Raw genomic sequence first — 46851 nt, forward strand, 5'->3', positions numbered from 1 at the left:
TCTTAAATGATGTTAAACTACCCCCATGTCGGGTCGGAAATCCACTGCTCAGCGGGTCGGGGTTCAGTCGGCGGCGATCTACGCGCGTATCTCGGCGGATGTGGAGGGCACCGGATTAGGGGTGGCGCGTCAGTTGGAGGATTGCCGCAAGCTGGCCGCCGATCGGGGCTGGCCGGTCGGGGACGAGTATGTCGACAACGATGTGTCGGCCTTCTCCGGTAAACCGCGCCGGGAGTATGCACGGATGCTGGCCGACCTGAAGTCGGGCGCTCGGGATGCGGTGATCGTCTACAACTTGGACCGGTTGCATCGCCGCCCGGTTGAGTTGGAAGAGTTCGTCGCGTTGTGTGAATCGGTGGGAGTGCGCGATGTCGCCACGGTGACCGCCGACATCGATCTGGGCAATGATGACGGATTGTTCATGGCCCGGATTTTCGCCGCGTTCGCCGCCAAAGAGTCCGGCCGCAAATCCGCACGCATCCGGCGCAAGATGTTGCAGAACGCCGAACAAGGGTTGCCGCACGGTTCGGTGCGCCCGTTCGGCTACGAGCCCGACAAGGTCACAGTGCGTTGCGATGAGGCCGCGGTGGTGCGTGAGATGGTGGACCGGTATCTGGCGGGGGCCTCGATTCGGTCATTGACGATGTGGCTCAACGATTCCGGGATTGCGCCGGCGGCATCGAAGTCGTGGCGGACCTCGGCGGTGCGCCAAATCCTGTCCTCAGGCCGTATCGCGGGACTGCGTGAGCATCATGGCCAGGTGATTGGTGCGGCGGCGTGGCCCGCGATCATCACCCCGGCACAGCGCGATCAGGTGTTGGCCCGCATGACGGCTCGCGCGCTGACGAAGACTCGTGCGCCGCGCACCTATCTGCTGTCGGGGTTGTTGCGCTGCGGGCGGTGCGGCAACCGGTTGTATTCCCAAGCCCGCCATGTCAATCCCGAGAATCGGGTGCGTCGCTATGTGTGTTTGAGCGGGCCGGATCAGAGCGGCTGCGGGCGGCTGACGGTGGTGGCCCAACCCGTCGAGGAGCTGTTGACCGACGCGGTGCTAATCCGGCTCGACTCGCCAGCACTGGCCGATGCGCTGGCGGGCAAGTCCAGCGTCGATGCCGATGTGGCGGCGTTGTCGGCCCAGCTCGACGCCGACACCACCCGCTTGGACGAGCTGGCCGCGCTCTATGCGAACGGCACCGTGACCGCGCGCGAGTGGATCACCGCCCGCGACCCCATCACCGCCCGCCTGGCCGAAACGCGCCGAGCGATCGCGACAGCCACCGACACCACCGACGTCCAAGAGTTGGCCGGCACCGGGCATCTGCTCCGCGAGCAGTGGGACGGCTTGGACATCGACCGCCAACAAGCCGTCATCAAATCCGTGCTCGATCACGCCGTCATCGCTCCGGGGACCCCTGGGTCGCGCAGCCTGGACATCGGCCGGGTGGCACCGGTGTGGCGGGTCTGAACCGAGGACCGCGCCTGGCGGTCCGTCCCGAGCAGGGTGGCGATGCGTGCGATGACGGTCGGATCGGACACGGTGACTGGCACGTTCTGGCGTTCACATGAGGCGGTCAGCCACGCGATGAACTCGGGCCGCTCATGGGGCGGGACCGCGCCAGCGCCGGGGTTGGCGGCGGTGCCGTCCGCGGGTGTCGTGGCCATCACCCGGCTCCTGGTGGCGCTGGCGGGATGCGGTTGGCGACAGTCCGGGATTCGGTGATACCGGTGATGCGGGCGCCGATGTGGCGCAAGGCCGCTGAGATGATCAGGACGCGGTCCCCGGCGCTGGCGTGTCCGGCGCGGTCGAACTCCCACAGCATCTCATCGGTGTCGATCGGTTGGTGTCGCCCGCCTGTGCTCGCCGTCACGTCGTCAGCGGAATGGGCGGATTGTGTATCGTCGTGTCGCCCTGAATGTTTGGTGATCTGGTGGCGGGTCCAGGTGGCGCGGGCAGTGCGCAGGGCACCCATGGTGGTCGAGTAGTGCCGCGATTTGGTAGTGATGTGGCCGCGGTAGCCCAGGGTGTGCAGCCAGCGCCCGATCCCCGCCAACGACGGGCCTGCTGGCGCGGTGTGTTCGGCGAGTTGGGCGATGGTAGCCAGGATGGCGCGCACGTGTTCAGTAACGTCCAGGTCACCGATCGCTTCGGCGGTGAGGCGTCGGGCGGTGATGCCGAAGTCGTGCAGGGATTTGGTGACGTATTTCGCCAGGTATGCCGCGACGCGACGCGGCGACAACCGCGATACCGTCGTTCCAGCGGTGTCGTCGCCTTCGGAATCGCTTGCGGCTGTAGTGGTTTCTGGTGTCAATGGTTGGGTGTCGATCTGCGTGCCGAACCGCACCGCCCGCACTACCTGCTGGTCGGAGCCGCCGTCGCCGGTAGCAACGTCGATGCGGACGTGACGGGCGGCGCGCTGAACCAGGGCGGCCAGCTCGGCGGCGGTGATCGGCGACGACCAGCCGGTGTGCTGGTCGGCTGTCGGACGGTTCTCCCCACCACCCCACGGGGCGGCGGGGCCGTGACAATGCGGCTCACGCGATCCTGGGGTGTCGTCGTTGGCCGGTGGTGGGTCGAGACGGATCAGCGCATGGATATGGGGGATCGCCCGGGCTTGTAGTTCCACGACTTTGACGAAGCTGACCCGCACCGAACCCGCCTTCACCCCAATCGCTTTGAGGTGTGTTGAGACGGCTCGCCGTAGTGCGATGGTGAACCGCCGCCACAACTCGGGCAGATGCCAGGTGAACAAGACATGCCCCAGGTAGTCGTAGCACTGTCGGCATAGCGGCTGGCCCACGACGGGGTCATCGACATGATGGGTTGTGGTGCAGCGCTGGGGCTTTCCGTGCCGGCAGCAGGCCACCAAGCTGGTAGGTGTGGCGTGGCACGCTGTACCGGTGGCGTTGTGCACGGCCCCGTAACTGGGCGCGGTCAAGGTGGCGAACACTTGCGGACGGGCCGCGACCTCAACGGGTATGTCATGGTGGCCGCCGGCGGCTCCGGCGTGCACGAGTTGCCAGGTGTCGCGGGCGTAGAGGTCTGAACACGATGGGCACACCGCGGCGCGGCGGTTGTTGCAGCGTGTCCACACGGTGTGCCGACGCCCGGCGGTATCAGCACCGGCCAGCTGGATCGGGTGGGCGCAAAACCCGACCGATTCGGCGCGATGCCACCACGACCCGAAACCCGGCAAGGAGGCGCGGCGCAGCATCTGGGCGATCACCGGCCCGGCATCCACGGTGGGCGGCAGCCCCGGCAACACGATCACCGGGCCGTCCGCCGCGACGGTGCTCACCGCTGCACCTGGCCGTCTCGGTAGTCCGGGCGGTCTGTTCCGTTTCCCGTCGTGTCCGGTGTGCGGGGGCGGGGCGCGGGAAAGGTGCGGGCCAGGACGGTGATGTCGCGGTCGGTGACGTGAAACGCCCGCACCCGCATCGGGTCGGCGGTGCCGTCGATCATCACATACCCGACACCGGGGGTGGCATCAGCGATCAGGTCGCATTCGGCGCCGGCATCCCGTGCTCCTTGGCCCAAGACCATCGTAGTTTGGGTGGTTTCGGTCATGCGCAGCCCGATCCGCACGGTGAACAGCTGCCGCACCGGCAGGGTGTCTTTGGCGGGGTCTTGCACCGCGGCCACCACCGAGATCCCCACCGCGCGGCCTTGGGAGAGCAGCAGCCCGAGCAGTTGTTCGGTCTCGGCGCGCAGTTTGCGGTCGGTGACGTAGGCGGTCAGCGCGGCGATCTCGTCGATGACGACCACGATCAGCGGTTCGGCCGGGGTGGGGGTGTGCAGGCGGGTGTGTCCCCGCAGCCGGTTGGCCCGCGCCTGCATCAATGCCACCAGTTGGCGCAGTAGTCCGATGGTGGATTGGCCGGAGTGGTGGCAGAACACCGAGAACATGGGTGCGCCGGCGCCCAGTTCCATCCCGCCTTTGGGGTCGATCACGCATAGCCGCACCCGCCCGGTCGTGACGTGTGGTGCCAGACCAGCGATCAGCGACCACAGCACCGAGCCTTTGCCCGCCCCGGTGGCACCGGCGACCAGGATGTGCTGCCCCACAACGGGTAGCTGCCACCAGCTCCGGGATTCGGTGATCCCGACCCGCACCGCAGCCAGATCGACCGGGGTTGCTCGCGTCGGCATGGGCAGGCTGATCGGTTGGGCCAGCACGTCACCGCGACTGATGATGATCCGCAGCTCGCCGGGGGTAGTGGTGCGGATCGTGAGCCGATTAGCGCACCACGCCGCTGCCAGCGCGTCGCCGCGTTTGTGCCAGTCGTTGATCGATTGGCCGGCCACCACCCGCGCGATCAGCACGTCGGTGTGGCTGCCGATCTGCACCGACCGCAGCGCTGGGACCAGGGTGCGGTCACCCAGCCGGGCGGTCAAACCGTGCAAGCTGCACACCGACGCCCAATTGCGGTGATACCGCCACCACGACAACCAGCGCTGGCGCACGGGGGCGGTCACCCACGCGGTGAACGACGACGGTTCCACGACTGCCCAGCCGATATAGGCAGCGACCGCCAGGGCGGTGGTCAGCAGGCCCGCGCGCGGGCCGTGGGCGATGGCGATCCAGATTGCGAGGATCACCGGGACACTGAGTGTGGGGAACAGGATTGCCCACCACAGCAGCTGTCCGGCGGCTTTGAGCAGCGCCCAGATCAGCTCGCCGATCCAATCATCATCGGTCGACTGATTATTGTTGTGGTTCTTACGATTTGGGGTGTTCGACATGACGGCCTGCTTTCACTTGCGGCGGATAGACGGTCAGGGGTGCTGGCCCGGCAGCCACACACGCTGTTGTGGTGACTGCCGGGCCAGCCCTCAGTTACCGGGCCTGCTGGCTCGTCTTGACGGTCGTGCCGGGGTCGGCGGCGGTGATGGTTTCAGCGCGGTACGCGATGCCGGAGCGGCCGTCTTGCGACCACGGCAACGCCACCAGGCCCGCCACCGCCACCGGCTGCCCGACCGTGACCTTCGGCTCACCGACCACGGTGACCGCCAGCACCTCGCCGCCGGTGGCGTCCAGGGCGATCAACTGCACCTGCCACAACACCTGCCCGGTCGCCTTGTCGGTGCGTGGTGCACCGGTGTCGAAATTGGTGCGCTGCTCGGGAATCCGGGTGCAGAGGAACGTCACGCCGGCCGTGTCGATTCGTAATTTCATGATGGGTATGTCCTCTTTTCGGTGAGCGGCCCAACGGTGTTGTTGGACGCATCACCCAGTGCAGCCCGACACTCGCCGCGGCCGGCAACGGCGGACTAAAACACACAGCGCGGGTGTGCAAAACTGTGCGCTCACCAAACCCGCGGCAGGCCGCCACCGCCCTATCAGTGCCTGCTCTTGTCGGCACTACCGTCGGAGAGGAAGCCGGGTAGGGTGTGCGCCAAGCCGCGCATGTGAGGCGACACCGGTGCGCCAGGCCGGCGTCGCACCTTGGGGGGACAGATGTTCGCACTGCTGGTCAGGTTCAGCGTTCGCGCTGGCCACGAGGACGCCTTCGACACACTCGTCACCGAAACACTGACCGCGATCACCACCGACGAACCCGACACGGTCGTCTATGCCAGCCACACCCAGGACGGCGAGCCCGGCGTGCGGGTGTTCTACGAGTGCTACCGCAACCACGACGCGTTCCAGGCGCACGAGGCCGCGCCGCACACCCGCCGGTTTTTGACCGAGCGGACCCAGCACCTGGCCGGCCCGCCCGAGGTGTGGACACTGACCCCGGTTGCCGGTGCCATCAGCGGCAGGCCGCTTCGAGGCGACGGTGCCTCGCGCTGACCCCACGCCCGGCGAGCTGGTCGCCCGTTACCGAAAAGAGCGGAACTGGTCACGCGAGCGCCTGGCCGGCCAGATGCACAAGTCGGTCAGCTGGGTCGCCCAGATCGAACGCAACGAACTGCCGCTGGTCGACATCACCGTGCTGGGTCAGCTTGCCGCGCTGCTGGGCGCCCCGCTACAGGAGTTCATCGACGCCGCGCTGGGACCCGACACCGAAACCGTCCGCAATCGGCCCTATGTGGAGCAGCTGCGTCGTGCGATCGCTGGCCACCCCGCCCCGGACAACATCATCACGCCGGTAGCCGACGGCCCGCCCTGCGATGTGCAGTCACTGCGGCAGCGCACCCTGAATATCTGGCAGCGCATCCATGCCAGCGCTTACCGTGAAATGGGGCCAGCAATCGCCGCCCTTATCGGCGAGCTGGAAAACGTCAGCCGCACCGCTGCGAAAACCCAACGGCCTGAGCTGCTTCCGCTGCTGGCCCAGACTTACCAAGCCGCCGCGGCGATGCTGGTCAAAGTCGGTGACCGCGGTGCCGGATGGGTGGCCGCCGACCGCGCCATCGCCGCTGCTGAACAAGCCAACGACCCCGCCCTGATCCTGGCCGGGCAACTGCGTATGGCCCGCACTCTGCTCGACTCCAGCGAACAAGCCCTGGCCCGCCACGTCTTGACCCAAGCAACACGGCACCACGGCACGATCATCGCCGGCGGCGACCCCGCACTGATCTCACTGGTGGGCTCCAGCGCCCTGCTGCTGGCGATTCTGCACGCCCGTGACGCCAACACCGACGCCGCCGAGCAGTGCCTGACGGTGGCACGTCGGCTGGCGGGTGTCCTGGGCGGCGACCGCAACCACCACGACACCGAATTCGGCCCCACCAACGTGGCCATGCACGCCGTGGGCGTCGCCGTCGAACTCGGCAACGGACAACAAGCCCTTGACCACGCCGCCGCCGTCCGCAACCCCGAGCACCTGTCTCTTGAACGGCAAGCCCGCTACCTGATCGACATCGCTCGCGCTCACCTGCTGACCCGCTCCGGGCATAACGCACTGCGAGCCCTGATCAAAGCCGAGCAGATTGCCCCGGAAGAACTTGCCGAATCCCCCCGCGTCGCCGAACTCATCGACGACATCGAAGCCCTCAACCGACGCCCACGCCTGCCCGGCCTGCGTGAACTCCGGCAACGCCTCTACGGGTGACCGCCACCCGATCCGGCCAGGTCCCGACCACACCAGCCACGTGCCCGCCGGCACCGTGCGTCGCCACCGCAGTTTCAGCCGCCCCAGCACGCTGCTCGGGCGAGTTGATCGTGACTACCGTTGGCGGGCGCCTACCTCCGGGCTTCGCTACGCTCCCTCCGCTGCCGTCCGCTGGCGCTCCCGTCCGCGCCGGTCGCTGCACTACGCCCTGCGTCCGCCGCCCGCCAACCAGTCGGCAGCCAGCCGTGCACTAATGCCGCGCTACCAGCGGCAACAACCCCGTCGACCGTGCACCCGCCGGAGGAAGCCCTGGCCGTTGGGCCGCCCCGGAGCAGGTCGCGAACCACATCGAACGCCATCTCTGGCCCAGCACGTGAGAACTTTCTTTACTGCTATTAAAGATTTACCGGCGTTTCCACGGCTTCGCGCAGTGGGCCGTCGGTAGGGTCCGCGTCCGGACCGGTGTGGTCTGACTCGTTTCTTTACCGGCCACGTGTGTTTGGTGTGCCTTCAATTGTCAGATCCGTCGGCTGCATCGGTTCGGCGCGGAACCGGCGGACGGAGTGACCTGATAGGAGCGCGACCAAGCATCCCGTAGCAGTATCGTCCCCGCCCGACGGCTCTGCCCTTCACCTAATCCCGTAATCCTGGTCATAGGAAGGGCCGCAATGGAATCCACCATCGTCGCATCCACACAACCACAGGTGATTGTCGGTGTTGACACGCACAAGCAGTTCCATGTCGCCCATGCTGTCGATCAGCTCGGTCGGCCGTTGGGCACCCATCGCCTGGCGGCCACGCCCGCCGGTTACCGCGGCTTCGTGTCCTGGGCCCACGAGTTGGGCCAGCTTGTTGCGGTCGGTATTGAAGGCCCTGGTCATTTCGGTGCGGGTCTGGCCCGCCACCTTCGCGCGGAGGGCATCGCGGTCAGCGAAGTCGGGCGTCCCAAACGGCAGCGCCGTGCCCGCTTTGGCAAATCGGACGACGCTGACGCGGCCGGAGCCGCCGCGATGGTATTGGCCGGCGACGCCCTTGGCGAGCCTAAAAGCGCCGATGGTGCCGCGGAAATGGTGCGGGTGCTGCGAGTCGCTCGCACCAGCGTGGTGCGCGCCCGGGCCAAGGCCTACAACGCCCTCCAAGACCTCGTAGTGACGGCTCCAGCTGCACTTCGTGAACAGCTGGCCGGCCTGTACAAAGACCGCCTTATTTTCGCGTGTGAACAGTTACCCGAACCCGAAAAGCTAATCACCCCAAACGATGCCGTGACCGTGGCGATCAAGTCGCTGGCCGCGCGTTGCCGCGAGCTCGACACCGAAGCCGCCCGTCTGGAACGCCACGTCGACACCATCACCGCCACCGCCGCACCCGAGCTGCGCGCTATCTACGGCGTCGGGCCCGACACCGCTGCCACGTTACTGACCGCCCTCGGCGACAACCCCAGCCGGATCAGTACCGACGCCGCTTTCGCCAAACTCTGCGGAGTCAGCCCACTGGAAGCATCCAGCGGCAAAACCATCCGCCACCGACTCAACCGGGGAGGCAACCGTGACGCCAACCGTGCGCTGCACGTCATCCGGGTGGTGCGCATGCGTCGTCATCAGCCCACCCGCGACTACTTCGCTCGCCGCCTGGCCGAAGGCAAAACCAAGAACGAGATCATGCGCTGCGTCAAGCGCTACATCGCCCGCGAGATCTACCACGCCCTCCGCGAACCCAGCAGAAGAACCAACGAACTCATTGCCTGAAGATAGGAGCATCTGCTATCAAGTCGTCGTCGTTACGCTCCACACGTTCAACTACCGCGTCGAAGTCACCGGCAAGGCTGCCGGTGTCCGGGCATCGTCGTCAACGAGGTCCGGCCGCCAGTACACAAGCGCATCGGCGATCAAGGCGGCCTTCGACGCCCAGCGGCGGTATATCGCAGCTTTACCCACACCCGCTCGCGCGGCGACGTCGTTCATGTTTGTGTGGTTGTAGCCTTTCTCGGTCTCGGTGAGTGCGGCCAGCGCGGCGTTGAGTATCGCGGGATCGCGGGATCGATCGAGCCGGCCTTGGGTGCGTTGGCGCTGTTTTGATTGCGTGTCTGACACGCATTCCGCTTGAGCGACCGACTTTGTCACCAGCTTGCCAGGCCCGGTCACGACGCTCACGCCTTCGTTGCCGGAATGGGCGCGGTGTCGTCCTCCGCCCGCTGTGGTTCGGGTTCGCTACGGCTGCGCCCGGTAATTTCAAAGGTGTTGAGCGGCCACCAGAACCAGCGGCCCAGCGCCGCAGCGATCGATGGCGTCATGAACGAACGCACGATCAACGTGTCGACAACCAGGCCGATACCGATGGTCATGCCGAGCTGACCGACCACGCGCAGGTCGCTGACAATCATCGCCATCATGGTGAACGCGAACACCAAGCCGGCCGCGGTGACGACGCGACCGGTGGCCCCGATGCCCCGGATGATGCCCGTGTTGAGGCCGGCGTGGATCTCTTCTCTGAAGCGTGAGACCACCAGGAGGTTGTAGTCCGAACCGACTGCCAGCAGGATCACTATCGACAACGGGATCACGATCCACTGCACGCCCAGGCCCAGGATGTCCTGCCAGAGCAGCACCGACAAACCACACGCGGTACCCAAGGATGCGGCCACGGTTCCGACGATCACGAGGGCAGCCACCACGCTGCGGGTGATCAACAACATGATCGCGAAAATGAGGATCATCGCTGCGATCATCGTCATCGTCAGGTCGGTGACGACGCCGTCCTGCATATCGGCATACAGCGATGCGGTGCCGGCGAGTGAGACCTTCGCATTGCTCAGCGGGGTGCCCTTGAGGGCGTCCGCGACGACACCTTTGAGGCCCCGGACATGGTCGATACCCTCCACCGAGGCCGGGTCGCCCTGGTGGGTGATGATCATCCGGACCGCCTTGCCATCGGGCGACATGAACATCTTCATGCCACGTTTGAAGTCGGGATTGTCGAATACGTCCGGTGGCAGGTAGAACAAGTCGTCATTCTTGGCCTGATCGAAGTACAGGCCGATCTCCGTCGCGCCTTTGGCCAGTTCCTGTTGCTGGGCCTGGGTGCCGGCCTGGGTGCTATGGGTCGCGATCATGAAGTCGCGCATCTTTGTCATCGAGGTGATGGTGTTCTGCAGCACTGGCAACATCTGCGGCAGCAAATGATCCAACCGATCCAAATCGGTGGTGAGGCCTTGTATTTGGTCGGCGAGGGCGTCGATTCCGTCCAGGGTGTCGAAGACTGACCGCAGTGAAAAGCAGATCGGGATGTCGTAGCAGTGCTTTTCCCAGTAGAAGTAGCTGCGAATGGGTCTGAAGAAATCCTCGAAATCGGCGAGGCTTTGCCGCAATTCGTTGGTGGTGTCCGCCATCTCGTGGGTCCTGCCAACCATGCTGTGCGTGGTTTCGGTCATCTCCTTGGTGATGGCGTACATGCGTTGCATGTTGGCGATGGTCTTACTCATCTCGTCGGCCTGTTCGAGCATCTGCGCCGAGTTGTCGTTGTTGAACTTCGCGGCCTGCAGAGTGCCGGCGTTTTGCGCACCGAGCAGGAAGGGGATCGAGCTGTGCTCGATCGGTGCGCCCAGCGGGCGGGTGATGGTCTGCACCCGATCGATGCCCCGCATGCGAAAGACGTTTTTGGCGACCTTTTCGATCACGAGCATGTCGGCGGGGGTACGCAGGTCGTGATCGGCCTCGAGCATCAACAGCTCGGGGTTCATGCGGGCCTGGGAGAAATGCCGGTCCGCGACGCCCATGGCCTGGTTGGCGGGCATATCGGCGGGGGTGAACTTCTGGTCGTTGTACTGCGGCACGTAGGTCATCAGGGCTACGAAACCCACGATGGCGATCACGCAGGTCACCAGGACGATCGGGATGGGCCAGCGCACCACGGAGGTGCCGACCTTGCGCCAACCCGGCGAGGAGACCACGTTGTGCTTGGGGTCGAGCCGACCGAACTTCGAGGCGACCGTCAGGATCGCCGGCGCCAGCGTCAGGGCTGCGGCGATGATCACCCCAACCGCGATCGCGCAGGGCAGACCCATGGTCTGGAAGTAGGGCAGCGTGGTCATGGTGAGGCACAAGCAGGCACCGACGATGGTCAGCCCGGAACCCAGGATGACGTGCGAGACACCGCTGTAGGCGACATAGAACGCCTCTTCGGAATCGAGGCCTTTCGATCTCTCCTCGTGATATCGCCCGAGTAGGAAGATCACATAGTCCGTCCCGGCGGCCAAGGCCAGCATGGTCACCATGCTCACCGCGTACGGGGTTAAGCCGATGATGTTCAGGTTGCCCGCTGTGGCCGTAATACCCTGTGCGGCAAATAGTTCCAGGCCGATGATGACCATGGACACCAGCATCGTCACGACGGAGCGGTAGACGATGAGCAGCATCAGAATGATGACGGCGACCGAGACCACCTCCATGGTCGCCATGCTTTGGTGCCCTGCCACGCTGGTGTCGGCGTTGAGCACGGTATTGCCGGCGACATGGGCCTTGATACCTGGCGGCGCTGGTACCGACGCAACGATGTCACGCACCGCTGCCACCGACTCGTGGCTCGGTGTCGTGCCCTGGGGGCCATTGAGGAAGATCTGCACGTAGGCGGATTTGCCGTCCACGCTCTGAGAGCCCGCGGCGGTCAGCGGATCGCTCCAGAAGTCCTGGACGTTCTGCACATGCTTGTGATCGGCTTCCAGTTTGGCGACGATCTTGTCGTAGAACTTGTGCGCGGCATCGCCGAGCTTGTCCTTGCCCTCCAGCACGACCATCGCTGTGGAGTCGGAATCGTACTGCTGAAACACCTTGCCGATGTGCAGCATCGCCCGATACGACTCGGAATTGGTGGGGCTGATTGGCACTGAACGCGTCGCCGCGACGGCATCGAGCGACGGGGTCAAGATGCCCAGGCCCACCGCGACGAGCACCCAGAACACGATGATCGGTAACGAGAAGATCCGGACCATCCGACCAACGAACGGACGATGGGGCTTCGTGTGCATGTTGCTCATACGGATTTCACCAAGCAGTAGATGAACGGTTTGATGGTGTCAGTGCTCGCCCTGCTGTCACGCACCTGACCGTCGACGGTCACCTGACACCGAAGATCGTGGGTGCCCCGATCTCCCTGGGCCATGATGTTGGCCGACATCGACGGCAGCGTCGTCACGATCGTGAAAGACCAGGGCAGCGGGGCGTTTTCGATGAGATGGGGTTGTCCGTTCTCGTCGAGATAATTGAGGTTCGCGGTCCCACCCGTCCCGGTGATTTCGTACCTGATGTGCTTCGGATTGAAGTTTTCGGTAATTCCGGATCCCTCCGCCAGATTCGGGCCGTGATGCCCGGTGGACTCGCGGATGCGGGTGATCGCGTACGCGCCTAGTGCCACGACCACCACAAGCAGCAGCGGGATCCAGAACCGTCTCAACACTCGAAACACCGCGTGCGTTCCCCCAGCTTTCGTTGCGTTCAGTCAGACGCCGGACAGCCCGGGTTGACGCGAGAAGATGGCTGCCAACCGATGCGAAACTCAGTTTCCGAGTCACCGACGGTCGCGGCGATACACGGTCGCGCCAACCAGGCCAACCGACACAGAGACGGCATCCACACCTTTTTGAAAATGCGGAACACCGCCTGCCTCCTTATCTTTCGGCCACTTCTAACCCATGGCACCACAACACACCTCAGCTACCCGCACGCCCTACCTACGCGCCCGACCTCGGGCCACGATAGCAAGCAGGCACTTTGTATGGCAATGTAGTTTCTCGTATCCCGGAGGCTTCCCGAACGTCGGCCGCCACGGCGATTGGCGCAGTTCAACCGCCGGCCCATGCGATCATTCTTTGAGCCGACTCCGGGGGTGGTTGACCGGAGCTTACTGTATTACAGGCAGCGGTGTCCCGCTCATCCCCACGTGACGCCATCGCAAGCGATCGGGACGCGCCAATGCGGGTTCGGTGCGCTGTGAAGCCTGTCGGGTACAACTCAGGTGGCTTCCTACTTACATCACGGGACTATATTATGTGGGCGTGCAAGAGTCACTACACGGCAACAGCCCAGGGCGCATCGCTGAAGCGCTGGAACAGGCGGCGCGTCTTATAACGCGGCACCTCGTCGACCGCGCCGGATTAACCATGAGCGCCCTCTATGTGCTCGGCAGGCTGGACCGGGAGGGTGCGTTGAGGCTGACCGCATTGGCCACGGCCGAAGGCTTGAGCCAGCCGTCGATGACCCAGCTCGTCCAGCGCCTGGAGCGGCAAGGTCTGACCGCCCGGGTCGACGACCCTCAAGACGGGCGGGCGGCTCTGATCTACCTTGCCGACGCCGGGCAGGCGCTGCTGGCTCGCCAAAGGCAGGACCGCCGCAATCGTTTGGGCCAGCTGCTGGCAACCTTATCCCCAGACGACCATGCCGCCCTGAGCCTGGCCGCCCATGTCGCCCTTCCCATCCTTCAGCGACTCATCGACACCGCCACCAGTGGGGTGTCTGGCACGACAGCCGTATCCAGCGGGACATATATTTGATGTCTGCAGCCGACGTATCTCTGCGATGGCGTGGTATCTGTTCTCCGGGGTCCGTGGTGTGCGGTGCACTGTTTGCAACTGATCGGCGTTTTGAGTCTGGGCACACCACGCAGCTCGCGCTGTTGTATAGGTCGCGCGTCGAGACCTCGAAATCGCTTCCCGCCGGCCAGCGAGCATTCGACTTAGCCTTAGCCGCTAGGCCCTCAGCCTGCAGTTGCAACATTTTCGTGCACAGCGAAAAAATCACTGGATGAAGAGAGGAGCGGCCTCTGAGTGTCAATCCCGAAACAGGGTGGACGAAGCCGACCTGGCTTGGGCGCTCGCGCAAGCCGCCCACCCGCACCTCGACGCCGTGGAACGCCATGACATCTATATCAGAATCGGTGTGGGCGAGACCTTCTCGGCGATTTCCTCTCTGATCGCGACAGTCGTGGGCAGACGACTCACGCTTCCTGCCGAGCTTGTCAACAGGCTCGTAATCTGGCTGGACGCCTACGTCGGAAATGACGGTGAGACCCAACTTCGTCGACTCATCGCGCAGGTGGTGTCTCACCCGCTCGATCAGGCATCGCCCGGACCGGACTCAGAGACCAACTGACTGCCGAATCACGACAAACCACTGAACGGAGGACGTCACGTATGACACCAGTGGATCGCTGCTCGTCCAGAGCTTCGAAGGCCCGTCTCCGGGGTATAGAGATCTCACCCCAACATTTGGTGAAACCACAGGCCGCACAGGCGATCTGGCTGGCATCGGTGAGATGAAGCCCTTCGGTCCCTTTCGCACATGCTACGCGGACGCAAATACAGACACCGTCGGCGCGCCACTTGCCCAGCATCGCATCGCACCGTCGGATCACGCTGTGCCCGAAACCGTCGCGACCACCAACGCCGAACTGGCCGCACGCTTCCAACGCGACGCCATCCCGCTGCTCGAGCCGCTCTACCGCCGGGCCCTACGCATGACCCGCCATCGCCCGGACGCCGAAGATCTGCTGCAGGACACCCTGCTAAGCGCCTACACCGGCTTCGGTTCATTCCGGGAAGGAACCAACCTGAACGCTTGGCTGCACCGGGTACTTACCAACACCTACATCGACAACTATCGCAGAAAACAGCGCCAACCGGAGCAGTACCCGACCGAGCAGATCACCGACCAGCAACTGGCAGCCCATGCTGACCACTGCCCGACCGGGCTGCGCTCGGCTGAGGACCAAGCGCTGGAAATCCTGCCCGACACCCGGATCGCTGTGGCGATGCAGACCCTGCCCGAACAACTCCGCATGAGCGTGTACTACGCCGATGTCGAAGGTTTCCCGTACCACGAGGTCGCCCAAATCATGAACACCTCAGCAGGAACCGTCAGATCCCGGCTCCACCGCGGACGCCGCCAACTGCGCCGCCTACTCCTCGACATCACAGCAACAACGAATCGTCATGCTGATCCCGGGCGCAACTCCGATCGATAGATAGGGATTGCAGTTGAGTCGAAATCATCGTCTTTGTGGCCAACGGAACCTAATTGTGGGCAAAGTCTATTTGCGAGCTAAACTCCACTCGCAGTTCGGATTCCGAGTATACGCACGATTGTTTCACCCAGCGAATCGTCGCGTGCAAGCATCGCCTGGTCCGCGTGCAATTCCTGATGTCATGGCACGAGGTAGCAAGGGCTAACGATCGAGTCGCGCACCCAGCCATGGAATGGAATCGCGAAGGAGTGGCACCGACCACACGCTTGGCAAATCGCCACTTGGCTCGGCTGACCGCGGACGCAAGAAGCACGGAGCGAGGCGAAAGGATGCACCGATGAAGACCTTGTCATCCTCAAGTCGGGGCCGAACGCAGGGAATAACGTGGCACCGGCGCTCATTTGGGAGCACGGTCGGCGCAACCTCGGGCTGCGCCACGCCGGCATCCTGGTGGCGGCATTCACGGTGCTCGACGACCCCGGCGTCAGGGGCGGCATTTTTAAGTTCGACGTACACCCGTGCCGCGGATTCGCCGAAGACCGACCGCCCTAACGAGAGATCCCTTGGACACCCAGGGAAATTCGCGCATCCTGAACCCCATTGCCGTTCAGTAGGCGTGAAATGAATGACCGGTACGCGCTAACCGGTCCTCAGACGCATACATTGCCTGTATAGGTGCAGAAGACCATCGAGAACCGCGCCACTTCGGCAGCGGTCAAACTGCTGCTATGGTTGACCATCCGCCGCACCGAAGACAAACGCGCCCGCACGCGAAAAAGACCGTGGCAAATCGAACAACTTTCGCTACGTTGAACGACATGGCGCTGCATCGCAAGCCAAGCCAAAGCGAACCCAAGATGAGGGTAGATCAACAACTTGTCAGCAACCTGAAGTGTTATTGCCGTACCCATCATTTGGTGAAGACCTTCTGGGGCTGGACGGAAAAGCAACTGCCCGACGGCACCCTGATCCTGACCTCACCGGCCGGGCAGACCCACGTCACCACCCCGGGCAGTGCGCTGCTGTTCCCCAGCCTGTGCCACGCCGTCGGTGGGATGCCCACCCCCGAAACCGACACCGCGCCACCTGAGCCGTGCCCGGCACGCACCGCCATGATGCCCAAACGTCGACGCACCCGCGCCAAAGAACGCGCCTACCGGGTAGCCACCGAACGCCACCAAAACCACCAAGCCCGCCAAGCTCAAGCCCAAGCCGACACCCAACGCCTGCGGGCCAACCCACCACCGGGCTACAACCCCGACCCAGACGCACCCCCGCCATTCTGATTGCCGGACAGCGGTTGAAAACCTGTGGGGCGCCCGAGTTAGCCCTCCAGCTTGTAGCCCAGCCCCCGCACCGTCACCAAGTGCACCGGGTTGGCCGGGTCGGCCTCGATCTTGGACCGCAGCCGCTTGACGTGGACATCGAGCGTCTTGGTGTCGCCGACGTAGTCCGAACCCCACACGCGATCGATCAGCTGGCCCCGCGTCAGCACCCGGCCGCTGTTGCGCATCAGGTACTCGAGCAGGTCGAACTCCTTGAGCGGCAAGGTAATTGTGTCGCCGTTCACCGAGACGACGTGGCGTTCGACGTCCATCCGTACCGGGCCGGACTCCAGCACTCCGTCGCTGAAATCCGTGTCGTCCTCACCGCCGCGGCGCAGCACTGCCCGGATCCGGGCGATCAGCTCGCGCGCCGAATATGGCTTGGTCACATAGTCGTCGGCGCCCAGCTCCAGGCCGACCACCTTGTCGATTTCGCTGTCGCGCGCAGTCACCATGATCACCGGCACGCCGGACCGGGCCCGCAACTGCTTGCACACGTCGGTGCCCGACATTCCGGGCAGCATCAAATCGAGCAGCACGATGTCCGCGCCCGAGCGGTCGAACTCGGCGAGCGCTGAGGGCCCGTCGTTGACCACTGTGGCCTCGAAGCCCTCCTTGCGCAGCAGAAACGCCAGCGGGTCAGCCAGCGACTCCTCGTCCTCCACGATCAAAACGCTCGTCATCGGCGCCGCTCCTCCTGATAGCGGGTCATCGACTCAGCTCTTCCTCTCGTTGTGACCGATTGGGCCGCACCTCGCGGCCCCGTGGTTGCTCGACTTGTTCATTGTCGGGCGGCGTCGAGACGGCCGGGATGGACAATGTGAACGTCGATCCGGTTCCCGGCTTGCTCCACACGCCGATGCTGCCGTTGTGGTTGGCGGCGACATGCTTGACGATGGCCAGCCCCAGCCCGCTGCCGCCGGTGGCCCGGGAGCGCGCCTTGTCACCGCGGAAGAACCGCTCGAAGACCCGCTCCTGGTCTTCGAGAGCGATCCCGATGCCCCGGTCGGTGACCGCGATCTCGACGTTGTCACCGCGCAGGCGACGACTGATCGTCACCGGCGACCCGCTGGGCGAATACGCGATCGCATTGGACATCAGGTTGGCCAGCGCGGTAACCAGCAGAGTCTCGTCACCCAGTACCCGCAGGCCGCTCGGCGCGTCGGTCCGGACCTCGATATCGGCGTTGTCGGCGGCCACCTTGTGCCGCGAAATCGCCTCCGACACAATCGTGTCGACGTCGACATCGATCATGTTGGGCAACCTTTCGGCGCCCTGCAGGCGGGACAGCTCGATCAGCGACGCGACCATGTCCCCCAGTCTGTTGGCTTCGACCAGCACCTTCTCGGCGAACCGGCGCACGGTTTCGGGGTCGTCGTGCGACGCCAACAAGGCCTCCGCGAGCAGGGCCATCGCGCCGACGGGGGTCTTGAGCTCGTGGCTGACGTTGGCCACGAAATCGCGCCTGACCGCCTCCATGCGCGCATAGTCCGACTGGTCGTGCACGAACACCACAGCGAACCGGCGGTCTTCCTCGCTCAGCAGGCGCGCGTAGCCGTGCACAGACAGCCGGTTCCCGGTTGGGCGTTTGCTCGGCGCCAGGTCGAATTCGACGTCGTCGCCGCCCAGCGCCTGCAGCGCCGACCGCCACGCCTGGTCGTCGAGCTGGCGGTCGCGCACCAGACCCAGCTCCTTGGCGCGTTCATTGAGGTAGACCACGTCGCGGTGGCTGTCGACCACCGCGACACCCAGCGGCATCAGCGCGATGATGCGCTGCAGCATCTGCGCGACGGTGATGCCGGCCCATTCGTTGGCATCTCGTTGCCGGCGCTCGCCGCGCCGGGCTGCCAGGCGGACGCCGATCGCCACGCCTGCGGCCAGTGCCAGCGCGGACAAAACCCCCGCCAGCAACAGTGCCGAGAACACAGTCACAACCGAAATCCTACAAATCTGGTGAACGCCGCCCTAGCGCAGCGAGGCCAAAATCGGACAAGTCACATATTGCGCCACAGGTGTTCGGCCCCCGTTCACGTGCTGTTTGGCAAATGGCCCTGTTCGCTTGACCCTCGAAAGGTCAGTCAAGCCTTGGCCGCGCCCTGGCTGGCTACCGCCGCAGCACCCGCGGCGGCCGCCTCCGGATCCAGATAGGTGCCGCCGGCCACCGCCGGCCGCAAATCCGGATCCAGGTCGTAGCGCAGCGGAATGCCGGTCGGGATGTTCAGCCCGACGACTTCGTCGTCGGACATCTGGTCCAGGTGCTTGACCAGGGCCCGCAACGAGTTGCCGTGCGCGACGATCAGCACCGTCTTGCCGAACCGCAGATCCGGCACGATGACGTCGGTGAAGTACGGCAGGAACCGGGCCACCACGTCGGCCAGGCATTCGGTCAGCGGGCCGCCGCCGATGTCGGCGTAGCGGGGGTCGGCGTCCTGGCTGAACTCACTGCCTCGCTCAATCGGCGGCGGCGGTGTGTCGTAGCTGCGCCGCCAGGCCATGAACTGCTCTTCGCCGTAGCGGGCCTTGGTCTCGGCTTTATCCAGACCCTGCAGCGCGCCGTAGTGACGTTCGTTGAGCCGCCAGTTGCGCCGCACCGGAATCCACAGCCGGTCGGCGATGTCCAGCGTCAGGTGCGCGGTGGTGATCGCGCGCCGCAACAGCGAGGTGTAGAGGATGTCGGGCAACAGGTTCTGTTCGGCCAGGAACTCGCCGGCCCGAATCGCTTCTGCCCGGCCCTTTTCGGTCAGCCCGACGTCGACCCAGCCGGTGAACAGGTTGAGGGCATTCCAGTCGCTCTCGCCGTGGCGGAGCAGCACCAGCGTGGCAGTGTCTCCCATGCCGGTCAGTCTCTCACGCACGACCCAAAGCGGCGCTAAACGCTAATCCTCGTCGTCATCGTCCTCGATGAGGTGCGCGAATGCTTCCAGGTTCTTCAGCGACTCCCCGCGCGACACCCGCCACTCCCACTCTTTCTGGATCGACGACCGAAAACCCAACTCCAGCAACGTGTTGAAGTCCGAGTCCACCGCTTCGAGGACCTGCCCGAGCACCCTGTCGATCTCGTCGGAGTCGACCGAGGCCAGCGACATCCGGCCGACCAGATAGATGTCGCCGACGTTGTCCAGCGTGTAGGCCACCCCGTAAAGCCGGCGATTGCGTTTGAGCAGGAACCGGTAGACACCCTCGTGGTTTTCGTCGGGCTTGCGGCAGACGAACGCCTCGACGCGCACCGAATGCTCGCCGATGCTCAGGATGGTGTTCGTCTTGAGTTTGCGCTCGCCGGGCAGCTCCACGACCAGGCCAGGCGGACCGCCATGCGCGCCCCCGTGTTCCGAGTACGTCAGCTGGCTGGCCTGCAGCGCCCGCTCGATCAGCTGTTGCGTGGCCTGCGGCACGGATGATGTCATGCGCCCACGCCGCGACGCGGCGCCCAGCGACGGCCAACGCGCACCGATACCAACTCGCGTACCTGGCGCTGAGCTCGGAAGTCTCCGATCGCCCGCTGATAGCTGGCCAGCAGCGCGTCGGTGGTGTTTTCCCAGGAGAAATTGGCCGCGTGTGCGACCGCGGCGCGGCTCATCGCCGCGGCCTGCGGTTCGGCGGTGAGCCGCAGCAGGTGATCCAGGGCATCGGCCCACCGATCGACGTCGTGGCCGGACACCAGGGTGCCGGTGATCCCATCGCGCACGGCGACCGGCAGTCCGCCCACCGCGGCCGCGGCCACCGGGGTGCCGCAAGCCTGCGCCTCGAGGGCGACCAGACCGAACGACTCCGAGTAGCTCGGCACCGCCACCAGGTCCGCGCCCTGGAACAGGGTAGCCAGATCGGCCCGCGACTGCGGGGGCAGGAAGGTCACGCGATCGGTGATGCCCAGTTCGTCGGCCAGCCGAACCAGCCCGTCCGGTGAGGCCAGACCGCTGCCCGACGGCCCGCCGGCCACGACGATGCGCACCCGCGGCAACTTCGCCGCGGCGCGCAGCACAATGTCGGGTGCCTTCAACGGCTGAATCCGGCCCACGAAGGCGACCACGCGCTCGTCGGGCGGCAGGCCCAGCACGGCCCGGGCGGCCCGCCGGTCACCCGGCCGGAAGACATCCAGATCGACGCCGGGATGGACCACGTCGATGCGGGTCGGGTCCGCGTGATGAATCGAAATCAGTTGTCTGGCTTCATCATCGGTGTTGACGATCAGCCGGTCCGCCTCGTCCACCACCTGCTGTTCGCCGACCGTGCGCAGCGGTGGCTCGGGCGTGTCTCCGTCGGCCAGCGCCGCGTTCTTCACCGCGGCCAGTGTGTGCGCGGTGTGCACCAGCGGCACCGCCCACCGGTCGCGAGCCAGCCAGCCGACCTGACCGGACAGCCAATAGTGCGAATGCACGATGTCGTAGTGCCCCGGCTCGTGGTCCGCTTCGGCGCGCAATACGCCCGCCGCGAACGCGCACAACTGGGTCGGCAGGTCGTATTTGTCCAGGCCCTCGAACGGGCCGGCCACGACGTTGCGGACTAGCACGCCGGGCGCTACCCGGGCAACCGGCGGGTCGGCTGATGCGGTGGCGCGGGTGAAAATCTCCACCTCGATGCCCCGTCTGGCCAGGTGCAACGCGCTCTGCAGCACGTAGACATTCATGCCGCCGGCGTCGCCGGTGCCGGGCTGGGCCAGTGGTGAGGTGTGCACCGCCAATAGCGCCACCCGGCGCGGATAATTCACTGCCGAGTTGTCGTGGCGCACGCTTTCATCTTTACAGCACGCTCCGCGACGGCCTGGCTACCGCATCAGGCCGACGACTCCGGGACAGCCTCCCGCAGCCGCGAGTCCAGCACCCCGGAGCGGCGCATCGCGCCCAACGGGTCGGCATAAAGCCCGCCCAGGGACACTATCCCCGCGCCGGCTTCCTGCACCCGGTTGCCGAAGGCCGTGACGCGGATATCGCGCGGCGCCAGCACCGAGCGTGCGGCAAATGCCGCCTCGACCTCCTCCATCCCCTCCGGATACTCGGTGAACGCGTGGCCACCGACCACCAGCTCGTCGGGATTGAGCAGGTCGCGCAGCAACGCGACCGCCTCGCCGAGGATGCAGGCGCGCTCCGCCAGCAGATCTTTGGCCAGCTGGTTGCCGGCCCGGGCCACCCGCAGCAGGTCCGTTATCGCGGCGGCGGACCCGACCGTACGGTTCGTGGGGGCGACACCGGGCAGGATGCGCAACCGCCGCGCAGCGGCCAAGACCGCTTCGTCGCTGACCGTCGACTCCAGCAGCCCGGTGCCGCCGAGCAGATCGGAGTGCGCCGGCAGGCCCGCGATGGTTCCGGGGCCGCTGGCCGGGCAGTGCACCCGACCGTCGATCACCAGCGCATAACCCACCGTCTCGCGGGCGTAGACGTAGAGCGTGGTCGCCGTGGTCGGCGCGAAGCGCCGCATGCCGAGCAGCAACTCGGCACCGGCCATGGCGTCGACGTGGGACGCCACCGACACCGGCAGGCCCAGCGCATCGGCCAGCACCGGCCCGACGGGCGCCTGTCGCCAGCCCAGCCGGGTGTGGTCGACATGGCCGGTAGCGCTGTCGACGGTGCCACCGATGGCCACCCCGACCCACAGCGGCCGGCGCCGGTGCCACCGCCTCAGGTACCGGTCCGCGCTGTCGGCCAGCGAGGACAGCGCGGGCCCAGCGGCGCTGCGCGGCGTCGGGGTCTCGACCGTGTCGAGTGTGCGGCCGAACAGGTCGGTGGCCACGATGCTGGTGGTTCGCGCACCGATGTGGATGCCCAACGTCACGAACGGTTCGTGATTGACCTCGACGGGCACTCGCGGGCGCCCGATGGCGCCGGAGACGGCCAGGTCCGCGCGCTCGCGCAGCAGCCCGGCCTCGAGCAGGGCGATGACTTGGCGGTTCACCGTCGCGATGCTCAGCGAGGTGACATTGGCGATGACGTCACGCCCGACCGGGCCGCGTAATCGCACCGCCCGGAAGACCGACGCAGCGGCCGAGTCAGACAGATGCAGCGACGGCGGCACGATCTGCCGGTGTGACCGCAGCTGGCCGCGGCGGGTGGGCGAATGGTGGGTGAAAGATGTTGAGCGCACGGGCGTCCTTAGTCCGAGTTGTGTTGGCCGGTCCCTGGCCACGCCGGCAAATCAGGCGTGGCAAAGCGAGCGGCGACAACACGAGCCCGCGCAAAGACACGCGGGGGAGGTGTTGAACACGGAGCTGCGGTGCACAACGAGAAATTTAGCACGTTTATTAGAGTTGTCCCGGTGATTACCGCAAACGCAGAAAATCGGGTGGCGGTGGTCACCGGTGCCAGCTCCGGAATCGGCGAGGCAACCGCCAGAACGCTTGCGGCGCAAGGGTTTCACGTCGTCGCGGTGGCACGTCGCACGGACCGGATCAACGCGCTGGCCGACGACATCGGCGGTACCGCCATTGTGGCCGATGTCACAGACGAAACGGCCGTCTCGGCGCTGGCCGGCGCGCTGGACCGGGTGGACGTGCTGGTCAACAACGCCGGCGGAGCCCGCGGGCTGGAACCCGTCGCCGAGGCCGACATCGAGCACTGGCGCTGGATGTGGGAGACCAACGTGATGGGCACGTTGCGGGTCACCCGCGCGCTGCTGCCCAAGCTGATCGACTCAGGCGACGGCCTGATCGTCACCGTCACCTCCATTGCCGCGATGGAGATTTACGACGGCGGAGCGGGCTACACGGCGGCGAAGCACGGCCAGGGTGCGCTGCACCGCACGCTGCGCGGTGAGCTGCTGGGAAAGCCGGTGCGGCTCACCGAGATCGCACCCGGGGCGGTCGAAACCGAGTTTTCGCTGGTCCGCTTCGACGGCGACCAGCAGCGCGCGGACGCCGTCTATACCGGGATGACGCCGTTGGTGGCCGCCGACGTCGCCGAGGTGATCGGGTTCGTGGCCTCGCGGCCTCCGCACGTCAATTTGGACCAGATCATCATCCGGCCTCGCGATCAGGCGTCAGCGACGCGGAGGGCTAACCACCTGGCCGGGAAGTAGTCGTCGGCGTGCCCGACAGGCTGGGCGCGTTCGACGGCGTGGCCGGCGCGGTCACCGGGATCTTCGTCGACGGCGGGCGCGCCGACGGCGGCGGCAGCGCCGACATCGAGACCCAGGTGTCCCAATCCACGGCCCAGTCCCAGATGTCGCCGTCGGAGTAGGACAGCTGGATCGAGCTTCCGGTCACCTCGACCGGGTCACCGTAGATTGCGGTCGCGTAGTACTCCGCCGCGTCGGATGTCGACAGGTTGATGCAGCCGTTGGTGACGTTGCTGTTGCCTTGCGCGCCGGCACTCATCGGGTTGGCGTGGATGAACTCTCCGTTGTTGGAGATCCGGACCGCCCAGCGTTCGTGCGCATTGCTGTAGCCGGCGGCCGGGTTGGACATGTAGAAGTCGGCGTATTTCTCGGTGACCACGTGGATGCCGTTGCGGGTGACGTTGCGCGCCTTGTCGGCCTCGCCGTAGCTACACGGGAAGTCCATGGTGACGCCGGCATCGGTGACCACCTGGATGCGGTGCGACGAAACCTCGGCCTTGACCACCTGCCGTCGACCGATCTGGATATTCAGCGAGAAATCCTGTGCGCCGTAGGCGCCCTCGCCGAACGGCAGCCCGTACAGCTTGGCGTCGACGTTGACGGTGGTGCCCGCCGGGTAGTACTCGCGGGAACGGTAGTGGATGCGGGCGCCCTTCGCCTCGTCGGGCAGCCAGGCCCAGCTGCCCTCGACGGGCGGATTGGTGGTGACGGTGAGCGCCCGCTCGACGGCCGCCTTGTCATGGATGGGCGCGTCGAACTGGATGATGATCGGCGCCGCGATCCCGACGGTCTGGCCGTCGGCCAGCTGGAATCCCCCGTCGATCTTCTTGGTGGGCGCGACGGTGGTGAACTTGCCCTTGACCGGAATCGCCTTGCCGTCGTGGCCGACCGCCGAACCGGTCCAGCTATAGGTCGAGTTGTAGCCCAGCGGCTCGGTGACGGTGTAGAGGGTCCGGTCCTGGTTGAAGGTTCCGGCAACGGCCTTGCCCGAGGAGTTCGTCAGGGCGACGTGCTGGAACCAGCCGTCGCCCACCTCGACGCTGATCGGCGCGATAGGCACCACGTCGTTGGTCGCGTCGGCCGGCTGGTATTTCAGGTGGGCCGCCGACGGCTGTTTCTTCTCGGCTTGTTGGCTCGACGGGCTGGCGCAGGCGGCCAGTACGTTGGGGGCGAACACGCCGACTCCAAGGGCCGCCAAAGCCAAGCGCCGATTGATCGGGCCCGGACTCTGGGGGGTGCTGGACGTGCTCACGACACCTAAAGATACCGGGCGAAACGGGCCCGGCCCCGCCACGAGGGGCGTGCCGCGGGGTGCTCGAACGCTTTCGGCGCGCGAAAATACCTGCTACAACACGCACCCAACCAGCACCGGCTCAGGTTTGAGTGTGATACCGAACACATCCTGTACCCCGTCCCGGATGATGCGGGCCAGCCGCAACACGTCTTCGCTGGTCGCGGCCCCGCGATTGGTCAGCGCCAGCGCGTGTTTGGTGGACAACCGGCACCGGGCCGCCACCCCGCTCGCATCGGGGTCCGGGTAGCCCTTGGCGAAGCCCGCCCGCTCCACCAGCCAGCCGGCGGCCAGCTTGACGCCGTCCGGTGCGGGATAGTGCGGCACCGGCCCGTCGATGCTGCCGGCCAGCCGCTCGTAGACATCGGGTGCCACCACCGGGTTGGTGAAGAACGACCCCACGCTCCAGGTGTCATGGTCGGCGGCGTCGAGCACCATGCCCTTGCGGCCACGCAGCGCCAGCACGGCCTCCCGGACCGCTCGCGGGTCGGCGCGCTCGCCGCTGCTCGCCCCCAGGGCAGCCGTCAGCTCCCCGTAGCGCAGCGGCGCGCTGCGGCCCGACGCATCGAGCACAAACTCCACTTCCAGCACCACATCGTGGCTCTGAAGGGCCGTCTGACCCCCGTCGCCCAGAGCTCGCTTGAGCACGCTGGTGCGGTAGCCGAACCGCAGCTCGGTTGCGGGTACCCAGCGCACCTCGCCGCTGCTTCGGTTTAGCAGCCGAACCCGTGTGATGGTCTCGGACACCTCGGCGCCGTAGGCACCGACGTTCTGCACGGGGGTCGCCCCGGCCGATCCCGGGATACCCGACAGGCATTCCAGCCCGCCCAGCCCCTGCTCGATAGTCTTGACTACCACGTCGTCCCAGACCGCGCCCGCCTCCGCGCGCACCACGTTGCCGTCGATGGCGATGCCGTCGTTGGCCAGCCGCACCGCGGTGATGTCGGTCAGCGCGTCGGCGATCACCAGGTTCGAACCGCCGGCGAACACCAGCAGCGGACCAGCGGCCCCGCGCTGGGCGTCCGCATCCAGCTCCCGTAACACCGCCACCACCTGTTCCGTAGTGGCACAAGTGATTAGGCGCCGGGCGGCCGGTCCGACCCCCAACGTGGTCAGCGGGGCCAGCGGCACCGACTCGGCGACATGCGCACCGGCGAAGAGCGAACCGGCCCCCCGTTTCATAAGCCCCTTTTCATGGCCCGTAACGGTAGCCTGGCCTGCTATGCCGCGCTCATTCGACATGACCGCCGAATACCAGGGCACCGTCGAAGACGTTTATCGCGCTTTCACCGACAGGGAGTACTGGCTGGCCCGCCTGGCCGATTCCGGTGCCAGCGAAGCGACGCTGGAGTCGATGCGCGTCGGCGGTGAATCGGGAAACGACGGCACCGTGGAGGTCGTCATCCTGCAGGTGATCCACAGCCAACATCTGCCGGGCCTGATCACGCAGCTGCACCGGGGCGACCTCAGCGTCAGGCGCAAGGAAACCTGGGGGCCGATCACCGACGGCACCGCGACGGCAACCCTGGCCGGAGAGATCGTTGACGCGCCGGCAACGCTGTCCGGCACCGCCGTCCTGTCGCCCGTCGCCGAGTCGGGCTGGTCCCGGGTGGACTTCCAGGCCAGCGTCCAGGTGCGCGTTCCGCTTATCGGCGGCAAGATCGAGAAGATCATCGGCGCCCAACTGGCCGCTGTGGTGGAAGCAGAGCAGCGCTTTACCGCGAAGTGGATCGCGGCCCACGCCTGAGCCTTCGGCGAGCTTCTAGGCTGGGAAACATGCGAATCGCGCTGGCGCAGATACTCAGCGGCACCGACAAGGCCGCAAACCTGCAGCTGGTGCGCGAATACACCGACCGGGCCGCCGAGGCCGGCGCGACGCTGGTGGTCTTCCCTGAGGCGACCATGTGCCGGTTCGGCGTCCCGCTGGCACCGATCGCCGAGCCTGTGAACGGTCCCGACGGACCGTGGGCCGAGGGTCTCCGGCAGATCGCGACCCAGGCCGGCATCACCGTGATCGCCGGGATGTTCACGCCCGCCGGCGACGGGCGGGTGATGAACACGCTGATCGCCGCCGGCCCGGGCGCACCCAATCGGCCCGACGCGCACTACCACAAGATCCACCTGTACGACGCGTTCGGCTTCGCCGAGTCACGCACCGTCGCGGCGGGGGACGAACCGGTCGTAGTCGACGTCGACGACGTACGGGTGGGCCTGAGCGTTTGCTACGACATTCGTTTTCCGGCGCTCTACACCGAACTGGCCCGTCGCGGTGCCCAGCTGATCGTCGTCTGCGCGTCGTGGGGTTCGGGCCCCGGCAAACTCGAGCAGTGGACGTTACTGGCCCGCGCCCGGGCGCTGGACTCGATGAGTTACGTAGCGGCAGCCGGTCAGGCCGACCCCACACCGGGCCGGGAATCGAGCTCAAAAGCGCCAACCGGGGTGGGCGGCAGCCTGGTGGCGTCACCGTTGGGCGAGGTAGTGGCGTCGGCGGGCGCCGACCCGCAACTGGTGGTCGCCGACATCGACGTCGCCAAGGTGGCAGCCGCTCGGGAAAACATCGCGGTGCTGCGAAATCAGTCGCACTTTATTCAGCTTGATAGGGCAGAATCGCCAGGGTGACGAATCCGCAAGGACCGCCCAACGACCCATCGGCGTGGGGGCGTCCGGGCAACCAGGGTCCCTATGGCAATCCGCAGGCACCAACTGAGCGGCTCCGCGGCAGGCACCCTCAGGGTGGTGCTCCCGATCAAGGGCAAACGGTGCCCGGCAAGTTGCCGGGTCCGACCGAGCGGTTCGGCGCGCCCCGTGCAAACCCGCAACAGCCCGGCTACCCGCCGCCACCGGTGCCGCCTGGACCCGCCCGAGAGCAGGCGGCTGCGCCGAAGGAAGAGCCCGCCGCGCCGAAGAAGAAACGGCGTCTTCGCGGTCCGCTGTCCATCGTTTTGGTGCTCGTCATTGTGCTGGCGGTGGTGGTCGCAGGGGTGATCGGAGCGGAGCTGTACGTGCGCAATGAAGCGACCAGCAGAGTCGCCTCGGCCGCGGCATGCGAGTTCCAGGACAAAGCCACCGCGAAGTTCAGTGTGGCGCCGTTGGTGCTGTGGCAGGTGATCACCAAGCACTACACCAATATTTCCGTGGAGACGGCCGGCAACCAGGTCAAGAACGCCAAAGGGGCGACGCTGAACTTCAACATCCAGAACGTCCAGATCAACAACACCGCTGATTCCAAGGGGACCATCGGCTCGATCAATGCCACCTTCACGTGGACCGCGCAGGGCATCAAGGATTCGATCGCAACCAAGCTGCAGGGGCTGTCTAAATTCGTCAGCAACACCGTGACCACCCACCCCAACGACGGCACCATCGAACTGAAGGGCATGTTGGACAACATGGTGGTCAAGCCGGTGGTGTCCGGCGGCGGCATTGACCTGCAGATCATCACCTTCAACGCGCTGGGCTTTTCCCTGCCCAAGGATTCCGCGCAGTCGCAGCTGAACAAATACACGTCCGACGCGACCAAGAACCTGCCACTGGGCATTCACGCCGACAGTGTGGAGGTCACGTCGAACAGTGTGGTGGCCCATTTCTCTACCCAGAACGCCACCATCCCCGCGGGTGGGTCGAAAGACTCCTGCTTCTCTAACCTGTGACGGCCGGGCCGGCGGTCAGCTGAGCCCGTCGAGCACCGCTCGGGTGCCGGACAGGCCCAACCGGGTGGCTCCGGCGTCCAGCATCGCGATCGCGTCGGCCGCGGTGCGGATGCCGCCACTGGCTTTGACGCCGAGCCGCCCGCCGACCGCCTCCGCCATCAGCGCGACGGCCTGAACCGACGCGCCACCGGCGGGATGAAACCCGGTCGAGGTCTTGACGAAGTCCGCGCCCGCCGCCTCGGCGGCGCGACACACAGCTGCCACGGTGTGCGGGTCTGCCTGCCCGAGCAGCACCGCTGACTCGACGATCACCTTGAGTACGGCTCCGGCGGTGGCGGCACGGACCGCCTCGATGTCGGACCGCACTGCATCGAAGTCTTCGGCCAGCGCGGCGCCGACGTCGATGACCATGTCGACCTCACTGGCACCGGATGCGACGGCCGCGGCCGCCTCGTGCGCCTTGACCGCAGACAGGTGCTTGCCCGACGGAAACCCCGCCACCGCGGCCACCCGCACACCCCCTCCGGCTTGGACCGCGGTGGTGACCATCGGCGGCGAGACGCAAACCGCGTAGACGCCCAGCTCGGCGGCTTCGTCGACCAGCGCGGCGACGTCGGCAGCGGTGGCCTCTGGCTTGAGCAGCGTGTGGTCGACGAGCGCGGCCAGCTGCTCCCGAGTCAGTCGGCCCGGCATCAAGAAGGCTCTTCGGGGCCGCCCGGATTGCAGCCCGAGGCGATCATCTCGGAGTCGTCGACGACCGGACGCCACGGCTCGAGATTCCAGCTGGTCTTGCCGGGTTGCGCGAACTCGGCGAACTGCCAGTGGCAGATGAACTGGGCGCGCATGCCGGGGGTGTCGGCGTCCGGCGACAGGGCCAGCACCTCCGCCCACGCCTCGTCGGCGGCGGCAGTCGTGCCGGCCTGCCGGGCAGCCGCGCGCCCATGCGGCGTGGGGTATACCCGCAGGCTGGTCACATGTCCCCAGTGCGCCCATTGGGTGTGATCCACGAACGGCGGCGCATACGAGGTGCCCGGGGGGCCGGACGGATTGACTACTCCGGTGTCGGGATCGGCGGAAGCGGGGGCGGCGCCGAGCACGGTAACAAACACCACCACCGGCGCCAGCAGGGCTTTCATTCTTTAGCGCGACTTACCTTGAATCTCAAGAAGTTTGGGCCGTACGTCGACCAGATACACGCCGGCCGCGCAGGCGGCTATCACCATCCCGAGCACGCCGAAAATTGGATACAGGATGGAGGTCATCGCCACTGCACCGGCGAGGATCAATAACCACACCGGCTTGGTCAGCTTGTTGACGGCGGTGTAGGCGTCGGATCGCTGCATCGCCGCGTGGACAAATGCGTACACCGCCGTCACCAAGACGGCGACCAACAAGACCAACATGACGTCATACACGACCTGGTTCACGCATCAAGCGTATGCGGGCACCGCCCTAAACGTCGACTCCGAGCTGCCCTCAAGCAGGGCAACTCGGAGTCGAGTGGTGTTTTCGGTCGAACTACTTCTGGGTGACCTTCTTGGCCGGAGCCTTCTTGGCCGGGGCCTTCTTGGCGGCAGCCTTCTTGGCCGGAGCAGCCTTCTTGGCCGGAGCCTTCTTGGCCGGGGCCTTCTTGGCGGGCAGCTCGATGCCGACCAGCTTGGCGGCACGCTCGCCGACCGCGCGGGTCTGCTGCGCAACGGTGCCCAGCGCCTCCTGCGTCAGCTCGACGGCCTGGTCGACGTAGCCCTCGGCACGCGCCGAAGCGTCTTCGAAGCCGGACTGGCTGCGCAGCCGCTCCAGGGCGGCCTCGCCGCGCTCGACCAGCTCGTTGTACCGGTTGGTCGCAGCATCCAGGTAGCCCTCGGCCGCCTTGCGCAGCTCGTCGGAGGTGAACTTCTCACGAAGCTCGCGCAGCTGCTCCGGCAGGTTCTCCTGAAGCTTGGTCAAACGGGCGCGGCTCTCCTCAACCCGGCTGCGGGTGTCGGTGCGTCGCTCCCCTGCGCGCTCGCGCAGTTCCGCGACCAGGTCGTTGACAGTCGCCAGGGCCAAGTCGGCCGCGCCAAGCGCCGCCAGCAACGGAGCCCGCAGGTCCTCGATGTTCGCGTTTTCAGTTTTAGCCATGTTTCTTCCTTTCATGGGTTGTTACGTTCGGCCTTAGTGCGTATCTGGTCTGGTCTGGAAGTTAGGGCAAGCGTTGGCTCCTGCTGAAGGAGTAGTCAAGACCCGCGGATTGACATGGCACGCGGCTTGCGGAAAACCTCCTGATTTGTCGGGTCTACGAGTGGTCGAGTGTCACCCCTAGGCAGCATGGACGCTGCTCTTAGGCCCCTCCGATTACGGCCCACGACGTTGTGACGCCGTCCTGGCGACTAGCTCAATCGGCGGTGTCGGTTTGGCTCGGACACTCCTCATGGATCGTTTCGTTTTGGAAGGTGAACGACGCGTAGATGTCGAGCAGGACCTGCTTCTGACGCTCGGTTATCGCCGTATCGGTGATGATCGCGTCGCGCACCGGGCTCGGCTCGCTGGGCTCGAGGATGCCGGCCCGCACGTATAGGACCTCGGCGGAAAGCCGCAGCGCCTTTGCGATCTGGTTCAGGACGTCGGCGGACGGCTTGCGCAGTCCCCGCTCGACCTGACTCAAATACGGATTGCTGACACCGGACCGCTCCGCGAGCTGGCGCACCGACACATGAGCCGTCTCACGCTGGCTTCTGATGAAGCTGCCGATGTCTGAGGCCATATCGGAAGCAGCCGTGGACACCTTGGTGGTGAGCTTCTCCTCCGACATTGGTGCCTCCTCGGTGCACCAGAATACGGACGAATGCTTGCTATTGCAAGCAGCTTGTTAGCACTCGTCAGAACAGCACCTGCGCGACGGCGTAAATCACCAGACCCGCCAGCGCACCTACCACGGTGCCGTTGATCCGGATGAACTGCAAGTCGCGGCCGACGTGCAGCTCGATGCGCCGGCTGGCTTCCTCCGCGTCCCAACGCTCGATCGTCTCGGTGATGATCGCGGTGATTTCCACCCCATATTGCGAGACCAGATGCTGTGCGGCGCGCACCATCCAGTTGTCGACCTTGTCGCGCAAATCGGCGTCGTCACGCAGCGACTCACCAATTCGAACCACGGCGTCGGCAATCCGGGTGCGCAACGCACTCGATGGGTCGTCCACGCCCTCGAGCACCAGCCGCTTCAGCGTCTTCCACGCGGTCGCGGCCGCGTTGGCGATCTCGTCGCGCGCCATGAGCTGCTCTTTGATCGCATCCGCGCGCGCGATGGTGGCCGGGTCGTGTTGTAGGTCGTCGGCGAATTCGAACAGGAAGCGCGTCGCCGAACGCCGCAACTCGTGGTCCGGGTTGCGGCGCACCTTGTCGGTGAAGTCCATCAACTCACGGTGGATGCGATCGCCGACCATGTGGTCGACGAAGCGGGGCGACCAGCTCGGCGAGTCGCGCTCGACCACCCGCTGGATGACCTCGCCGGCATTGAGTGACCACTGGAACGCCCGGTCGGCCAGCAATTGGATCAGGGCTTCCTGCCGGTTCTCGGCCAACAGCGTCGCCAGCACCCGGCCCACCGGGGGACCCCACTGCGGCTCGGCGATGCGGCGCACGATCATGCGATCGATCACCTGTTGCACGTCGTCGTCGCGCAGCAGCTCCACCAGCACCCGCAACACCGTCGCCGTCTCGTTCGCCACCCGCTCGGCGTGGGAAATGTCGGACAGCCACTTACCGAGTCGTCCGGGCACCTGGGCGTCGCGCAGCTTGGTCTCCACCACCGCCGGCGACAGGAAGTTCTCCCGCACGAACGTGCCCAGGCCCTCGCCGAGCTGGTCCTTCTTGCGCTTGATGATCGCGGTGTGCGGGATCGGGATGCCCAGCGGGTGCTTGAACAGCGCGGTAACCGCGAACCAGTCCGCCAGCGCCCCCACCATGCCGGCCTCCGCGGCGGCACGGACGTAGCCAACCCAGGCGACGGTGCTGCCGTGCGCCTGAGCCCACCGACAGGCGAGGAACAAACCGGTGGCACCGATCAAGAAGCTCAGCGCCACCACTTTCATCCGGCGCAGCCCGCGCCGCCGTTCGGCGTCCGCCACCGGATCGGCCGCGGCGAACGACTCCGCGAAGGAGGCGCGGGCCGGACGCGTCACCTCCGGCGGCGCGTCTCCTGGATGTGGGGCTCTGTGTGCCACCACACCATCATCCACCAGCACGCGGCCGACACCGCTGTGCAGCGGTGAGCACCTCCCGCCCGACCGCCCTACCCGCCGTAGTATCGAGGGCGTCTAGTGAATGGGAAATCGGCGAAAGTGGCAGAGCATATCCCGGCGGTGACCGCTAAGACGGACGGCCGCAAGCGGCGCTGGCACCAACATAAGGTGGAGCGCCGAAACGAGTTGGTGGACGGCACGATCGAGGCGATTCGCCGGCAGGGCCGCAACCTCTCCATGGATGAAATCGCCGCCGAGATCGGCGTCTCCAAGACCGTGCTCTACCGCTACTTCGTCGACAAGAACGACCTGACCACCGCGGTGATGATGCGCTTCGCGCAAACCACGCTGATCCCCAACATGGCCGCCGCACTGTCGTCCAATCTCGACGGGTACGACCTGACCCGCGAGGTAATCCGGGTGTACGTCGAAACCGTGGCGAACGAACCGGAGCCGTACGGCTTCGTGATGGCGAACAGCTCGGGCAGCAAGAGCAAGGTGATCGCCGACTCCGAGCGGATCATCGCCCGCATGATCGCGGTGATGCTGCGCCGGCGCATGCTCGAGGCCGGGATGGACACCGGCGGGGTGGAGCCGTGGGCGTACCTGATTGTCGGCGGTGTGCAGTTGGCCACCCACTCGTGGATGTCGAATCCGCGCATGAGCACCGACGAGCTCATCGGCTACCTGACGATGCTGAGCTGGAGTGCACTGTGCGGGATCGTCGAGGCCGGCGGATCGCTGGAAAAATTCCGCGGGCAGCCGCACCCTTCGCCGATCGTGGGGCCGTGGGAGCAGGTCTAAGCTGGTTGAATGCCTGAGGTGAGCGCCGGCTCACGGCTGAAGTCGTGGGCATACGCATTGCGCACCACCAATCCGCCACCGGATGGGCCGATCGACGCGGTCACCCGCTGGCTTGTCGTCACCCGCGCCGCACTGCTACCGATGACGCTGTTCGCCGGGCTGGTCGCCGCGCTGCTGGCAATCGGGAAGCCCGGGCTGGACTGGCGCTGGCTGGTCCTGGCCGTAGTCGGCATCACGTTGGCGCACACCGCCAACAACCTGATGAACGACCTCTACGACACCCAGGTCGGCACCGACAGCGCGACTTACCCTCGCGCTCTCTACGCTCCGCACCCGGTACTGTCCGGGCTGGTCAGCCGGCGCACGCTGGGGCTGGCGATTCTCGCGGTCAACGTCGCCGACCTGGCGATCCTGGTCATCTTGACCTGGGCGCGCGGCTGGCCCGTCGTGTCCTTCGCGCTGAGCGGGTTTGTCCTGAGCTTTGCTTACACCGCGCCGCCGCTACGGCTGAAAAAGCGTGGCCTCGGCGAACCCGATGTTTTCGTCGTGTGGGGCCCGTTGATGGTCTGCGGCACCTACTACTCGGCGGTCGGTAGCGCGGGCTGGGTTGGCTGGAATATCGTTTTGGCGTCGCTGCCCTACGGCTTGTTGTGCACCACCGTGCTGATGGGCAAGCACATCGACAAGATCCCATACGACGAACCGCTGGGCATTCGGACGCTGCCGGTGATGCTCGGCGAAGCGCGTGCCCGCGTCGTCACGCTGGGCATGATGGTCGGGTTCTACGCGCTGGTCGCCGGCGCGGTGGCGGTGGGGGCGATGCCGTGGCCGGCGTTGGTCGTCGTATTGGCGCTGCCCCGGCTGGTGAAGGTGTGGCCGTATTTCCGCCGCCCGCCGCCCGAGGAGCCGCCGCCGAATTTTCCGGTGTGGCCGCTGTGGTACGCCGCGCTGGCCTGGTTGCACGTACGGCAGGCGGGTGCGCTGTTGGTGGTGGGCCTGGCCGCCGGCGCAATTATGCGTACGTTATGAGTTTTCTATGAAATAGGGGCCCCGGCCCGTTAAGGACTTTGACAGGTTTTGCGGCTAGCATGCACTGATTGCATCGGGGGCGTTTGGTGCGTTTGTTGCGCCATTAGAGCCTCTGTGACCACAGAAAGGCTCTACTCGTCATGGCCGCACAGCTGACGCCGCATTTCGGGAATGTGCAAGCTCACTACGACCTCTCCGACGACTTCTTCCGGCTGTTCCTCGACCCCACCCAGACATACAGCTGCGCCTATTTCGAGCGCGACGATATGACGCTGCAGGAGGCTCAACTCGCCAAGATCGACCTGGCGCTGGGCAAGCTGGGCCTGCAGCCCGGGATGACGCTGCTGGACATCGGCTGTGGCTGGGGCGCCACGCTTCGGCGTGCCGTCGAGAAGTACGACGTCAACGTCGTGGGCCTGACGTTGTCGGAGAATCAGGCCGCCCACGTCCAGAAGTCGTTCGACGAGTTGGACACCACCCGCAGCAGGCGAGTGTTACTGGAAGGTTGGGAGAAGTTCGACGAGCCCGTCGACCGGATTGTCTCAATCGGGGCGTTCGAGCACTTCGGCCGGCAGCGCTGGGGCCCGTTCTTCAAGATGGCCTACCGCGTGCTGCCGAGCGACGGCGCGATGCTGCTGCACACCATCGTGCGGCCCGCCTTCAGAGAAGCCCGCGCGAAGGGCATCCCGTTGACGCGCGAAGTCGTTCACTTCACCCAGTTCATCCTGGCCGAGATCTTCCCGGGTGGCTGGTTGCCGACTCCCGCGTCGGTCGAGGAGTACGCCGTCGCGGCCGGATTCAAGTTGACCCGGGTCCAGTCGCTGCAGCTGCACTATGCGCGAACCCTGGACCTGTGGGCCACCGCACTCGAGGCCAACCGCGAGCAAGCGATCGCGATCCAGTCGGAGACGGTCTACGACCGCTACATGAAGTACCTCACCGGCTGCGCGAAGCTGTTCCGCACGGGTTACACGGACGTCGATCAGTTCACGTTGGAAAAGTAGGCCCTACTTCACCAGGGTGAACTGCCCCACGTTGCTGATGCCTTTGCGGAAGAAGTTCTCGCAGCCGGTCAAATAGTGCATGTAACGGTCATAGACCTCTTCGGACTGGATCGCGATCGCTTGCTCGCGGTTGGCCTCCAGATTGGCTGCCCAAATGTTCAGCGTCCGCTCGTAATGCTCACGGAGCAGTTGCACCTTTTCGACCGAGAACCCCGCCTTCTGAGCAAACTTGAAAATGTCTTCCTGGGCCGGTAGCTGTCCGCCCGGGAAAATCTCTGTGCCAATGAATCGGGCGAATCGAATATCGCTCATTGTCAGCGTGATGCCGCGGGCGGGCATCTCTTGCCATTGATACGTCAGAATTGTGTGCAGCAACATCCGGCCATCGTCGGGGAGGATGTTGTAGGCGCGGTCGAAGAATGCGGCATAACGCTCCATCTTGAATGCCTCGAAGGCGCCGATGGTGACAATCCGGTCGACCTTGTCCTCGAACTCTTCCCAACCCTGCAGTCGCAGCTCGACGGTGCGGTCGGTCGGGATTGCGCTCAGTTTCGCTCTGCTGTACTCGAACTGGTTGCGGCTCAGGGTGATTCCGATGACGTTGACGTCGTACTTTTCGATCGCCCGTACCAGTGCCCCGCCCCAGCCGCAGCCGATGTCCAGCAGCGTCATCCCAGGCTCGAGGTTCAGCTTGCCCAGCGCCAAATCGAATTTGGCGTTTTGCGCTTCTTCGAGGGTCATGTCGTCACGCTCGAAGTATGCGCAGGTGTAACCCATCGTCGGGTCTAGGAATAATGCGAAAAACTCGTTCGAGATGTCATAAATCGATTGCGACTCTTCGTAGTACGGCCTTAACTGCGGCATGCCCGAGATGCCCCTTTCGTTGTCTGACGCGAGAATGGTACAGGGTTCAAACAACGGCTTTAACGCGACCCAGCCGAGTCGTCGCTGAAATTGCCTTAGTACGTGTAGAACCCCTGCCCGGACTTCTTGCCGAGCAGACCCGCCTCGACCATCCGCAGCAACAGCGACGGCGGCCCGTAATGCGGCTCCTTGAATTCCTCGTACAACTTGTCGGCGATCAGCTTGAGGGTGTCCAGGCCGACCAGGTCGGACAGCCGAAGCGGGCCCATCGGGTGCGACAGCCCGGCAACGACGGCCTTATCGACGTCCTCGACGGAGGCGAATCCCCCCTCGACCATCCGGATCGCCGAAAGCAGGTAGGGCACCAGCAGCGCGTTCACCACGAAGCCGGACCGGTCCGAACAGCGCACCACCTGCTTGCCCAGCACCGCGCCGGCAAACTCCTCTGTGCGAGCGGCGGCGGCCTCGTCGGTGACCAGCGTGCTGACCAGCTCGACCAGCGGCAAGACCGGTACCGGGTTGAAGAAGTGCAGGCCCAGCACGCGCTGCGGATTCTTGGTTGCCGCCGCGATCTTCATGATCGGGATGCTGGACGTGTTCGACGCGAGCACCGCGTCCGGATTGGTGACCACCCGGTCGAGGTCGGCGAAGATCGCGGCCTTGACGGCCTCGTCTTCGATGACGGCCTCGATCACCAGCTGGCAGTCGGCCAGGTCGTTCAGGTCGGTGGTGAAGGTGAGGTTGTCGAGCGCACGGTCCCGCTCGCGCTCGGTCACCTTGCCGGCGCTGACGCCCCGCTCCAGCGACTTGACGATGCGGTTGCGGCCCGCGGTGATCAGCGCGTCGGTGGTCTCGAACACCCGTACTTCCACGCCCGCGCGCACCGAGACCTCGGCGATGCCGGACCCCATCTGCCCTGCTCCGACAACCCCAACCCGCTCGATTGCCACGGATCACTCCTCTCATACGCGCGAGCAGACGCAGAATCGCATCAATTGGGCTGCAAGAGTGCGACTCCGCGTCTGCTCGGCAGACTAACTCAACCTAACTCAGTGGAATTGGCCCTCTTCGGTGGAACCAACCAGAGCGGTGGTCGACGACTTCGGGTCCACGGTCGTGGCGATCCGGTCGAAGTAACCGGCGCCGACCTCGCGCTGGTGCTTGGTCGCGGTGTAGCCACGCTCCTCGGCGGCGAACTCCTGCTCCTGCAGCTCGACGTAGGCGCTCATCTGGTTGCGGGCGTAGCCGTAGGCCAGGTCGAACATCGAGTAGTTCAGCGCGTGGAAGCCGGCCAGGGTGATGAACTGGAACTTGAATCCCATTGCGCCCAGCTCCTTCTGGAACCTTGCGATGGTCGCGTCGTCGAGGTGCTTCTTCCAGTTGAACGACGGCGAGCAGTTGTAGGCCAGCATCTGGTCGGGGAACTCGCTCTTCACGCCCTCGGCGAACTTGCGGGCCAGCTCCAGGTCCGGCGTGCCGGTCTCCATCCAGATCAGGTCGGAGTACGGCGCGTAGGCCTTGGCGCGGGCGATGCACGGCTCCAGGCCGTTCTTCACCCGGTAGAAACCTTCGGAGGTGCGGTCGCCGGTGATGAACGGACGGTCGCGCTCGTCGACGTCGGAGGTGATCAGCGTGGCGGCCTCGGCGTCCGTGCGGGCGATGACGACGGTCGGCACGCCGGCCACGTCAGCCGCGAGCCGGGCGGAGGTCAAAGTCCGGATGTGCTGCTGGGTGGGGATCAGCACCTTGCCGCCCAGGTGGCCGCACTTCTTCTCCGAAGCCAGCTGGTCCTCCCAATGCGAGCCGGCGACACCCGCGGCGATCATGGCCTTTTGCAGCTCGTAGACGTTGAGCGCGCCGCCGAAGCCGGCCTCGCCGTCGGCGACGATCGGAGCGAGCCAGTTCTCCACCGAGGTGTCGCCCTCGACCTTGGCGATCTCGTCGGCACGCAGCAGCGCATTGTTGATCCGGCGCACCACCTGCGGCACCGAGTTGGCCGGGTAGAGGCTCTGGTCCGGGTAGGTGTGGCCGGAGAGGTTGGCGTCACCGGCGACCTGCCAACCCGACAGATAGATGGCCTTCAACCCGGCACGCACCTGCTGCACGGCCATGTTGCCGGTGAGGGCGCCGAGTGCGTTAACGAACTCCAGGTCGTGCAATTGGCTCCAGAGCACCTCGGCGCCGCGGCGGGCCAGGGTGTGCTCCTCGACGACGCTGCCCTGCAGGGCCACGACATCCTGGGCGCGGTAGGTACGCGTGACGTCCTTCCAGCGCGGATTGGTGTCCCAGTCCTGCTGGATCTGCTCAGCGCTCTTCGGGGTGCCAACGACAGACATGTGGCTGCTCCTTATCGGTCATTTTGTTCGGTCAGGCATTGACTGAGTTGCTTGATGTGTCCAGCCCACCGCTAGGTCGGAAGCTTCGGACTGAACTTCACTTCGGGCTGAATTTCACTAACGTGCTAACCCGACCTTGGCACAGGCCATTCCCGCTGGTCCACCCATTTCACTTGCAAATTTTGGCTATGACCTGTGGTCATTTTGCAAATCTTGCGAAGCCACCTCGGAACTTAACCGTTTCAGAAACTACCGGCCAGTAACAAGAATCCGCAGGTCAACCGGTAAATAACAGGACGCTTGTCCGGTTAGAGCGAGAAGAGCGCGGCGACGGCTTTAGTCTCGTCGCCAACCGCGTATGTGAGCGTTGTAACACTGCGATCGGTCAGACCCGGACCGAACTTCTCGGTGGAGCCGGGCGGGTGGATGTGAGAGATGATTTCGAGCTTGTCGCCCAGCGCCACCGGCGCCTCGTGCTCGATGGTCACCCGGAGCGGTCCGGCCAGCAGCTCGGCGTGCGACGCCAGGTAGTCCTCGACCACACTCCAATAGACCGAGTTGTTCATGTGGTCGAACAAGTCGATGTCGGTGACCCGGACCGGGAACTCATGAATCTCCGACGCTTCGGAGATCGGGTCGCGGCTGCCCGGCTTCAGATAACCCTTCCACCGCAGCCGGTCGACCGAGGTGGTCTTGTGCAGGCCCGCCAGGAAGTCGTCGGCGATTCGGGCCGGCATCTCAGTCTCCCGGTTGACGTGAATCCAGAAGGCCTCGGACTCGATCAGGCCGCCCTTGCGACCATCGATGCGGACCCGCATCTCACACCACCGGTTCGAGGTGCCCGAGCACCAGCGCCGGCAGCGCAGCATGTCCTGGAACTCGATGGGACGTATCAGGTCGACCATGGTGCGACGCACGATCCACAGCGGATGGGTCTCCTCGAAGCCCATCTCGCGCAGCTGGTCCTGACCGATGTCTTGGATGTGCCGGCAGGCCGCGTCCAGCCGCAGCCGGCCGGTGCGGTCGATGTCGCCGACGCGCAGTGGCCATTCGCGATCGAACACGTCGGGGCTGCCGTCTGGAACCGGCATCATTGATTTGTCCAGGCTCAAGACTGCGCTCCCCGTTACTCTCCGTTTTCGTAGGCGGTATTCCCAGCCCTACCCGGGATCCCCGCTGCGAATCATGCCAACGCGATCGGCGAAATTCCAAAAAAACCGCCGCGCCTGCGGTGTGCAAACTCTGCAAATCTGACCTTAACAGTGCAGGGTAACATCGGTTCGGTGTCCAAAACGTTCGTCGGCTCACGGGTGCGCCAGCTGCGCAACGAGCGGGGCTTCAGTCAAGCCGCACTGGCCCAGATGCTGGAGATCTCGCCGAGTTACCTCAATCAGATCGAACACGACGTCCGCCCGTTGACGGTGGCGGTACTGCTCCGGATCAGCGAGGTGTTCGGGGTGGACGCCACGTTCTTCGCCCCGCAGGACGACACCCGGCTGGTTGCCGAACTACGTGAGGTGACGACGGACCGCGATCTGGACATCAACGTCGACCCGACCGAAGTCGCCGAGATGGTCAGCGCCCATCCCGCCCTGGCCCGCGCGGTCGTCAACCTGCACCGGCGTTACCGGATCACCACCGCGCAGCTGGCGGCGGCCACCGAAGAGCGCTTCTTCGACGGCAGCAGCGGCAGCGGGTCGATCACCATGCCCCACGAAGAGGTGCGCGACTACTTCTACGAGCGTCAGAACTATCTGCACGAGCTGGACACCGCTGCCGAAGACCTGACCATGCAGATGCGGATGCATCACGGCGACCTGGCCCGCGAGTTGACCCGCCGGCTCACCGAGGTGCACGGGGTGCGCATCACCAAGCGCATCGATCTCGGTGACAGCGTGCTGCACCGCTACGACCCCAAGGCCAACACGCTGGAGATCAGCAACCACCTCTCGTCGGGCCAGCAGGTGTTCAAGATGGCCGCCGAGTTGGCGTTTCTCGAGTTCGGCGAGCTGATCGACACCATGGTCGAGGACGGCAAGTTCACCAGCGCCGAGTCCCGCACCCTGGCCAGGCTCGGGCTGGCCAACTACTTCGCTGCGGCCGCGGTGCTGCCCTACCGCCAGTTCCACGACGTGGCGGAGAACTTCCGGTATGACGTCGAGCGGCTGTCGGCGTTCTACTCGGTGAGCTACGAGACCATCGCGCACCGGCTGTCCACGATGCAGCGGCCGTCGATGCGGGGCGTCCCGTTCTCGTTCGTCCGGGTGGACCGGGCAGGCAACATGTCAAAACGCCAGTCCGCCACGGGCTTTCACTTCTCCTCCAGCGGCGGCACCTGCCCGTTGTGGAACGTCTACGAAACCTTCGCCAACCCGGGCAAGATCCTGGTCCAGATCGCGCAGATGCCCGACGGCCGGAACTACCTGTGGGTGGCCCGCACCGTGGAACGCCGCGCCGCACGATATGGTCAGCCCGGTAAAACCTTCGCGATCGGGCTGGGCTGCGAGCTTCGCCACGCACACCGGCTCGTCTACTCGGAAGGACTCGACTTGTCGGGGGATGCGAACATTGTGGCCACGCCGATCGGCGCCGGTTGCCGCGTCTGCGAACGCGACCGGTGCCCGCAGCGGGCCTTCCCCGCGCTGGGCCGCGCGCTGGATCTCGACGAACACCGCAGCACCGTGTCCCCGTACTTGGTGAAACAACCGTGACCGGCCCGCAAGGCCGCATCCCCTCGGGCCGCTTCCGCGAGCTGGGACCGATCAACTGGGTCCTCGCCAAGCTGGCGGCACGCAAGGTGAAGGCGCCGGAGATGCATCTGTTCACCACGTTGGGACAGCGCCAGCTGCTGTTCTGGACGTGGTCGGCCTACAGCGGCCGACTGTTGCGGGGACGGCTGCCGGCAATCGACACCGAGTTGGTGATCCTGCGCGTCGCGCATCTGCGGTCTTGCGAATACGAGCTGCAGCATCACCGCAGCATGGCGCGCGCTCAGGGCCTGAACGCGGACTTACAGGCCACGATCTTCGCCTGGCCGGACGTGTCGGCAGATGCCCGCAACAGCCTGACCGCCCGCCAGCAGTCACTGCTGGCGGCCACCGACGAGTTCGTGATGGACCGCACGGTTACCGACGCGACCTGGCAGCGACTGGCGGACCACTTGGATCGGCGGCAACTGATCGAATTCTGCTTGCTGGCAAGCCAATACGACGGGCTGGCCGCGACCATGCACGCCCTTGACATCCCATTGGACAACCCGCGTTAAAGACCGGCCCGGCCGGGTACGGGGCCGGCATCGCAACCGAACGAATCTGGCTGCATTTTGCTCATCTGCATGACGGCGCACCGCTAGCCGTCTAGACTTCGGCTCTAAGCGATCCGGTTAACTCGTTCGACCGAGATGCGCGTTACCAGGGGTGGGGACAATGAGCGTCATTGCAGGTGTGTCTGGCGCGTTGCCGCCATATCGCTATTCACAGCGGGAACTGACCGATCTTTTTCTCAGCATCGGAGAGTTCGAGGGTTACGACGACCTCGTTCGACAGCTGCATGCCAGCGCTAAGGTCAACGGCCGTCACCTCGTCCTGCCGAAGGAAAAATATCGAGAACTGGCCGACTTCGGCCAGGCCAACCGGATCTTCATCGAAAACGCCGTTGATCTCGGGTGCGAGGCGCTGGTAGGCGCGCTGGACGAGGCGGGGCTGCAACCACAAGACCTCGACCTGCTCATTACCACGACGGTCACCGGACTCGCGGTGCCCTCGATCGACGCCCGGATCGCCGGGCGGCTGGGCTTGCGCGATGACGTGCGGCGGGTGCCGCTGTTTGGCCTTGGCTGCGTGGCCGGGGCGGCCGGGGTAGCGCGGCTGCACGACTTCCTGCGCGGTATGCCGGACAGCGTTGGGGCCCTGATCTCAGTCGAGCTCTGCTCACTCACCTACCCGGGATACAAGCCGTCGCTAGCCGGTTCGGTGGGCAGTGCGCTGTTTGCTGACGGAGCTGCAGCGGTGGTTGCCGTGGGCGAGCGTCGCGCCGAACACGTCGGCGCCAGCGGCCCGGATATCTGCGATTCGCGCAGTTGTCTTTATCCCGACACGCTGCACGAGATGGGCTACGACGTGGGCAGCGGAGGGTTTGAACTCGTGTTGTCCAAGGACGTGGCGAGTGCACTGGAGCAAAACATTGGCGAGGACGTCATTTCGTTTCTGGCCACGCACGGCCTGGCCACCACCGATATCGGCGGCTGGGTTGTCCATCCCGGCGGTCCCAAGATCATCGACGCGATCAACGCGGCGCTCGACCTGCCACCGGAGGCGCTGGAACTGACGTGGCGTTCGCTCGGTGAGGTGGGCAATCTGTCGTCGGCGTCGGTGCTGCATGTGCTGCGCGACACCCTCGCCAAACCGCCGCCCAGCGGAAGCCCGGGCCTGATGATCGCGATGGGTCCTGGCTTGTGTTCCGAACTCGTGTTGCTGCGCTGGCACTGATTCGCGCGCGCAAGACGATCAAAGGTAGATGTTGGCCAGCACCGCCAGCGCCAACACCACCGGCAGCACAGACACGCCGAACGCGAACGCGGCCGCGAAATACCTGCGGCGCCAATGCATCAGCAGGCCTCCCATGACCGCGCCGGCGGCCAGTGCGCCCGACAACAGCAGCACCGCCAAACTCCACTTGCCCACGGTGGTCAGGGAATCTCCAACCGAGATGGCCACCAGCCACAGCACGTAGCCGGCGACCAAACCGGCGATCGCGCCCACGATCGTTTCGGTGGATCGGCCCGCCCTTTGCTGCGGTGGGCCTGCGGTTCGGAGTTTCGCCACCCCGACATCGTATGTGACGGCCGCGACCTTGCTAAAAGCCGCCGAACGTCCACGCCGAATCCGCTGACACCACAAAGCCGCTGCGCTTGCCCTGCGGTCCGGCGTAGCAGGCCACGCCACCGTCACTGGTCGCCATGCAGGTGCAGTACCTCTCGTACGTGTAGTTGATCCGATGCTGGGCGGCCAGTTGCTGGACCTTCCCGGGATAGCGCGGCGTCCCAAACCTCACGCCGTCGGCCTTGCGCATGCCGACCTGACGACCGTTCAAGTCCACGTAGATCTCGTTTTCGCCGTGTTGCACGCCGGGCAGCGGCCCGTCGCAACCGAACGCACCGCCGCTGAAAATGACGATGTTGCAAGCCAATCCGGATGCGACGGTGAAGTAGGGAAACATGTTCTTGCCGCCGGACCCGACGGTGTAACTCCGGTCGTCGACGACGAAGTCGTGCGGTTCGGGGAACTTGTCCGGCAGGCCCGGAGTTCGAGGGCCGATGCCGCTGTGGTCCGGCGACAGCACGAACCAGACCGTCGCCGGTGAGCCGAGGGCACACATGGTTGTCTCCCCGGTCGCGATCGCACAGTGGAAGTCGCCGTAGCTGATCTGGTGTCCAACCGGCAGCGTCTTCGCATCACCCGGAGGCTTGACGCCGGGCGCCGGGCCCCATGGGCCGGACAGCTGGTGGAATGCGGAAAACTCGATGTCGCCGGCGATCTGACCATAGCCCGCCAGCTCGACCTCATTGGCAGGTGCAGGCGTCCCGCGCAGCGCACCGTGGCAACCGGCGGACCAACCAATCCAGCAGGTCAGCCCGTCTGGGGTGCGGAAGTACAGATACCGCAGCTGTCGGTACTGGTCGTCGACGAGGTAGTCGTCGGCCGAAACCTCCGGGTAGCCGCTCAGTTCGGGTGCCGGCGGCGGGGGGATCGGTGCCACGGAATTCGGGCGGGTCGGGGCATTCGGCGCCGCATGACGGACCGGATGCGGTTGATGACAGACGACGAACAGCACACCGCCCACCAGCGCGACCAAAGCCGCCACCAAGGTGAGCCGGCGCATTGCGTCAGAAGTTGATCATGTGGCCGACCAGGCCGTGGAAGCACTCCTGCAGCGCCTCCGACATCGTCGGATGGGTATGCACGTTGCGCGCCAACTCGTTTGCCGTGAGGTCCCACTTCTGCGCCAGCGTGAGCTCGGGCAGCAGCTCGGAGACGTCATGGCCAACCAGGTGCCCGCCAATCAGTTCGCCGTATTTGGCGTCGGCCACCAGCTTGACGAACCCGCTGGGGTCGCCCACGCCGTGCGCCTTGCCGTTGGCGGTGAACGGGAACTTGGCCACCACCACGTCGTAGCCTTCGTCGCGGGCCTGCTGCTCGGTGAGCCCGAAGCTGGCGACGTTGGGCTGACAGAACGTGGCGCGCGGCAGCATGCGGTAGTCGCCGAGCGCCAAAGTCTCTGCGCCGGCGATGGTTTCGGCCGCCACCACGCCTTGCGCCTCGGCAACATGGGCCAGCTGCAGCTTGCCGGTGACGTCACCGATCGCATAGATATGCGGCACGCTGGTCTGCATGTAGTCGGTGATGCCGATGGCCTTGCGGTCGGTCAGCTCGACGCCGGCCTTGTCCAGACCGTAGCCCTCGACGTTGGGCGCAAACCCGATGGCCTGCAACACCTTGTCGGTCTTGAGCTCGTCGGACTTGCCGTCCTTGCTGACCGACACCGTGACCTCGGAGCCATCGTCGGTGATGGACTCGACCTTGGTTCCGGTGAGGACCTTGACGCCCAGCTTCTTGAAGGCCTTCTCGATCTCCTTGGAGGCGTCGGGGTCCTCGTTGGGCAGCGCCCGCGGCAGGAACTCAACGATCGTCACGTCGACGCCGTAGTTCTTCAGCACGTAGCCGAACTCCATGCCGATGGCGCCGGCTCCGGCGATGACGATCGACTTCGGCAGCTCCCGGGACAGAATCAGTTCTTCGTAGGTCACCACGTTTTCCGACAGTGACGTGCCGGGCACCAGCCGGGTGCTGCTGCCGGTGGCGATGATGGCGTTGTCGAACGTGACCGTCTCGCTGCCACCGTCGTTGAGGTCGACCGACAGCGTGTGGGCGTCGGTGAATCGGCCGTAGCCGTGGATCTCGGTGATCTTGTTTTTCTTCATCAGGAAATGCACACCGGCGACGCGGCCATCGGCCACCTTTCGGCTGCGGTCGAAGGCGATCCCGTAGTCGAAGGTCGCCTCGCCGCTGATGCCGAAAGTCTTGGCTTCCTTGGTGACGATGTGGACGAGCTCGGCGTTGCGCAGCAGCGCTTTGGACGGGATACAGCCGACGTTGAGGCAGACGCCGCCCCAGTATTTGGGTTCGACGACTGCGGTGTTCAGACCGAGTTGCGCGGCACGGATGGCGGCCACATATCCGCCGGGACCGGCCCCGACGACGACGACGTCATAGTGAGTCACGGGCACTACCCTAACGTTTGCGCACGCCCGACAAGACCGTCAGTACGGAATGACGAAGTCAGTAGGGAATGACGAAGTCAGTAGGGAATAACACTGAGCAGACAGCGGCCGGTGCGCTCGCAGTAGTAATAGCCGTACAGCGGGGCCGCCGCGGCGACCGAGGCAAACGGCCCCGACAGCACCGCGAGCGACAGAGCCGCGATCAGCGGCCGGTCCTGGACCATCGCCAGCAGCACGCCGGCCACCGAGCACGCGACGACGTAGACCAGGACCATGAACACCGGCAACGTCTTGTCGATGGTGTGGAACCACCAATAGAACAGGCTCAGCCCGACGGGCGTCGCGGCGAGCCATACGCCGAGGACCACCAGAACGAACTTCCACCACCTCAGGTATTGGTATCGCCCCGGCACGGTGACCGGCGTGACAGCCGGCTCGGGCGCCTCGGGCGCGGAGTCCTCTGCTGAGACGGCGGCCGGCGCGGGAGGCTCTGCCGGGGGCTCCTCGGGTTGTGCGATCGGTAGGGGTTCGGAGTCGTCGTCGAAGTTCGGCACAAAGGGCACCGACGGTTCGCCGGTGTCGAAGTCCGGCGTGAACGGCTCGGTCCCGGGGTTGGACTCAGGCTCTTTGTCAGCCACCGGAGGCAACCTGGATAACGACGAGCACGCCGAACCAGCCCGGCGCCAGCGCCAGGATGAAGGCACCCAGCATCGTCGCCCACCGACGCCCGGACAGCAGGGTCACCAGCAACCCGATCACGCTGGGAATCCCGACCACCAACGCAATCACGACGTCCGGCCGGACCCGGGCATGGACCAACAAGGTAGACGCCACCCCCGCCAACTGCCCCACCGCGATGCCCATCAGCATGGCGCCAGCCAGCAGCCAAGGACGCGGAAGCGGGATCACGGTCTACGACCTTACTGGGGTTACGACGTGCTGACCGGGCATATTCCCGACGCTGCGTCGTTGTCGTCGAGACCGACGACCCCGCCCCGC

47 protein-coding genes and 2 pseudogenes are annotated in these 46851 nt (G+C 65.5%); 19 read left to right on the forward strand and 30 right to left on the reverse strand.

Going from position 1 to position 46851, the window contains the following annotated elements; all coding sequences use genetic code 11:
• Positions 1 to 25: 25 nt before the first annotated feature.
• A complete protein-coding gene (locus tag AC5Y21_RS23140) occupies positions 26 to 1465 on the forward strand; it encodes a recombinase family protein (protein WP_499915922.1) in 1440 nt (479 codons plus the stop codon).
• On the opposite strand, the gene AC5Y21_RS23145 is transcribed toward AC5Y21_RS23140, so the two are convergent.
• The 4 genes from AC5Y21_RS23145 to AC5Y21_RS23160 form a co-directional block, all read right to left on the reverse strand.
• On the reverse strand, positions 1387 to 1662 hold the full coding sequence (locus AC5Y21_RS23145) for a hypothetical protein (RefSeq protein WP_499915924.1): 276 nt from the start codon (positions 1660 to 1662) through the stop codon (positions 1387 to 1389). The genes AC5Y21_RS23140 and AC5Y21_RS23145 overlap by 79 nt on opposite strands.
• The gene (locus AC5Y21_RS23150; RefSeq protein WP_499915926.1) at positions 1662 to 3296 is read right to left on the reverse strand and encodes a replication initiator; all 1635 of its coding nucleotides are present in this window, start codon (positions 3294 to 3296) and stop codon (positions 1662 to 1664) included. Before AC5Y21_RS23150 ends, AC5Y21_RS23145 begins: the two co-directional genes overlap by 1 nt.
• The gene (locus tag AC5Y21_RS23155; protein WP_499915928.1) at positions 3293 to 4741 is read right to left on the reverse strand and encodes an FtsK/SpoIIIE domain-containing protein; all 1449 of its coding nucleotides are present in this window, start codon (positions 4739 to 4741) and stop codon (positions 3293 to 3295) included. Before AC5Y21_RS23155 ends, AC5Y21_RS23150 begins: the two co-directional genes overlap by 4 nt.
• Positions 4742 to 4835: 94 nt before the next feature.
• The gene (locus tag AC5Y21_RS23160; RefSeq protein WP_065517265.1) at positions 4836 to 5174 is read right to left on the reverse strand and encodes an SCO3933 family regulatory protein; all 339 of its coding nucleotides are present in this window, start codon (positions 5172 to 5174) and stop codon (positions 4836 to 4838) included.
• A 282-nt stretch (positions 5175 to 5456) separates the two neighbouring features.
• Between AC5Y21_RS23160 and AC5Y21_RS23165 the strand changes: the two genes are divergently transcribed.
• The 3 genes from AC5Y21_RS23165 to AC5Y21_RS23175 all read left to right on the forward strand — a co-directional run bounded on the left by AC5Y21_RS23165 (position 5457) and on the right by AC5Y21_RS23175 (position 8741).
• Positions 5457 to 5792 carry a putative quinol monooxygenase gene (locus tag AC5Y21_RS23165; RefSeq protein WP_499915930.1) on the forward strand — a complete coding sequence of 112 codons (336 nt, stop codon included), beginning with the start codon at positions 5457 to 5459 and terminating at the stop codon, positions 5790 to 5792.
• The gene (locus tag AC5Y21_RS23170; protein WP_499915932.1) at positions 5779 to 6996 is read left to right on the forward strand and encodes a helix-turn-helix domain-containing protein; all 1218 of its coding nucleotides are present in this window, start codon (positions 5779 to 5781) and stop codon (positions 6994 to 6996) included. Before AC5Y21_RS23165 ends, AC5Y21_RS23170 begins: the two co-directional genes overlap by 14 nt.
• Before the next feature lie 668 nt (positions 6997 to 7664).
• Complete coding sequence (locus AC5Y21_RS23175; protein WP_499915934.1) at positions 7665 to 8741, forward strand: IS110 family RNA-guided transposase; 1077 nt, start codon at positions 7665 to 7667, stop codon at positions 8739 to 8741.
• Here AC5Y21_RS23175 and AC5Y21_RS23180 read toward each other — a convergent pair.
• The 3 genes and pseudogenes from AC5Y21_RS23180 to AC5Y21_RS23190 all read right to left on the reverse strand — a co-directional run.
• Positions 8737 to 9086, reverse strand: a pseudogene (locus AC5Y21_RS23180) (helix-turn-helix domain-containing protein); the annotation flags it as partial. The gene AC5Y21_RS23175 and the pseudogene AC5Y21_RS23180 sit on opposite strands and share 5 nt — an antisense overlap.
• 56 nt (positions 9087 to 9142) lie before the next feature.
• Complete coding sequence (locus AC5Y21_RS23185; protein ID WP_499915936.1) at positions 9143 to 12025, reverse strand: MMPL/RND family transporter; 2883 nt, start codon at positions 12023 to 12025, stop codon at positions 9143 to 9145.
• Positions 12022 to 12444: an MmpS family transport accessory protein gene (locus tag AC5Y21_RS23190; protein WP_499915938.1), complete on the reverse strand. Its 423-nt coding sequence runs from the start codon at positions 12442 to 12444 to the stop codon at positions 12022 to 12024. Before AC5Y21_RS23190 ends, AC5Y21_RS23185 begins: the two co-directional genes overlap by 4 nt.
• Positions 12445 to 13042: 598 nt before the next feature.
• Here AC5Y21_RS23190 and AC5Y21_RS23195 point away from each other — a divergent pair.
• The 5 genes and pseudogenes from AC5Y21_RS23195 to AC5Y21_RS23215 form a co-directional block, all read left to right on the forward strand.
• Entirely contained in the window at positions 13043 to 13537 is a 495-nt protein-coding gene (locus AC5Y21_RS23195; protein ID WP_499915940.1) for a MarR family winged helix-turn-helix transcriptional regulator, read from the forward strand.
• A gap of 292 nt (positions 13538 to 13829) precedes the next feature.
• Positions 13830 to 14135: a hypothetical protein gene (locus tag AC5Y21_RS23200; RefSeq protein ID WP_499915942.1), complete on the forward strand. Its 306-nt coding sequence runs from the start codon at positions 13830 to 13832 to the stop codon at positions 14133 to 14135.
• Positions 14136 to 14298: 163 nt separating this feature from the next.
• Entirely contained in the window at positions 14299 to 15006 is a 708-nt protein-coding gene (locus tag AC5Y21_RS23205; protein WP_499915944.1) for a sigma-70 family RNA polymerase sigma factor, read from the forward strand.
• Between the two features lie 384 nt (positions 15007 to 15390).
• Positions 15391 to 15558, forward strand: a complete 168-nt coding sequence (locus AC5Y21_RS23210) for a hypothetical protein (protein ID WP_499915946.1) — start codon at positions 15391 to 15393, stop codon at positions 15556 to 15558.
• 329 nt (positions 15559 to 15887) lie between these two features.
• Positions 15888 to 16292 (forward strand): annotated as a pseudogene (locus AC5Y21_RS23215) (hypothetical protein); the annotation flags it as partial.
• Between the two features lie 38 nt (positions 16293 to 16330).
• On the opposite strand, the gene regX reads toward AC5Y21_RS23215, so the two are convergent.
• The 6 genes from regX to AC5Y21_RS23245 form a co-directional block, all read right to left on the reverse strand.
• Positions 16331 to 17014, reverse strand: a complete 684-nt coding sequence (regX, locus tag AC5Y21_RS23220; RefSeq protein WP_499915948.1) for a two-component sensory transduction protein RegX — start codon at positions 17012 to 17014, stop codon at positions 16331 to 16333.
• A 25-nt stretch (positions 17015 to 17039) separates the two neighbouring features.
• Entirely contained in the window at positions 17040 to 18263 is a 1224-nt protein-coding gene (locus AC5Y21_RS23225; RefSeq protein WP_499915950.1) for a sensor histidine kinase, read from the reverse strand.
• A gap of 146 nt (positions 18264 to 18409) precedes the next feature.
• Positions 18410 to 19165: a phosphoglyceromutase gene (locus tag AC5Y21_RS23230; protein WP_499915952.1), complete on the reverse strand. Its 756-nt coding sequence runs from the start codon at positions 19163 to 19165 to the stop codon at positions 18410 to 18412.
• A gap of 42 nt (positions 19166 to 19207) precedes the next feature.
• Positions 19208 to 19735 carry a type III secretion system chaperone family protein gene (locus AC5Y21_RS23235; RefSeq protein ID WP_499915954.1) on the reverse strand — a complete coding sequence of 176 codons (528 nt, stop codon included), beginning with the start codon at positions 19733 to 19735 and terminating at the stop codon, positions 19208 to 19210.
• The gene (gene mshA, locus AC5Y21_RS23240) at positions 19732 to 21057 is read right to left on the reverse strand and encodes a D-inositol-3-phosphate glycosyltransferase (RefSeq protein ID WP_499915956.1); all 1326 of its coding nucleotides are present in this window, start codon (positions 21055 to 21057) and stop codon (positions 19732 to 19734) included. The genes AC5Y21_RS23235 and mshA overlap by 4 nt, the downstream gene beginning before the upstream one ends.
• Positions 21058 to 21101: 44 nt before the next feature.
• Positions 21102 to 22406 carry an ROK family protein gene (locus AC5Y21_RS23245; protein ID WP_499915958.1) on the reverse strand — a complete coding sequence of 435 codons (1305 nt, stop codon included), beginning with the start codon at positions 22404 to 22406 and terminating at the stop codon, positions 21102 to 21104.
• 171 nt (positions 22407 to 22577) lie between these two features.
• On the opposite strand from AC5Y21_RS23245, the gene AC5Y21_RS23250 reads away from it, so the two are divergent.
• Complete coding sequence (locus AC5Y21_RS23250; RefSeq protein WP_499915960.1) at positions 22578 to 23336, forward strand: SDR family oxidoreductase; 759 nt, start codon at positions 22578 to 22580, stop codon at positions 23334 to 23336.
• Here the strand turns inward: AC5Y21_RS23250 and AC5Y21_RS23255 are convergent.
• On the reverse strand, positions 23314 to 24669 hold the full coding sequence (locus tag AC5Y21_RS23255) for a L,D-transpeptidase (protein WP_499915962.1): 1356 nt from the start codon (positions 24667 to 24669) through the stop codon (positions 23314 to 23316). The two genes, AC5Y21_RS23250 and AC5Y21_RS23255, sit on opposite strands and share 23 nt — an antisense overlap.
• A gap of 51 nt (positions 24670 to 24720) precedes the next feature.
• Complete coding sequence (locus AC5Y21_RS23260) at positions 24721 to 25848, reverse strand: UDP-N-acetylmuramate dehydrogenase (RefSeq protein WP_499915964.1); 1128 nt, start codon at positions 25846 to 25848, stop codon at positions 24721 to 24723.
• A gap of 40 nt (positions 25849 to 25888) precedes the next feature.
• Here AC5Y21_RS23260 and AC5Y21_RS23265 point away from each other — a divergent pair, with 40 nt between their 5' ends.
• Genes AC5Y21_RS23265 through AC5Y21_RS23275 form a run of 3 tightly spaced genes read left to right on the forward strand, consistent with a single transcriptional unit; the run spans position 25889 to position 28316 of the window.
• Positions 25889 to 26413, forward strand: coding sequence for a DUF2505 domain-containing protein (locus tag AC5Y21_RS23265; RefSeq protein WP_499915966.1), 525 nt, complete (start codon positions 25889 to 25891; stop codon positions 26411 to 26413).
• A gap of 29 nt (positions 26414 to 26442) precedes the next feature.
• Positions 26443 to 27285 (forward strand): carbon-nitrogen hydrolase family protein, encoded by an 843-nt coding sequence (locus AC5Y21_RS23270; RefSeq protein WP_499915968.1) that lies wholly within the window; start codon positions 26443 to 26445, stop codon positions 27283 to 27285.
• Complete coding sequence (locus AC5Y21_RS23275; protein ID WP_499915970.1) at positions 27282 to 28316, forward strand: LmeA family phospholipid-binding protein; 1035 nt, start codon at positions 27282 to 27284, stop codon at positions 28314 to 28316. The genes AC5Y21_RS23270 and AC5Y21_RS23275 overlap by 4 nt, the downstream gene beginning before the upstream one ends.
• A 15-nt stretch (positions 28317 to 28331) precedes the next feature.
• Here the strand turns inward: AC5Y21_RS23275 and deoC are convergent, their stop codons facing one another.
• The 6 genes from deoC to AC5Y21_RS23305 all read right to left on the reverse strand — a co-directional run bounded on the left by deoC (position 28332) and on the right by AC5Y21_RS23305 (position 32521).
• A complete protein-coding gene (deoC, locus tag AC5Y21_RS23280) occupies positions 28332 to 29009 on the reverse strand; it encodes a deoxyribose-phosphate aldolase (protein WP_499915972.1) in 678 nt (225 codons plus the stop codon).
• On the reverse strand, positions 29009 to 29452 hold the full coding sequence (locus AC5Y21_RS23285; protein WP_499915974.1) for a DUF2599 domain-containing protein: 444 nt from the start codon (positions 29450 to 29452) through the stop codon (positions 29009 to 29011). Before AC5Y21_RS23285 ends, deoC begins: the two co-directional genes overlap by 1 nt.
• 3 nt (positions 29453 to 29455) lie before the next feature.
• Positions 29456 to 29731 (reverse strand): DUF2516 family protein, encoded by a 276-nt coding sequence (locus AC5Y21_RS23290; protein ID WP_499916008.1) that lies wholly within the window; start codon positions 29729 to 29731, stop codon positions 29456 to 29458.
• A 103-nt stretch (positions 29732 to 29834) separates the two neighbouring features.
• On the reverse strand, positions 29835 to 30437 hold the full coding sequence (gene hbhA / locus AC5Y21_RS23295; RefSeq protein WP_499915976.1) for a heparin-binding hemagglutinin HbhA: 603 nt from the start codon (positions 30435 to 30437) through the stop codon (positions 29835 to 29837).
• A 253-nt stretch (positions 30438 to 30690) separates the two neighbouring features.
• A complete protein-coding gene (locus AC5Y21_RS23300; protein WP_499915978.1) occupies positions 30691 to 31107 on the reverse strand; it encodes a helix-turn-helix domain-containing protein in 417 nt (138 codons plus the stop codon).
• A gap of 67 nt (positions 31108 to 31174) precedes the next feature.
• Positions 31175 to 32521 carry a DUF445 domain-containing protein gene (locus tag AC5Y21_RS23305; protein ID WP_499916010.1) on the reverse strand — a complete coding sequence of 449 codons (1347 nt, stop codon included), beginning with the start codon at positions 32519 to 32521 and terminating at the stop codon, positions 31175 to 31177.
• A 114-nt stretch (positions 32522 to 32635) separates the two neighbouring features.
• Between AC5Y21_RS23305 and AC5Y21_RS23310 the strand changes: the two genes are divergently transcribed.
• The 3 genes from AC5Y21_RS23310 to pcaA all read left to right on the forward strand — a co-directional run bounded on the left by AC5Y21_RS23310 (position 32636) and on the right by pcaA (position 35373).
• Positions 32636 to 33340, forward strand: coding sequence for a TetR/AcrR family transcriptional regulator (locus AC5Y21_RS23310; protein WP_499915980.1), 705 nt, complete (start codon positions 32636 to 32638; stop codon positions 33338 to 33340).
• A 9-nt stretch (positions 33341 to 33349) separates the two neighbouring features.
• Positions 33350 to 34369, forward strand: coding sequence for a prenyltransferase (locus tag AC5Y21_RS23315; RefSeq protein ID WP_499915982.1), 1020 nt, complete (start codon positions 33350 to 33352; stop codon positions 34367 to 34369).
• Between the two features lie 140 nt (positions 34370 to 34509).
• A complete protein-coding gene (gene pcaA, locus AC5Y21_RS23320; protein ID WP_499915984.1) occupies positions 34510 to 35373 on the forward strand; it encodes a cyclopropane mycolic acid synthase PcaA in 864 nt (287 codons plus the stop codon).
• Between the two features lie 3 nt (positions 35374 to 35376).
• Here the strand turns inward: pcaA and AC5Y21_RS23325 are convergent, their stop codons facing one another.
• The 4 genes from AC5Y21_RS23325 to AC5Y21_RS23340 form a co-directional block, all read right to left on the reverse strand.
• Positions 35377 to 36237 (reverse strand): cyclopropane mycolic acid synthase family methyltransferase, encoded by an 861-nt coding sequence (locus tag AC5Y21_RS23325; protein WP_499915986.1) that lies wholly within the window; start codon positions 36235 to 36237, stop codon positions 35377 to 35379.
• A 95-nt stretch (positions 36238 to 36332) separates the two neighbouring features.
• The gene (locus tag AC5Y21_RS23330; protein ID WP_499915988.1) at positions 36333 to 37187 is read right to left on the reverse strand and encodes a 3-hydroxybutyryl-CoA dehydrogenase; all 855 of its coding nucleotides are present in this window, start codon (positions 37185 to 37187) and stop codon (positions 36333 to 36335) included.
• Between the two features lie 99 nt (positions 37188 to 37286).
• Positions 37287 to 38573: an isocitrate lyase gene (gene aceA / locus AC5Y21_RS23335; RefSeq protein ID WP_499915990.1), complete on the reverse strand. Its 1287-nt coding sequence runs from the start codon at positions 38571 to 38573 to the stop codon at positions 37287 to 37289.
• Between the two features lie 308 nt (positions 38574 to 38881).
• On the reverse strand, positions 38882 to 39685 hold the full coding sequence (locus tag AC5Y21_RS23340; protein ID WP_499915992.1) for an acyl-ACP thioesterase domain-containing protein: 804 nt from the start codon (positions 39683 to 39685) through the stop codon (positions 38882 to 38884).
• A gap of 171 nt (positions 39686 to 39856) precedes the next feature.
• Between AC5Y21_RS23340 and ramB the strand changes: the two genes are divergently transcribed.
• From ramB to AC5Y21_RS23355, 3 genes are all read left to right on the forward strand, one after another.
• Positions 39857 to 41284, forward strand: a complete 1428-nt coding sequence (gene ramB / locus AC5Y21_RS23345) for an acetate metabolism transcriptional regulator RamB (RefSeq protein WP_499915994.1) — start codon at positions 39857 to 39859, stop codon at positions 41282 to 41284.
• Positions 41281 to 41838 (forward strand): carboxymuconolactone decarboxylase family protein, encoded by a 558-nt coding sequence (locus tag AC5Y21_RS23350; protein ID WP_499915996.1) that lies wholly within the window; start codon positions 41281 to 41283, stop codon positions 41836 to 41838. The genes ramB and AC5Y21_RS23350 overlap by 4 nt, the downstream gene beginning before the upstream one ends.
• Before the next feature lie 160 nt (positions 41839 to 41998).
• Positions 41999 to 43060: a type III polyketide synthase gene (locus AC5Y21_RS23355; protein WP_499915998.1), complete on the forward strand. Its 1062-nt coding sequence runs from the start codon at positions 41999 to 42001 to the stop codon at positions 43058 to 43060.
• 18 nt (positions 43061 to 43078) lie between these two features.
• On the opposite strand, the gene AC5Y21_RS23360 is transcribed toward AC5Y21_RS23355, so the two are convergent.
• From AC5Y21_RS23360 to AC5Y21_RS23380, 5 genes are all read right to left on the reverse strand, one after another.
• On the reverse strand, positions 43079 to 43333 hold the full coding sequence (locus tag AC5Y21_RS23360; protein ID WP_499916012.1) for a hypothetical protein: 255 nt from the start codon (positions 43331 to 43333) through the stop codon (positions 43079 to 43081).
• 94 nt (positions 43334 to 43427) lie between these two features.
• The gene (locus AC5Y21_RS23365) at positions 43428 to 44453 is read right to left on the reverse strand and encodes a hypothetical protein (RefSeq protein ID WP_499916000.1); all 1026 of its coding nucleotides are present in this window, start codon (positions 44451 to 44453) and stop codon (positions 43428 to 43430) included.
• 4 nt (positions 44454 to 44457) lie between these two features.
• On the reverse strand, positions 44458 to 45852 hold the full coding sequence (gene lpdA / locus AC5Y21_RS23370) for a dihydrolipoyl dehydrogenase (protein WP_499916002.1): 1395 nt from the start codon (positions 45850 to 45852) through the stop codon (positions 44458 to 44460).
• A 77-nt stretch (positions 45853 to 45929) separates the two neighbouring features.
• Entirely contained in the window at positions 45930 to 46490 is a 561-nt protein-coding gene (locus tag AC5Y21_RS23375) for a hypothetical protein (RefSeq protein ID WP_499916004.1), read from the reverse strand.
• Positions 46483 to 46761, reverse strand: coding sequence for a putative holin (locus AC5Y21_RS23380; protein ID WP_499916006.1), 279 nt, complete (start codon positions 46759 to 46761; stop codon positions 46483 to 46485). Before AC5Y21_RS23380 ends, AC5Y21_RS23375 begins: the two co-directional genes overlap by 8 nt.
• Positions 46762 to 46851 lie beyond the last annotated feature (90 nt).

Source organism: Mycobacterium sp. NGS41 (assembly GCF_059812725.1).

Coding starts and splice junctions, on each gene's coding strand:
- AC5Y21_RS23140 (WP_499915922.1), top strand. CDS start 26: ATGTCGGGTCGGAAATCCACTGCTCAGCGGGTCGGGGTTCAGTCGGCG.
- AC5Y21_RS23145 (WP_499915924.1), bottom strand. CDS start 1,662: ATGGCCACGACACCCGCGGACGGCACCGCCGCCAACCCCGGCGCTGGC.
- AC5Y21_RS23155 (WP_499915928.1), bottom strand. CDS start 4,741: ATGTCGAACACCCCAAATCGTAAGAACCACAACAATAATCAGTCGACC.
- AC5Y21_RS23160 (WP_065517265.1), bottom strand. CDS start 5,174: ATGAAATTACGAATCGACACGGCCGGCGTGACGTTCCTCTGCACCCGG.
- AC5Y21_RS23165 (WP_499915930.1), top strand. CDS start 5,457: ATGTTCGCACTGCTGGTCAGGTTCAGCGTTCGCGCTGGCCACGAGGAC.
- AC5Y21_RS23175 (WP_499915934.1), top strand. CDS start 7,665: ATGGAATCCACCATCGTCGCATCCACACAACCACAGGTGATTGTCGGT.
- AC5Y21_RS23185 (WP_499915936.1), bottom strand. CDS start 12,025: ATGAGCAACATGCACACGAAGCCCCATCGTCCGTTCGTTGGTCGGATG.
- AC5Y21_RS23205 (WP_499915944.1), top strand. CDS start 14,299: ATGAAGCCCTTCGGTCCCTTTCGCACATGCTACGCGGACGCAAATACA.
- regX (WP_499915948.1), bottom strand. CDS start 17,014: ATGACGAGCGTTTTGATCGTGGAGGACGAGGAGTCGCTGGCTGACCCG.
- AC5Y21_RS23230 (WP_499915952.1), bottom strand. CDS start 19,165: ATGGGAGACACTGCCACGCTGGTGCTGCTCCGCCACGGCGAGAGCGAC.
- AC5Y21_RS23235 (WP_499915954.1), bottom strand. CDS start 19,735: ATGACATCATCCGTGCCGCAGGCCACGCAACAGCTGATCGAGCGGGCG.
- AC5Y21_RS23260 (WP_499915964.1), bottom strand. CDS start 25,848: ATGAAACGGGGGGCCGGTTCGCTCTTCGCCGGTGCGCATGTCGCCGAG.
- AC5Y21_RS23265 (WP_499915966.1), top strand. CDS start 25,889: ATGCCGCGCTCATTCGACATGACCGCCGAATACCAGGGCACCGTCGAA.
- AC5Y21_RS23270 (WP_499915968.1), top strand. CDS start 26,443: ATGCGAATCGCGCTGGCGCAGATACTCAGCGGCACCGACAAGGCCGCA.
- deoC (WP_499915972.1), bottom strand. CDS start 29,009: ATGCCGGGCCGACTGACTCGGGAGCAGCTGGCCGCGCTCGTCGACCAC.
- AC5Y21_RS23285 (WP_499915974.1), bottom strand. CDS start 29,452: ATGAAAGCCCTGCTGGCGCCGGTGGTGGTGTTTGTTACCGTGCTCGGC.
- hbhA (WP_499915976.1), bottom strand. CDS start 30,437: ATGGCTAAAACTGAAAACGCGAACATCGAGGACCTGCGGGCTCCGTTG.
- AC5Y21_RS23300 (WP_499915978.1), bottom strand. CDS start 31,107: ATGTCGGAGGAGAAGCTCACCACCAAGGTGTCCACGGCTGCTTCCGAT.
- AC5Y21_RS23315 (WP_499915982.1), top strand. CDS start 33,350: ATGCCTGAGGTGAGCGCCGGCTCACGGCTGAAGTCGTGGGCATACGCA.
- pcaA (WP_499915984.1), top strand. CDS start 34,510: ATGGCCGCACAGCTGACGCCGCATTTCGGGAATGTGCAAGCTCACTAC.
- AC5Y21_RS23325 (WP_499915986.1), bottom strand. CDS start 36,237: ATGCCGCAGTTAAGGCCGTACTACGAAGAGTCGCAATCGATTTATGAC.
- aceA (WP_499915990.1), bottom strand. CDS start 38,573: ATGTCTGTCGTTGGCACCCCGAAGAGCGCTGAGCAGATCCAGCAGGAC.
- AC5Y21_RS23355 (WP_499915998.1), top strand. CDS start 41,999: ATGAGCGTCATTGCAGGTGTGTCTGGCGCGTTGCCGCCATATCGCTAT.
- AC5Y21_RS23365 (WP_499916000.1), bottom strand. CDS start 44,453: ATGCGCCGGCTCACCTTGGTGGCGGCTTTGGTCGCGCTGGTGGGCGGT.